We start from the raw sequence: 57671 nt of genomic DNA, 5'->3' as shown, positions 1-57671 counted from the left end.
CGCGTTGTCGATGTAGATGGGATTGCCGTCGTGGTCGCCGTGCGGGTCCGCGCCGAGCTGGAAGGAGGTGCGCTGACGCGAGGGCCGGGTGGTGGGGCGCGGTCGGGGTGGAGTGGTCCAGGCGGCGAGGAAGGTGGCGCGTCGCTGTTGGAGCACGGAGGCCAGGCGGGGGCTGGACTCGTGGTGGGCCAGTTCGATGGCGCGCTCCAGGAGTCGCTCGGCGACGCCGCGTGAGTCCCGGTGCGTGGGGTGGGCGCCGCGCAGGCGGGTGGAGAAGTGCTCGAGGAACGCGGAGATGAGCTGTTCGAGTCCGAGGTTTCCTCCGGGCCTTTTCCCGAGCAGCTCCAGGATGAAGCGCCAGAACGCGGAGCGCTCCGTGAGGGAGGGCGCGTCGGAGGGGGCGACGTCCTGCCAGGCGGCGATGAGGATTTCGACGGTGGACAGGAGCGCTGCGTGGAGACGGGGCGCGAGCACCGCGGAGATGCGCGCGAGGAGCGGGTCGGGGAGGGTGCGGGCCCAGTGCTCCTGGAGGTGGCGGCGGTGCACGTGACGGCGGATGAAGCCGTGGAGCACGTCCGGGGATTCGTCGAGGAGCGACTGGAGCAGGCGGAGCAGGGCATCGTCGGAGAGCCCCGCGTAGCGGTCCGCGCTCTCCGCGAGGAGGAAGGCGAAGAGGGCTTCGCGTGCTTCCGGACTGTCGTGCGTGCGGAGGGGCGCGGAGGCGGAGGGGCTTTGTGGGGCGCTGAGCGGGGTGGCGATGGGGCGAAGGTGGGTGGCTGGCTCTGTGCGCGAAGAGGTGTCACGTGAGGAGGCGCTGTCGGGGGACCGTGCGTCTCTTGCTCGAAGGGCGTCACGTTCGTGGCGCGGGTGTTTCACTGGCGCCGCGATGAAGTCCGTGTCGCTGTGTGCGAGGTGTTCCGCGGGAGGCGGTGCATCCGTGCGGCGACCCGTCGGAGGTGTCGCATCGCTTGCGAGCGCGGGCGTGCTCCTGGAGCCGGAATGCACGGCATCTCTCGTGTCGATGCGGAGAGGTGCCGAGTCGCTCCCGCGCATATCGAGGTCGCCGTGGTTGAGGCGGTCCTCTCTTTGTGCGTGCCGCTTAATGTCGTCGTTGCTGAAGGGCGCCGCGACTGAGTCGCCGTGACCGAAGAGTGCTTCAGTCCGTGTACGCGAGACCGAGTCTCTGCGGCTGTGGGGGGTCTGAGCTTGTTCGTGCGAGCCGGAGTCGTGGTCTGGAGGTGCCTCGTCTCGCACACTCGGAAATGAGTCGCTGTGAACGAGACGCGCTTCAGTCCGCGTGCGCGAGGTCGAGTCGCCGCGATCGAGGAACGTCTCGGCTTGTTCGTGTGAGCCGGAGTCGTGGCTGAGAGGTACCTCGTAACGCGCACGCGAAACCGGGTTGCTGCGACCGAGAGACGTCGCGGCATGTTCGCGCGAGCCGGAGTCGTCGTGGTCGAAAGGTGCCTCGTCGTGTGCACGCGGAACTGAGCTGCTGCGGCCGAGAGAAGCTGAGGCTTGTTCATGCGAGCCGGAGTCGTGGTCGAAAGGTGCCTCGTCGTATGCACGCGGAACTGAGCTGCTGCGGCCGAGAGACGTTGAGGCTTGTTCGCGCGAGCCGGAGTCGTGGTCGAAAGGTGCCTCGTCGTATGCACGCGGAACTGAGCTGCTGCGGCTGAGAGACGTTGAGGCTTGTTCGCGCGAGCCGGAGTCGTCGTGGCCGAAAGGTGCCTCGTCGTGTGCACGCGGAACTGAATCGGTGCGGCGGAGGAGCTTCTCGGCTTGTTCCTGCGATCCGGAACCACCATGGCTGAGAGGTACCCCGTCTTGTACACGCGAAGCTGCATCTCTGTGGCTGCGGGACGTCGCTACTCGTTCGTGCAGGCCTGAACCGTCATGGAGGAGGTGTGCCGCGCCCTGCGCGAGAGAGTCTGAGTCGCTGCGGTCGCGAGGTGTCTCGGTCCGTTCGTGCGATTGAGAATGGTCATGGCCGGAGGCTGTTTCGTCTCGTGCACCTGGAGCTGCACCTCCGTGGCTGCGGGACGACACTGCGCGTTCGTGCGAGCCGGAGCCGTCATGGCCGAGAGGTGTCCCGTCTTGGATGCGCGAAGCTGCCTCGCCTCGTGGGACGAGGCTCTCGCCTTGGTCGTCCGAGTCGGAACGGTTGTGGCTGGGAGTTGCCCTGTCTTGAGCACGCGATGCTGCCTCGCTTCGAGGGACGAGGCTCTCGCCTTGGTCGTCCGAGTCGGAACGGTTGTGGCTGAGAGTTGCCCTGTCTTGAGCACGCGAAGTTTCATCGCTGCTGCTACGGGACGTCTCTACTCGTTCGTGCGGGTCTGAGTCGTCATGGAGGAGGGATGCCTCGTCTGGCGCGAGGGACGCTGGGTCGCTGCGAGACCTCCCTGCTCGTTCACGCGAATCGAGATCGTGGCCGAGGCCACGGTCCGCTGCGTCTTGTCCGTGCGGAGTGGGGACTCCTCGGTTGAAGGCTGCTCCGTCTTGTCCCTGCCGAAGCGGAACCGCACCGAGTGCAATAGAGCCCGGTCTCACTCCATCACGCGGACCCTCCCGCGTCGGACGCGAACTCGTGTGCTCATCAGCGTGGCCCACTGCGTCCATGCGCGAGCCGTCAACGTCTCCCGCGCGACCTCGAACACGAATCTGTTCGAGCACGGAGAGGAAGACCTCCGCATGTTTCTGGAGCACGCCTCCCGATGCTCCCCACTCCTCGATGACCCGAGACAAGAACCCCTGGGCCTCCAGGGTCATCTCCGTCCCGAACAGTCTCCGCAGCAGTCGGCTCACGGTGCTCCGGGAGAGCGGCGCCGTCTCCCCCAGCAACAGCAACTCATGGAGCACCGTCTGCCGTGCGCCCTCGATGCCGCCGGGCAGCACCCGCTCCGGAAGCTCCCTCATCGCATGGAGCAACGCCCTCATCGACCGGGACTCGCGCGGACGCAGCAAGTCCATCGCCCTGCCGAGAACCTCCGCTCCGCTCCGGTCGACCAGCGCTGTCCGCAAGTCCTCCGTGTCTCGCAGCGCCAGGAGGAAGTGCCGACTGTCCTCGGGAAACGACGTCAACAGCGCGCCGAGCAACTCCTCCACCGTCGGCCCTGTCTTCCCCCTGAAACGAAGTCGACTTACCAACGCGGACTTGAGCGCATGCGCCTCCCACTGGGACAAATCCGAGTCACGCGTCCCCCGGTCCTCCACGACCCCCGAAACCCGCGTCGCCGCGAGCTCCTCCAAATCCACCGACTTCCCATCGAGCAGCGTCGCGAGCAGTCGCGCGAAGAACAGCGGCTTGTCCTCGGCCCGCGCCGCGAAAACGGGGAGCGCCGAGCGCAGCGGGCTCCCCTCATCCCCAGGTCGCGGCATCAACCGCACGAGCAGCTTCGACAGCACCTCCTCGGGAATCCGCCGCACCGCCCGGACCAGCCGCGTCAGCGAGCCACCCGACTGCTCCCAACCGAGCACCCGCCGTTGCAACGAACGAGGCAGCTCCGGCAGCGTCGCCACGACCCGCTCCGCCGTCAGCTCCGGCATGCGCACGAGCGTTCCCCACGGCAGCTCCCCATGCCGGAGGTAGTACCGAAGCGCCTCCGCCAGCTCATACCGCGCCGACGCCGACTCCGTGGTCGCCAGCTCCTCATCGAGGACCGGAGCCTCGACCTCCTCGACCTCGGGAAGAGGCAGCTCGCGCACCAGCTCCCCGATGACGGAGGACAGCGACGCCAGCACCGGGTGCCGCTTCCGCACCTGCTCCAATCCCGAGTCCAGAGTCGTCAGCAGCTCCGGATAGTCCAGACCCTGGCTCTCCGAGACGCCCTCGAGCAGCAGCTTCAACGCGCTCTTGCGGTTGAACTGGGAACCCGCGTCCTTCACCAGATACGTCAGCGTCAGCGACCAGAGCAGCCGTGACAGCGCCCGGTCACTCAGCGGGAGCACCGGCTCGATGCGATGGAGCGCCTGGAGGCTGACGATGTAGTCGATGAGCAGCGCCGCGTGCTTCGGCTCCAGGAGCATCACGAGCTGCTCCAACTGCCGCTGGTCGAGCTGGAGCACCAGCCGGTCCAGCACCCGTCCCAGCGTGGCGTGCTTGCCCACCAGTCGCACCAGCGCGGCCGGAGAGCTCCGAGCGAGCTCGGCGAAGAGCGCGCCGAACGAGAACGCCACGCCATGCGGCGCCCAGAACGGCAGGGTGCCATGCAACAGGTAGTGCTCCATCAACTCCAGTCGAAGCGCCTCCTCGGTCCGAGGCCGGTCCTCCTCCCGCGTCGACGAACGCCGCTTCTGCACCGCCTGCTCCGCGGCCTCGTGGAGCCGCAAGGTGAGCCGCTCCTCCACCACCTGCTCGAAGTCGTCGAACGGCACCGTCCCCAGGTCCACGTCGAGCCGGTCGATGCGCAGATGCAGCCCAGGGACATCCACCGCGTCGAACACCTTCTCGATGATGGCGAGCAACCGACGCCGGTTGAAGTCACTCAGCCGAGGCTGGAGCGCCAGCGCCTGCTCCTCCGACTCCAGCGTCACCCGCAGCGTCTGCTTCCGAAGATGATGCCGGGAGCCCGTCATTCGGTGTCCGCCTCGGATTCGCGGGCCGCCGCTTCCAGGAAGTCCCTCAATCGCGCCGAGGCCAACGAGAGCGCCAGCGCGTCCCCCTGCCGGAGCGCGTTCCGCCACGCCCAATAGAGCCGCTCGAACGCCGCCATGCGCGAGGACCCGAGGAACAGACACTCCGCGACCACCAGCGCGGGCGCGTTGCTCCGGATGACCTCGCGCGCGAACGTCTGGAACTCCGGCTCACGCCACTCACCCGTCGCCGTGGAGAGGACCGCCGTCACCGTGAAGCTGTAGGGGAAGACATCTTCACCCTCGCGCCGAGCGGACCGCAGCAGGAGGTGCTCCACGATGTAGAGCTGCGAGCGCTGTTGGTTGAGCTGGCGCGCCTGCTCCACGAGCGCGTGTGCCCGAGCCACCGCGCCCTCCACGTTCGGGAACTTCCCCGCCAGATGCCAGCCCGCCTCGGACGGCGCCTTGCACACCAGTGACAGCGAGGACTCCCCCGGCAGTGTCCCCACGCGGAAGTGCTCCAGCGCGCCCGCCGCGTTCAGGAACTCACCTCCGAGCATCTGGGAGCGCAGCGGCGGCGCGGGAGGCCTCTCCGGCGCGGGCAGCGAGGCGACGGGCGTGAAGCGCTCCTCGAGCATGTCTTCGTACCGTGCCAGCGCGCGACTCTCCGGCGCCGTGCTCGCCGAGTCCGAGAGATTCAGCCCATGCTCATCCAACCCATCGATGAGCGAGCGCGAGTCGGCGACGGGCATCCCCAACTGGATGCGGCTCTTGATGGCCATGCCCGCGACGTTCCGCGGTCCGGGGCGCTCCAGCGCGTCGATACCGCGTCCCCGCGAATGCGTGCTCTCGACCAGGTGCTCGAACAACGTGAGCTTCGCGCGAAGCACCCGCTCGGCCTGGAGCGCATCCGGGGTGCCGTCCCATGCCGTGCCCGCGACGGAGTCCTCGTCCAGCTGCTCCGCGCAGAGCGCCAGCAGCACATCGAGGAACCGGTTGCGTCGCGCGGTGACGGGGTCCTGGCTGGCGACGAGCTCCTCCAGCCCGCGCGCATAGCCCGGCGAGTCACCTCCCTCCGAAGGCCGCGCGAGCAACGGCTCCACGTCCGGAACCGCGTCGGTGAGGAGCTGGAAGAAGTACGTCCGCTGCAAGTCGGGGTCGCCGGAGAACAAGTCCCGCACGTGCGCGAGCTGCGCGAAGAAGTCCGTGAGGAGCTGTTCGAACACGAGCAGGTAGCCCTTGAGCTGGCGCGCCTGCGCCTGGCGAGGGCGGGGTGCGCCCTCGGGGAGCCCCGCGGACCCGATGCCGTAGACCATGGGGTACTGCGTCTGGATGGACGTGTACGCGCGGAAGTGCTGGCGCTGTCCTCGGGGCATGCCGAGGTACTCCTCGTATTGGGTCCCCAGCGGATGGGTGCGGCGCTGCTCGGCCCACAGCCGCTCCAGCTCGCGGCGCACGCGTGCCGGATGGGGCTTCACCTCCACGCCGTTGCGCAAGAGCCGGATCGAAAACCCACCGCGCTTCGAGTCCGTGCGGGTGTCGAGCCTCAGCACCTGCGCCGGTGCCACCGGCAGCGAACCATCGGGCCCCGTGGCGACCTGTCCACCCGCGCGCAGGCTCACTCCGCGGACGCTGGAGACGCCCGGTGTCTGCGCCATGACTCGCGTGAGGTCCTGGATGGCGATGGACGTCGCCTTGGGCTGCAGCTGTGCGTCCTCGATGAAGCCGTTGCGAAGCAGCGGCCCCTCCAGGATTTCATCCGGCGTCTGGCCCGCGTCGAGCAGGGACTTGAGCGACTCGCGACGCGGCTCCGGCGCGAGGAGGTTGCCGATGCGGAAGAACAGCGCGGCGAGGATGTCCTCGGGAGTCCGTCGCTCCTCGATGCTGGCCTCCGCGACGACGACGGCCTCGAGCGGCTCCAGGAGCGTGATGTCGCGGAGGTCCTCGCACAGGGCGCGGTGCCGGTTGTAGACGCGGCGGACGGCGTCGATGATGGCGTCGGGTGCGCGCTCGTCGGTGGCGCAGTCGTCCTGCCCCGGCGCGAGGAGCGTCACGTCGTAGAGTCCCTGGACCTCGCCGGTGGTGACGGGGGTGAGCCAGACATTGGCGACCTGGGGCACGCGGTCGATGAGCAGCTTGCGGTAGTCGCGCTCCGTCACCGGGTCGCACGGGAGGATGTCGAGCGCGGGGAAGAGCCCCTGTCTCGCGGGCTCGATGCGGCCCGTGACGGGGTCCAACAGCAGGTCGGCGAGTGGGAACGTCGCGCGGTAGGACAGCTCCGTGAGCGCATAGCAGAGCTGCTGCAGCGTGGTGACGCCGGAGTCACTCGCGTTGTAGTCCGTCCATATCTTCCCCGAGAGCGCCTGGAGGAGCGCGGTGCCCTCCTTCTCGAGCGCGGAGTAGTCCAGGCCCACGTTCGAGGGCGGCGCGGTGGTGACGGTGACGGGCTCTGCCATGGTGTGCTCCGAAAGGGCTCAGTAGCCATCCGCCGCCAGCAAGGCAGCGGGCGCGTCCGCGGCGCGCAGCGCGTGCCGGGTCTCCGAGGTGAGGAAGTACCAGTCGGACTCCAGCGACTCGGGACGAGGCGTGTGCGCCAGCTCCAGCGAGAGCAGCTCCTCGACGTACGGACGCGTCTGGATGAAGTCGGAGACGTCCGCGCTCGAGCCGTACTGGCCCTGTCGTGTCGCGCGGGACGCATCGAAGTACCAGGGGGACAGGTACTCCACGAGCTCGCGGTCGAGTCGCTCCAGGCTCGCGCCCGTCTCCTCTCCCGCGCGGAAGCGCACCTGCGCGTCCACCTTCACGCGGACATAGAGGGGATTGACGGCGCGGACCTGGGCGAAGCCGCTGGCGCGCTCGGCGAGGAATTGCTCGACGCGCTCGAGCAGCTCGGACGTGGCCTGGGGCACCGTGGGGTCCGCCGACGCCGTCGCATCGCGCCCGGGCACCACCACCACGAGCACCGCGCCCGGCACGCCGGACTGACGGGGCGCGTGCGCGGGCAGGGCCTTCACCTTCCAGAGAGAAGGGAAGCGCTCCAGGGCCAGCCGCTCGTAGTCCCACGCCAGCACCGCGCGCTCCTTGTGGCGCAGCCGCTCCGAGGCGCGGACCTCGAACGTGCGCGCCGTCTCGGGCGGGCGTCCTCCGAATGACGCCATCGGCTGGGAGATGTCGCCGATGTCGGGCAGCTCCTGCACGGACTGGCTGATGGCCCCCGCGGGCACGGGCGTGTCCACATCGACGCCTGGCTCACTTCGCGTCGCCGTCACCGCGTGTGGCGTGAGCGCGAGCGTCCGTGGGAAGTCCTCCGCCTCGTCCGGGACGGAGGCGCGCAGCCATTGATAGTCGCCCTCGTCGGCGACCTTCGGCATCAGCGTGCTGCCTCGCGAGGTGAAGGTGGGCAGACCCAGGGTGAGGATGCCCGTGCCCTGCAGTCCGCGCGTCGAGTCCGAGAGGACCTGGTCCGGAGGCAACGGACTCCATCCCGTCGGAGTGAGCCACTCCCACTGCACGGTGGGAACCTCGCCCGTCCCCGTGAAGGTGCCGCTCATCTGGAACAGCATCGTGAGGCTCTGGGCTTCGTCCAGGCCGGTGAAGCCGAGGTACAGGTTCGCGGGAGCCTTGAAGTGGGGGAGCAGCGCCACCGCCCGCTGCGGGTCGGCGGTCACCTGCTTGAAGCCCTCGAAGGGCAGCAGGTGGAAGTAGCGCGCCTCGTCGAGCAGGCAGTGCGCGGAGTAATGCACGGCCAGCGTCTGCACCTGGGGCAGCCAGGGGGGATTCGGGTACTTGATGTCCTTGAGGATTCGCGAGCCCTCCGTGGGAGGAGGCTGCGAGCCGTCGGGCAGCTCCGCCAGCACCGCGTTCAACACGTTGACGGTGTAGAGCGAGTCACCGAAGGCATACGACGGAGTGGCCAGTCGGAGCTCGAGCGCGCTCGTCGCCGGGTCGTAGTAGTCGGGCGGCGTGCCGGGGGCCACGTCGAACTGCTTCAGCACGGTGTCCTGGCACAGCGTGCCGCGCGGCTCGGGCGGAGGCGTGTCGCAGTCTGGCTTCGTGCGGAAGAGGCAGCCGCGCACGCCCTCCTTGGGCACATCATCGCTCGGAGGGGACACGGGGCACGGCGGCGAGCTGGGAGCCGCGAGGGGCTGGAGCGTCCAGGCCCCGGGCCGGAGCACGCGCAGGTCCACGCTGAAGCTCGTGTTGTCGAAGAGGTTCTCCGTCGGCAGTCCGTCGGGCCCCACGGTGTAGTCGCGGTAGTAGCCCGCGAAGCCCTCCTTGTCCGAGGGGAGGTTGAACCAGTCGAGCGCGAGCGAGAGCGTGTCGAGGCGTTTGACGAAGAGCTCGGAGTGGCGCAGTCGCGCGTACGAGCCCACCACCGGCGAGGCGCCGAAGAGGGCCCACGGGGTGCTCGGGTCCACCTCGCCTTGGGTGTTCTCGATGCTCACGCCGGTCAGGTCGCGCACCTGGACCTGCAGCTCCAGGTTCTGGAAGGCCACCGCGTCCAGCAGCGACACGGGATGGACCTCGACGCCGTTGCGCAGGGCGACGGGCTCGGGGCTCAGCAAGGCGCGCAGCATGGGCAGGTCCGGCGCGGGCGCGGCGCCGTTGGGCACCACGGGCGGCGCGGACGGGGGCAGCTCGAACCAGAGCCCGAAGAACGTCACCACGGGCACCACGCCCACGGGGCCGAGGTTCGCGGGGAGGATGGGCTCGTAGCGCTCCACCGTCAGCCAGCCATCCTCGGTGGAGACCTGGAGGGTGAACGACTCACGCAGCACCTGGAGGAACACGGTCTGCGCATCCAGGCCGGTGGCCTCGGCGAGCGCCTCCAGTCGGGTGCTCAGGAGGCGAGCGGACTCGGATGAGAGGGGCACGTTCAACGTCACCACGCGGCTGCCGCCCGTCAGGCGCAGGTAGCTGGAGGCGAGCGCGAAGCCGAGCGCCGCGGGGCCCGTGACGGCGGTGGTGGTGACGCCCTCCTGCACGGCACCGAACGTCGCCCAACCCGGAAGCGGCTCCGCGGCCGGGTCCGATGCCACCGCCGGCTCGAGAGGCATCTCCGAGATGAGCACCTGCTTGACGACGGTGAGCGGCGCCTCTCCTTCGACGGGCGGAGTGGTGGTCGGAGGCTTCGGAGATGGGTGCGGGCCGTCGATGAGACCGGGTCGTGAGGCCGCTGACGGTCGTGGCCCGAGCGCGCCGGGCGTCGAACGCTCCCGGTCCGCCGACGCGGGCCCCAGGTCGCCTCTTGCCGAGGTCACCGGCTGAAGCAGCCCACCGGATGGCGGTTGCGTGCCTTGCGCGCTGGGTCCGGAAGCGGCGAGCACGCGCGAGCTCGCGACGGGCGCCGCGACCTCCGGAACCAGCGGTCCCCGCAGCACACGGAGCGCGAGTCGTCGGGCCACGGTGGCGCGGGAGACGCCCACCGTGTTGTCCGAGGCGAAGAGGATGTCCTGTCCATCCGGACGCTTCCCCGCGGGGAACAGGGTGCCTCGGGGAACGACCTCACTTCTCACCGCCTCGTCATCGGCGAGCGTGAAGGTGAGGTACGTGCTGTCCGGCAGCGCGCCCCGAGGACGCAGTCGCAGCACGTCGCGGTGATAGAAGGGCGCGTACCGCCCCGACACCGAGTTGACCGTGTCCTGCGCGGTGCGGAAGAGCCGCACGAACGCCATGTAGAGCGCCAGGTGCGGAGGATGGTCCCCATTCGCCAGCGCCGACGGCAGCACCTGCCGCGCGAGCCCCTGGAGCTGTGAGAGCGAATCCAGGAAGGCCCCCAGCAGTGGCTCCAGCTTCGCCATCGCCGAGCGCGCCCGCGCCTCCTTCGTCGCACCGCGATACGCCGAGCCATCCGCCGGCAGGTCCTCCAGCCCCCAGAGCGGCGACATCCCAGCGATGTCCAGACGGATGAGCCGCCCCAGCGCCTGCGGTCCGGCCGCGCCCTTCGCCATGCTCACCAACGAGCGCAGCGCCCCCGACAGCGGCCCCTCGACGGCGCCCACCAGGTCCTGCCCCAGGAGCCGCGCCGCCTCACCCTGCGCGCCCAGCCCCGCGCCGCGCAGCCAGAGGTCGAACCGACGCGCGAGCCCGAGGAGGAGCTCGAAGCCTTCCGAGAGCGTCTGGAACGCACGCTCCGGCGTCCGCGCCAGGTCCACCTCCCGCGCCGTGCGCAGGAACTGCTCCTCCACCGAGCCCGTGTCGAGCGCGTCGATGGACGCGAGTACCATCACCGGGTCCGCGAGGAAGAACTCCGACCAGTTCCCGTCGCGCTGGTTCTTCAAGTCATAGAAGTAGACGAGCGCCCCGAAGCGCGGCGCGAAGTCGAGCAGCTCCGAGCGCGTGCGTCCGTCCACCGGCGCATACCCGTCCTCCAGCGCGCGCAGCCACCGCGTGAGCTGGCTGGGCGCGTCGTTGATGGCGACCTTCTTGTCGAGCGGAGCCATGGTCTAGGGCCCCGTGACCGGGATGCTCCCCTCCTGCAGATAGAAGGGATAGACGAGGTTGCTGCGCGAGTTCGTCTGCGTGACGACATAGGACACGGTGATGGTGAGCAGCCCCTCCACCGAGGCGTCCTTCTGCACCGTCACCGCGTCCACGACGATGCGCGGCTCCCAGTAGAGGATGGCCTGCTGGACGTAGTCCTGTATCTGCCGCGTCAGCGTGGTGTTCACGCCGCGGAACACCATCGTCCGCAGCTCACAGCCGTAGTTGGGCAGCATCGTGCGCTCGCCCAGCGACGTGGACAGCAACACCCAGAGGCTCTCGCGGATGTCCAGCTCGCCGCTGGCCATCATCACGCCGCCGGTGCTCCGGGAGAACGTGGGCGGGAAGCTCCACCCGGTGCCGAGGAACGAAGGGGCCTTGGTCTCCATCGCGCCTCACCCTCCAATCATCACCGTGGGCAGGCCCACGAGCACGGTGCCGCCATGGGCCGTCTTGTCCCCCAACCGAGCCGCGGGCAGCCCCATCACCTTCACCGTCATGGAGCCCTTCACGATGGCGTCCGGCGGCCCCACGCAGATGGCGATGTCGCCCACCTTCGCCGCGGGCAGCCCGCCGATGAGCACGGTGACGGCGCCTGGGCCCGCGATGGGACCCCCGACGTGCGGCACCTGCGCGGGACCCACGGGCGTCGTCATGGGGCACTGATGGAAGTCGGTGAGTCGGGCTGCGGGAGGCATGAGGCACTCCTTTCAGGCACGGCACTCAGTTGATTTTGACCAGCGTGCCGCGCACCGTGAGGACGCCGCTGGACGTCACCTCGGCCTGCGCGTTGCCGCTGGCCGCGAACTTCATCGAGGCCTTGTTCGTCACCTGCGCGCCGCTCACGGAGACGTTCCCCGTGGCCTCGAGCGTCAGGTTCCCCCCCGCCTTCACCGCCACGTTGCGCTTCGCTGAAATCTTCACGTCGGACGCGCTGTCCAACACGATGCCGCCCTTGGACAGCGACACGGTGTTGCCATTGCTGTCCTGGAGCGAGATGGCCCCGGACGCGTCGTCCAGCTTCACCGTGTGGCCGCCGGGCGTCTTGATGAGGATGATCTTCTTCTCGTCGTCGAACGACAGCTCCAGCTTGGAGCGCGTCACCACGGCCTTCTTCGTGTTCTGCTCGTCTGGGGGAGACGCGGGCGCGCGCTGCTTGCTGTACACGGAGCCCAGGATGATGGGGTCTCTCGGGTCCTCGTTCATGAAGCCCACCACCACCTCGTCGCCCACCTCCGGATAGAACAGCGCGCCCACGCCCTTGGACGCGTAGAACATCCCCAGCCGCGCCCACACGCCCTGGCTCGGGTCCTGGAAGAGCGGCAGCCCCACCAGCACGCGCAGCTCCCCCCCGGGGTCCTTGGCCACCTGCTTCACCACGCCCGTCTGCAGTCCCTTGACGGGAGGCAGCTGCCCGGACGCTCCGGGCGCCGCGATGTCCGGCGACTCCGACGTGAACCAGCGCGAGGACAACCCGAAGTCCACCGTCGTCAGCCACCGCCCGTCCTCGATGTGGTGCCTCACGCCGCTGATGAAGGCCGTGCCGTTGAAGCGAGGCCCCAGCCCGCCCAATTCCAGCGTCTTGCCCACCTTGGCGAGCGCGCTGCCCTGGAAGCGCACCGTGCCGCGAATCTTCGACAGCTTCGACAACAGCAGCTCCGCCGAGGCCCAGTCCTGGAGGTCCGTGGACGTCAGCTCCGCGCCCGTCTGCACCACCACCTTCTTCGCGCCGAAGACCTTGGCCAGCTGCGCCGACGAGACGTTGCCCTGCTCCTTCACCGACACCGCGCGAGGCCCCGACTCGATGAGCTTCTGCGCCCCCGCGTCCCAGGTGTAGCCCTTGATGGAGGACGCATCGAACTGCGTCGTCGCATCCAGCTCCGCCTGCAGGTCCAGGATGGTGGTGCCGTAGGCCACCGCGAGCACTGGCGTCTGGCTCGTGTCCGGCTCCGCCACCGTCACCTTCCCGCCGTCCGCCATGACGACCAGGCCGTTGAGCTGCGCCCGCGTCACCATCAAGTCCCAGTCCGTGGCGTAGTACTGGACGATTTCGTCGTGCACGCCCGTGGTGGCCTCCACGCTCCCGGACAGCCCGTTGCGCGACAGCAGCGTCTGGATGAGCGCGCTGTCCTTCACCTTCTCGAAGAAGCCGCTCTTGCGCTCCAGCGTCATCTTCAGCGCCTCGTCGCTCAGCTCCACCACCAGCTTCGAGCCCGACCCAGCGTCGATGTCCAACCCCTGCCGGCACACCACCCCTTCGAAGATGCGCGTGTTGTCCCCGTCGTAGCCGGCGGAGATGGTGACGCGCGCGCCGGGCAGGAAGGTGGACATCGCGCTGATGGGGAAGGTGCCCGTGGCGGCGTCCCCGTCGAACAACACCAGCTTCGCGCGCGGCAGCTTGTTGACCCCCAGCCACGTGTCCACCGAGACGACGCGGAACGTGGTGGGGATGAGCGCCCCGTCCGCCTGGATGGCGAACGTCGTCAGGGCGCCTGCGTCCTTCGCGGGCGAGGGGGGGCTCATGTCTGGCGCTCCTGGAGCGGCGGGAAGACCAACTGCGAGCCCACCGTGAGCCGCCGGAAGTCGACCAGGCCGTTGACCCGCGCGACCTCCAGGTAGAGCGTGCTGGTGCCGTAGATGCGGAAGCACATCAGCGGCAGCGTGTCGCCCGCCTTCACGGTGCGCACGTGCGTCAGGTCCGGAGAGCTCATCCGCGCCTTGAGCGCCAGCTCCACCTCGTCGTTGTAGCCGAGGAACGTCCCCTTGGCCCGCGCGCGCAGCGGCGTGCCGTCCGGCTTGAACAGCGTGTACGTCATGCTCAGCTTCGACAGCCGGCACTTGAACAGGAACGTGCCCCACGACAGCTTCAGGTAGTTGGGGCTGTGGATGTTCCCGTTGTAGGTGAAGACCAGGTTCTTGAACTTCGACACCTGGTCCGCGATGCCATCGTCGGTGAAGGGCATGAGCCCCGGCAGCGGGCTGGGCACCACGCCGGTGCCGTCGAACACCAGCTCCAGCTCCACCGTGTCGGAGGGAATGCGGTTGAACTCCGGCGAGCCGCCGCTGCTGCCCTGCGGCTGCACGTCGTTGTACTTGACGCAGTACGTTTGCGAGTACGACGCCGGGTTGATGTACACGGTGTAGCGGCCCACCTCCGACGTGAAGTCGGACTTCTGGTAGGCGATGACGTTCATCTTCTCGAGGCTGCCGGAGAACCCCATGGTCAACGCTCCCGCTGGGCCTTGAGCACCTGGAGCACGCGCCGCACGCACTCCTCCATCATCCGCTCCTTCTCCGCTTGCTCCTCCGCGTGGTTGCAGTCCGCCACCGGCGTGCTGGACACCTCCAGGCCGTCTTCGCCCGAGCCGTCCTTCACGTTGACCTGGATGCCCACCTCGTTGACCTCGAGCGGCATGTGCGCGCGCCTCACATCAACCGAGAGGTGAGCTGGGCCAGCTTGATGGCCACGGAGGCCGGGCTGCCCAGGTTCACCCGCTCGAAGTAGTTGTAGGACAGCTCCAATGACTCGGTGAGGATGCGGTTCTCCTGCGAGCTCATCGGTGAGACCTGCCAGCGCAGCGGCCACGCGTTGACGAAGCCCCACGCCACCAGCGGCAGGCCTTCCTCGTTGAGCAGCAGCACCAGGATGTTCTGCGGGAGCAGGGGCAACGACAGCCCCGAGCCCACGCTCTGTCCGAACCACTCCGCCAGGAACGAGTCCCGCGTCACCACGCCCCGCTTGAGCACCAGGTTGGAGTACCGGGCCGCCTTGGGCAGCTTGTGGATGAAGCGGTTCTCGCCGCCCTCGGTGACGTCCTCGGTGTCCCAGCGGGCCTCGATGCCGGAGATCTCCTGGAACGACGCGTCCAAATCGCTCGCCGCCGCGAGCAGCGTCGCGGAGCCGAGCACGGAGACGCTGAAGTAGAACGCGCCTGGCGGATAGTAGGGTTCGGACATGGCGATGAGAGGGATTAAGGCGCGGCGACGACGAGCGTCTCGAAGGCGACCTCGAGCGTCTCCACGGCCACCTCGTTGCCCTCGGACTTGAGGTCCGTGCCGGAGAGCTTCGTGGGCCACGCGTTGTTGAGCGTCCACGTCATCTTCGGCGCGCCCTGCTCATCCAGCAGACTGATGATGACCGTCCGCCGGGCAATCGTGTTCATCTTGATTTCGTTGTACCAGGCCCAGAAGCGGGCATCGTTCACGAAGATGCCCTTGCGCATCCTCACGTTCCCCACCTTGCCCAGGCCGGGCATCTTGATGGGGAAGAAGCTGGGGTTGTTGCCGTGCCGGTACTCGATGACCTGCGTCTCCGTCTCCAGGCCATCCACTTCCTGGAAGCTCACGGAGGTGTCGTCCCCGAGCTGCACGGAGAAATAGAATTTCGGCAACGGCCAGATGTCGTTCTGAACTTCTCCTGCCATGGCGGCTCCTCGTTCGGCTTGAATCGGGTGGAATCAGTCGTCACAACGGCACGGCGCGCTACGCGCTGGCGCCTTCCATCTTCTGCTTGAAGGTCAGCTCGATGAACTCCGCCGGGCGGATCATCTGCAGCGTGACCTGGACGACCATGTAGCCCTCGAGCACGTCCTGGGCCGTCATGGTGCTGCCCAGGCCGCACTCCACGCTGAAGGCGTCCGACGCCGTGGCGCCGAGCAGGCCGCCCTGGGACCAGAGCCCCTGCAGGAAGCTGGACACCATGGACGTCACCGACGCCCAGGTGTTGCCGTCGTTGGCGGAGAAGACGAAGCGGTCCAACGAGCTCTTCACCGACTGCTCCACGTAGACGAGCGTGCGGCGCACCTGGATGTAGCGCCAGTCGTTGCTGTTGCCGTCCAGCGTGCGCGCGCCCCAGACGACGGAGCCCCGGCCCACGAACTCGCGCACGGCGTTGATGGCCTTGCCGTCCACCGGGACGTTGAGGTCCGCCTGCTGGTCGTTGTTGAGCTTGAAGGTGGTGCTGGTGACGGACGTCAGGCTGACGTTGGCCGGCGCGTTCCACACGCCCCGGTTGGTGTCGTTCCACGTGTAGATGCCCGCCATGGCGCCGCTGGAGGGCAGCACGTCGTCCTTGCCGGTGATGACGCGCAGCATGTCCGTGAGCAGGGGCAGCGCGGCGGTGAGGTTCTGGTTGAGCGCCAGCACCTCCTCCTCGAGCGTGACGGTGCCCATCTTGTCGATGTCCGCGTCCACCGCCGTCTTGCGCGTGGGGTTGGTGGCGTAGAGGTTGGCGCTCTCCAGCTTGAGGATGTCCTTGAGCGTCGCCTCCAGGGTGATGTTCCGGTAGTCGAAGTCGCTCACCTCCTGCACGGAGGTGTGCAGGAAGGGGAAGTACGCCATGCCGTAGTTGAGGAACTTGTCCCCGAGGATGCCGCGGTAGTCGGTGATGACCTGCGTGAGGGTGTCCTTGGTGACGGTGGCGGAGCCCCACACGTCCAACAGCGCCACGCGGTCCTTGAGCTGCCCGCACTGGTCGAGCATCTTCGCGGAGACCTTCTGGTAGTCGGCCAGCGTGGTGAGGTTCACCGCGTCCGGGACGACGAGCATCGTGGGGCCCACCTGCTCGGCGATGACGTCCAGGCCGCCCTTGAGCGCGTCGGCGCCCAGCGTGGCCGTGTAGTCGCCCACGGAGACGATGTACGCGGTGCCGCCGCCGTTCGCGTAGAACAGCCGCAGGCTGTTGAAGAGGTTGAACTGGGTGCCGGTGGAGTTGACCAGGTTGTAGTACTTCCAGACGGGCGTGGCCGCGTCGTACACCTTGAAGTCGTAGTCACCGGCCTTCTGCTTGGTGGTGTCGGTGACCTCCTCCAGCCGGAAGAGCGGGTCCGGCGCGCCGCCGAAGACCTGCTGATAGTCCGCCAGCGAGTTGATGAGGATGGGCTTGTTGAGGACGGGCTTGCCGCTCAGCTGGGCCGTCTGGGTGTAGCCGATGAAGGCGGGCACCGCCGTCTGGATGCCGACGACGGAGGGTGGGAAGGCGTCCAGCTCGGTGACATAGACGCCGGGAGTCTTGCGTGCGGGTCGGGTGGCCATCGGGTCCTCGTTTCGTGGGTGGCGCTGCGGCTGCGGGGTTCAGAGGTTCAGGAAGATGTCCGAGTAGTCGCGCGCCCCTTCCAGCGAGGGCGCCGGGTCGCGCGAGTACCGGGTGGGGCGCGTGCTCCGGGGCTTGCCGGGCGCCGGCCCGCTCCGGGGCAGCACCAGCGCGGGCGTGGCGACGGGCACGCGCGACATCAGCGTGTTCTCGAAGAGGCCCTGGGTCCTCAGCCCCTTGAGCTCGAAGACGAAGCTGGAGAGCTCCTGCAGCGGCAGGTCCTGGTCCGCGATGAAGCACTGGGTCACCCCCGCGCCGGGGATGGGGACGGGCACGGGGCCGGAGAAGGTGACGGGCTGGGACGTGTCCGTGTCGACCAGGCGCAGCTGCTCGTACGTGACGCCCTTGGGCGGGACGACGAAGTAGCACCAGCGCGTGCTGCGCCGCTCGAAGCGCAGCTGCAGCTCCAGCGGGACGACGCGCGCGCCGTCTCCCTGCGGAGGCACGTCGCACAGGGGATACAGCCCCGTGTCCTGGGGGGAGGGCTTGGCCAGCACCAGGTCGATGAAGCCCAGCGGCGCGGGGTATGCCTGCGTGTAGAGGACGACCTCCTGGTCCAGCACCTGCCCGTCGGCGGCGAGCTGCCGCAGGGTGTAGAGCCCCTCGGGGACGCCCGCGAGGTCCAGGTAGAGCACCGTGCCCACGCGCTGCTCCTCCCCCGGCCCCTTCGCGCGCGCCTGGGCCACCTGCGCGCAGGTGATGAGGTAGGGCGTGCGCTGGGCCAGCAGGGACCTGGGGATGCTGCACGGCTTGCAGAGGACCTGCTCCCCGGACACATCCATCACCACGACGCGGTCCACCGCGTCGCTCACCAGCACCACCTGCACCTGGGTGCCCACCACGCGCTGCCGGCTGTCGGCGGTGACGTGCGTGCCGGGGTTGAGCAGGATGGGCGGGGCGACAGCGCCCTCGCAGTGGAGCGGCTGGTCCGTGGGGGACGGGGGGCTGCCCACGAAGTGCGCGCCCAGGTTGTTGAAGTAGAGGTTGTAGAGGTTGGGCTGGAAGTCGCTGGGCAGGTCGGTGAAGTTGACGAAGTAGGGCGTGTCGGAGACGAGCACGAAGGACAGCCACGTCCACTGGCCCTGCTGGCTCCTGCGCTCCACCGCGGAGAAGAAGGCGTCCAGGCGGTTGGAGTCGAAGAGCACGGAGAAGTCCGTGCCCTCGTCGAGGAAGAGCAGGCCCCAGTCGCGCATCCTCACCCGCGTGTCGGGCGTGGGCTGGCAGCGCAGCACGGGGCAGCGGTCCTCCGCGCCGTTGAAGTACGTGTGGCGCAGGTCCACCGTCACCAGCCGCTCATAGGAGTAGCGGCGGGCGGGCCCGTCGTTGCGGTGGGGCGCGGGGCCGGGCTGCTGCCGGGGGTCGGGCCTCAGCCGCGAGGGGCCGTCCAGGGCGCGCTCGTAGGCGCGGCGGGCGCGGCTCATGGCTCCTGCTCCCGGGGCTGCCCTGGCGCCTCGACACCCTTGGCCGCCGGCACCTGGGCCTGCATGGCCGTGCCCCGGTAGGGAATCATCCGGACCTTGTAGAAGACGGACGGCAGGTACTTCACCCCCGCCAGCCCCATCAGGTGGTTGAGCCCCAGCAGGTCCAGGTTGACGAACTCGAAGGTGAGCTTGTCGATGTCCGGGTCCAGCCCGGGCAGGCTCTGCTGGGTGAACCAGGGCGTCTGCTGGAAGTAGCTGATGACCTGGGAGATGGCCTCCAGGCCCACCGCGTACGCCTGGTCCTCGAAGTTGGCGTACAGGAGGACGAACAGGTCGATGTAGAGCGGCGGCGAGACGATGCCGTACGTGTCCTGCGACACGGGCACGTTGCGGTTGTACGTGCTGACGATGGTCTCGTGCTGGAGGTTGGCCAGGTACATCACCACCGCGTCGCGCGCGGGCGCGGCCGGACGGCCCTCGTGGTCCGTCAGGTTGGAGAGCACCACCCAGGGCTCCTGCCGGGGCGCCAGCTCCGCGTTGCGGATGAACTCATCCAGCCGCGCGCGGATGAGCTCCAATGTGCCTCCGAGCTTACCCAAGTCATACCTCTCTCAGCGCGCCCCCCGGGCACGTCTGTCTTCAAGGGTGGAAGTGAGACCCGGAGGGCCGCCGGGCTTCTTCACGAGGGCGCACCGGAAGAGGGCGCGCCGTCGTTGCCACTGATTGCGCTCGCGCGGGTGGTCTCGCGGAGTGAAGTCACAGTAACAGGTAAAGCCAGTGTGTCAAACGAGGGGGATTGGGCAGACGTGCCGGGGAGGATGTCTGTTGAAACCCGTTGTGTCTGTCTTTGGTGTCTGGGGAAGGAGGCGTCGCGAGGATGGGTGATGGGGCGCGGCGATTCCAACGCGCGGCATTCCCCTCCCGAGGGAGGGGCGGGGTCCAGGGCCTGTCATCCAGGGCTCACCTGGAGGGTCCGCGCGGGTCGTGTCCCCGGACAGCGCGGGGCGGGTGGGGCGGCCCAGGCGTCGACGGGGGAGGGTGAGTCAGCGCCGCCCGGGCCGGATTGTCGGCCTCGCGCGCGTTCCGGCGGGGGGGCGGGCGGAGGTAGGGCCCCGCAAACGAATGAGTCCGCCCTTCTTTCGAAGGACGGACTCGGTGTGGTTCAGCGTCCCCGGTGAAGGGGCCGATGGAAGGCTTTCAGAGCGACGCGGCGTCCAGGCCGGCGTCGGCCATGAGCAGCGCCAGCTCCGCCTTGAGCTTGTCCTTGGCGCGAATCTCCAGCTGGCGGGCGCGCTCGCGGGAGAAGCCGAAGTGCTCGCCCAGCTCGCTGAGCGTCATCTCGGAGTCACCCATCACCCGGTTCTCGATGATGAAGCGCTCGCGCGGATCCAACCGGCGCAGGGCGCGCTGCACCAGCTCGCGGGTGAGGCCCGCCTGCTGGCGGTCGGCCACCTCGTCCTCGTGCGAGGCGGTGGCGGACTCGACGAAGTCCAGGTGCGTGGCGTCGCCGTCCTCGCCCACGGGGGCGTCGAGCGACAAGTCACGGCCGCCCATGCGCTGCTCCATCTCGCGCACCTCGGAGGCCTTCACGTTGAGCTTGCGGGCAATCTCCTCCGCGTTGACGATGCTCGCGTCGCCGGCGCCCATGCGCTCGAGCTCGCGGCGGGTGCGCGCCAGGCTGAAGAAGAGGCGGCGCTGCGCCTGCGTGGTGCCCAGCTTCACCAGGCTCCAGTTGCGCAGGATGCAGTTCTGGATGTACGCGCGAATCCACCACACCGCGTAGGAGATGAGGCGGATGCCCTTGTCCGGGTCGAACTTCTGCACGGCCTTCATCAGGCCGATGTTCGCCTCCTGGATGAGGTCCGACATCTTCAGGCCGTAGGAGCGGTACTCGTAGGCCACCTTCACCACGAAGCGCAGGTTGCTGGTGACCAGCTGGTGGCCCGCCATGAGGTCGCCCTTGCGGAAGCGCCGCGACAGCTCCTGCTCCTGGGGCTGCGTGAGCAGCGGGTACTGATTGATCTCCGAGAGGTACGTGGAGAGGGAGTCCGGGGAGGAGAAGTGGGAGGAATCCTGCATGGCGTCTCTCGGGGAAGGGGGCCGTATGGGAGCCGCGCCTCGGCGGCACGGGAGGGGGCCTTCGCAATGCGCATGCCACCGTCCACTTGCGCCATTTCCCAAGGAGTCCAGGGGTTTGCATCACCGCCTGGGGGTGCTTAAGGGCGGACCTCTTTCGTTTTTACAGGGGGCTGATCCGAAGACTCTTCCGACTGTCTTCCAGTCGACGGAGCCTGGGAGTGGGTGTGGGGAGGAGCCCGGGCGAGCAGGGAGGCGGCTGTGCGCGGCGTCCTGTGGCATCGCCACCTTGGGGCATGGCGGACCTGTTCCAGCTCTTCGCGGTGTCGGCGGTGGTGATGGGGGTGTCGCAGACCGTCGCGCGCGAGCGGATCTTCGCGCCGCTCCGGGCGCGGCTGGGGGGCAAGGACACGTGGTGGGGGTATCTGGTGTCGTGTCCCTACTGCCTGTCCCACTATGTGGCCTTCGTGCTGGTGCCGTTGACGGGGACGTACGCCATCGACGTGGTGGTGGGAGGGTGGGTGGGGTGGGGCTTGCGGTGGTTGCTGTCCTCGTTGCTCATCACCGTCATCGCGGCCTTCTACCGGGTCCTCTTCTGGTTCGTGGACGAGAGCCAGGGGCTGGTGCGGCGGCGTCAGCGCACCGAGGACGAGGAGACGGCGACGAAGCGCCTGGTGCGAAGGCAGGTGGAGCGGAAGGTCTCCGGGGAGCCCTCGGAGCCGCTGCCTCCGTCACCTCACTGAGGCGCGGGGCTACCCGTGGCCTGGGCGTCATGAGAAGAAGGAGCCCGTCTGGCGTCCGGAGGACGACTTGAAGCCAGGGGCTCGATGACGGACGACGCGAAGCGGATGGGCGAGGCCGACGCGCCACGAAGGTGGCCCGCCTGGATGTTGCCAGCGCTCCTGGTGTCGCTGCCCCTGGGGTTCTTCATCCGGGCGTTGGCCAGTGGCGGCGTCTTCATCGCCGGGGACACGCTGCGCGTCTTCTATCCGACGCGGGTCTTCTGGGCCGAGCGCGTGTCCCAGTTCTCGCTGCCGGAGTGGTTCCCCTACGACGGCTTCGGTCAGTCCTTCGTGGGGGCCATCAACGCGGGCGCGTTCCATCCCACCGCGTTGCTTCACCTGGTGCTGCCGCCCGGCGCGGCGGGGACGGCGACGTTCCTGTGCTGCTACCTGCTGGCGCTGGTCGGCACGTACGCGCTGATGCGGGCCTATCAGGTCCCCCGGGCTGGAGCGCTCTTCTCCGCCATCACCTTCGCGTTCTGTGGCTACCTGGTCGCCATCACCAACAACTCGACCTACCTGCTGTCCGCCAGCGCGGTGCCAGCGGCGCTCTGGGCGGCGGTCCGCTTCCTGCGAGAGCCCTCGGTGAGGCGGCTGGCCGCGGGCGGAGCGTTGCTGGCGCTGGTGGTCGCGGGAGGTGACGCGCAGGGGTTCGCCATGGTGAACGCGGCCGTCGTGCTGGTGGCCTGTGTCGACCCCGCCGCGGGGACCTGGCGACGACGCCTGGGCATGTGTCTGGTGTTGGTCGCCACGGGGGGCCTGTTGGCCGCGCCGCAGTTGTTTCCGGCCGCGGCGCTCGCGGGCTCGGGGGCGCCGGGGGCCCGCTCGCTCGTGGAGTCGCAACGCTTCTCGTTGGCGCCGTTGCGCCTGGGGGAGCTGTTGATGGGCTCCTTCCTCGCGGATGTCGAGGGGATGCGGGGCATCCCGGAGTCCGTGGTCCGCAACCTGGTGCCGTCCGGCGGCTTCGGTCGGGTCTGGGTGGATTGCGTCTACGTGGGGACCCCCGCGTGTGTGCTCGCGCTGGCGGCCCTCTTCACGTTCGCCAGGCGCCCCCGCGCCTGGGTCCTCGCGGGGGCATGGCTCCTCTGGGTGATGCTCTGTCTGGGAGACGCGCTGCCCGTCTACGGCTGGGTCTACCAGTGGGTCCCTCCCTGGCGCCCCTTCCGCTACCCGGAGAAGCTGGTCCCTTGGGTGTCACTCGGGCTCGCGGTGGCGGCGGGGTTGGGGTGGCGAGCCTGTGTGGATGAGGGGCGAGGTCGCCGGGCGGTCGCATGGGCCGCGGGCGTGGTGGTGTGGGTGGGCGGGAGCGTGGCGGTGGCGGAGGCGTTCTTCGGAGCCTGGAGCCGCCACGGGCTCGTCTCCCGCTGGCCCCAGGCTCCCGCCGGGGTGGTGGCCGCGTTGTCCGGCAACGTGGTGCGCGTGGGGGTGGTGACGGCGGTGCTCGCGCTCGCGTGCGCGCTGCTCACGCTGCTCCTCCGGGCACGCGGGCTCCGAGGGGGGCTCCTGGTCGCGCTCCAGCTGGGGGCGCTGTGGTGGGGCAGCGAGCCGTTCTACGTGCTCGCGCCCGCGGAGCTGCTGGACGTGGCTCCGCCCTTCGTCGAGCCCATCCGTCGCGAGGCTCCTCCGGGAGAGCCCGTGCGCGTGTCGATGGAGGTCCGCACCCTCGGGACCTGGAACGTGCCCGGGTATGACTTCAACGAGCGCATGGCGCTCCGGCTGCTGACGACGTTCCAGCCGGACACGATGGTGCTGTGGGGGCTCGAGAGCGCGAATGGCTACCTTCCGGGGGAGAGCGTCCGGGTGCGCGAGCTGCGGCAGGACCGGCCGCACTGGTACGGCCACCTCGCGCCACGCCTGGGCACGCCCTTCTCCGTCCATGACACCAGGGAACTCGCGGCGTCGGCCCTGCCTCCCACCGCGAGGCTCATCGCCCAGGATTCGTTGTTCGGGACGTCGCTGGTGCACCACTCCGACGCCCTGCCGCGTGTCCATGTCGCCCGGCCTCGATGCGTGTCGGGGATGGATGAGGCGCTGGGCCTCATGCTGGCGTCCCCGCTGCCCCCTCGCGACGTCGCCGTCGTGGAGTGCGCCACCGGGCCCCTGCCCGAGGCCTCCGCGCGGCTGACGAGCACCGTGCGCGTGGAGCGCCCCTCCCCCGAGCACCTGCTCGCGCGGGTGGAGGTCTCCGAGCCCGCGGTGCTCGTCGTCAATGACGCCTACCAGCCCGGGTGGACGGCGTGGGTGGATGGACAGGAGGCCGCCATCCTCCCCGCCAACGTCGCGGTTCGCGCGGTGGCGGTGCCAGCGGGCCAGCACCACGTGGAGCTGCGCTACCGGACACCGGGGCTGCGCCCGGGGCTCCTCGTCGCTCTGGGCACGCTGCTCGCTTTGGCCGTACTCGACGTCGTGGGCAGGCGCACGGAGAGGAAACGCCTCGGATTCCAGGAGGTTGGCGCGCCTCGGGGGCCCTGAAGCAACTTCCCGATGCCCGTGTGAGAAAATGATGGGAACGCCCAGCACCCCCATGGGCCGGAGCCCTTCATGAGCCCCATCGACCGCAACCGCCCCGTCTCCACGCCTGTCGCCCCGTCGCAGACCCAGCGCGCGTCGCTGAAGAACCCGCTGGGCGGGCTGGTGGAGGCCGCGAAGAACGGGCTGAAGGAGGTCCCGCGCTTCCTGGAGCAGGGCAAGGACGTCTTCGAAGCCACGCACCTGAGCGAGGTCAAGCGCCTGTTCGGCGGCAACGCCAAGCCGGACAAGACGCTGGACGGCAAGCTGATGGGCGCCAAGGGACAGACCTTCCCACCCGGCACGCCGCTCAAGGACATCCCCGGCGTCACGCCGCAGAACAACCCGAACCCCGACAAGACGGTCCTCTACATCAACGGCATCCTCACGCCGGCCGCCAACCAGCTCAGCGAGATGCGGGCCATCGCGGAGAAGGCCGACGCGCGCGTCATCGGCATCCACAACGCCACCGAGGGCTTCGTCGCGGACCTGGCCCAGTGCGTGGGCGACAAGCTGGACAAGGGCAAGAACCCCGCCGTGGACACCCTGGCGGACACCGTCTACGGCGAGCTGAAGGCGGGCCGCGAGGTCCACCTCATGGGCTACAGCCAGGGCGGCCTCATCACCGCGCGCGCCCTGTTCGACGTGGAGCGCCGGCTGCGCATCGAGGACGGCATGTCCTCCGCCCAGGTCGAGAAGCTGATGGGCAAGCTGAGCGTGGAGACCTTCGGCGCGGCGTCCACGCGCTACCCGGACGGCCCCCAGTACGTGCACTACATCAACAACGCGGACGCCGTCCCCACCCTCACCGGCCTGGGCGGCAGCTTCGACCCCATCGCCTTCGCCAAGGACGCGGGCAAGGGCGCCGTGGTGCACCGCTTCACCGATGGCAACCTGAACCTCATCGGCAACCACATGATGGACACGATGTACGTGAAGCACCGCGTGCCCTTCGAGCAGGCGCGCGCCGGACAGTTCTGACGCGCCCCCCCGCGCACCGGTGAAGTCCACGAGGGCTCGTGCACACGCACGGGCCCTTCATCGTTTCAGGCGACGCGCCAGCCTCGAAGATTGTCGTGGCGAAGAAACACCTTCAAGGGCGCCTGCGCGGCGCCGCGGGTGGCCATGGACCTCAGCCGGAGCTTGTCCTTCCTGCTCAGGTCCCTCCAGGGCAGGAACAGTCCCGAGTGTCGTGCGCGCCAGAGCACCATGCCCCTCCAGCCGCCCTTCATCGCCTGGTCGTGCAGGAAGCAATCGAGCTTCTGGGTGAGCGTCACGGGCTTCACCTCCGGGCCGAGCAGGAAGTCGAGCACGGCGAGCTGTCTGGCTTCGACGGCCCTCGCGATGCCGCTCGCGATGACTCCCGAGCGCAGGTTGGCGAAGGCCTGCTTCGAGAGGATGGCCTGGACCTCACTCAAGTCGCCCGCGTCGATGGCGCGGTAGAGCGGCTGGGTGTGTCGCTTCTCGCGGGAGACAGAGAAGCGCCAGAGCAGGACCAGCGCCATGAACGGCAGGACCGCCAGCCCCCATTCCGTGAGCGTCTTCATGGGCCCGTCATAATCGCGGGCCCGGCCCCTCGAAAAGAAGCGGGCGCGAGCCCGGAGTGGACGCGCGCCTCGACACGCGTGTGTCCTCTCCTCAGCGCCCCGGCGGCTTCAGGTCCGCGGGCAGTCCCCCCGAGGTGGGCGGGCGCTCCAGCGAGGAGGGCGTGAGCCCCTGGGTGGACAGCGGCCCCGCGTCCTGCTGCGAGCCCGAGGGCTTCTTGTCGTCGTCCGAGCACGCGCCCAGCACGGCGCACGCGGCGATTACGGCGCACAGATGGCGAGTCATCGTTCCTCCTCCCCGCCTCAGTACTTGACCCAGATTTCCGTGCCCGGATGAATCTCCGTCAGCGGCGTCGTGTCCGGCTCGGACGCGATGAGCTCCTTCGTCACCGGGTTGGCGCTGTACGCGCTCTTGCCCGACCAGACGATGAGCGCGTCCTTGAACACGCTCAGGTCATGCACGTGCTCCTGCACGGTGTACTTGTTCCAGCCCGGCGTGCGCGCGGGGTAGATGAAGACGGCGGGCGCGGGCTCGGCCTGCGGCGCGCTGCCGGCGTCCTCGGTGCCGTGTCCCCCGTGGTCTCCGGACGTGCCCACCCACTCCACCGTCTTCTCCTGGCCCTGGGCATCGAGGCAGGTCTGCGTGGTGGGGAAGTACACATTCGCGAACGGCGTGTTCGGCATGCGGGCGCGCAAGGCGACGCGGTGGGCATGCGTGTCCGCGGCCAGCACCTCCGTCGCGGAAGCGCGGGTCCAGGTGATGGACTTCACGTTGCCGCTCGCGTCCTTCTCCACCACCGCCTTGCCGAACGCCGAGTCCATCGGACGCACGGAGGTGACTCCCTCGGGGATTTGAATCCGCAGGCGGTACGTGTCCAGGCCCTCGCAGCCGTGGCCGACGGTGAACTGCACTTCGTAGGACGTGCCTTCGATGGCGGGACCGACGCCGGAGGCGCCGATGTGCGCCTGGGCGGCCGTGCCGACCAGCAGGCCCGCGGACGCGAGCAGGAGTGGAAGGGAAGTCTTCAAGCAGGGCCTCCAGTGGAAGGGATTGCGCTGGAGAACCGGGTTACCAGACAGCCCGTACGCCACCGATGTGGCCTTTTGCCGCAGCCCGGGGGGCAACCCCATCACTTGCCAGCGACAATCATCCGGAGACCGGAGGGGCCCGCGACAATTCGCCGCACCTGTCCGTGGATGACAGGCCTCACCACATGCCCTGTTCCCTGAGCAGGGTTCCCAGGGGCCGAGCGCCGCCGCGGTGGGACTCGAAGAGGCTCGCGGCGAGCTGCCGCGTGGGGTGGACCCAGCCAATGCGCTCCTGGCCCTCGTGGGCCACCGGGCCGCAGTGGATGAGGGACGCGCGCAGCTCCTCGTCGGAAGTGAACACCGCGTGCTCCAGCGGCAGCGGGCTCTGGCTGGCGAGGAACACCTGCCGTCCTCCCATCTCCCCGAGCGCGGCCTCCACCCAGCGCGGGTGCAGGCCATTGGCGGGCTCGTCCAGGATGGCGAAGTCCTCGTTGACGTCCAGGTAGTAGAAGAGCGACAGCAGCCGCTTCTGGCCGAAGCCCAGCTCCGCCCCGGACAGCGCGCCCCCGTCGCGGCGGACGAAGTGGAAGCTGAAGCCGCCGAAGCCCACGCGCCCGCCGTTGTCGTACGAGCGCTTCTCCAGCACCTCCACGCGCAGCCGTCCGGAGGACAGGCCCGCCATCCCCACGAAGCGCGCGAGGAACGAATGCTCGAGCGCGTCATGGCGCAGCTCCAGCGCGTCCACCAGGGGCTCCAGCTCCACGCGCTCCTTGAGCCACCCCGGCATCCAGGACGGCAGCGCCATCAACCCCAGCGGGAAGATCTCCCCGTCGTGCGCCTCCATGGCGTAGCGGATGGCGCCCAGCTTCTCGTACATCCCCAGCGCCTCGTCGAAGCGCTGGGGCGCGAGCAGGAAGGTGCGACGCAGGAGCGTCTTGAGCCGCTCCTTGAGCCCCACATCGATGTACTGCGCCGTCATGAACAACAGCGTCCACACCGAGCGGTCCAGCAGCGACCAGTGCATGGTGCGCGACCACGCGCTCTCTCCATCCACCTTGCAGTCGAGGCCCTCCGAGTCCGCGCGCAGCACCAGCCGCGTCGACGGCGACGACAGGAGGAGCTCCACCTCGATGAGCGGCTGGAGCCCCGACTCCTGCGTGGGCACGCGCAGCGGCAAGAGCCCCGCGCCCTGCCGGGGCGTGGCTTCCGTGCGCTCGGGCACCCGCGTGTCGTTGCGCGCGAAGACGTGCAGCTTCATGCCCGGGAAGGCCAGCTCGTACTCCAGCGCGAAGCGCTCGTGGATGAGGCCGGAGAAGTCCGAGCCCAGCACGGTGGACACCAGCTCCAGCAGCGTCGTGCGGCCGGTGCCGTTCTCACCCAGGACGAGGTTGAGCGTGGGCCCGGGTGTCAGTTCGGTGCCAGGGGCGACGCCGCGGTAGTGATGGACGGTGAGCCGGGTGAGCTTCATGCGAGGTCCTCACCCGGCAGCTTCGTGCTCCCGGGGTCCGACGGGAATACTCCACGCACCGGAGTGTCTGGTGGGCCGCCCGGAACATGACGCGTCCAGGCATGCGCGAAGCGTTTGGTGGGCTTCGGACTCGTCTATACACTCCGCGCGCTTTCGCACCCCTCAAGAACCCTGGATGCAGAATCCAGAAAGGATGAAGTGAGGACGATGAAGAACGTTGCCCTCGGTTGTCTGCTCTCGGCGCTGGTGGTCCTCGTGTCGGCCCCGGCCGCCGCCCAGCTCGAGCTGCCCGCCTCCAGCCCCTCCGCCAAGGTCTCGCAGGAGGTGGGCGTCACGTCCATCTCCGTCGACTATTCCAGCCCGGCGGTGAAGGGCCGCAAGGTCTGGGGTGACCTGGTGCCCTGGGACAAGCCGTGGCGCTCGGGCGCGAACGCGGCCACCAAGATTACCTTCAGCCACGACGTCACCTTCGGTGGCAAGGCCGTGCCCGCGGGCACCTACTCCATCGTCACGCTGCCCTCGCAGAAGGGCTGGAAGGTGATGCTGAACAAGGAGCTGGGCCTGTTCTCCACGCCCGCCCAGTACTCGCCCGCCAACGACATCGCCACCGTCGCCGGCACCACGGCGGAGATTCCCAGCCGTGAGCGCCTGACGTACGTGTTCAGCAACACCACCGACGACACCACGTCGCTGGACCTCGAGTGGGAGAAGCTGCGCGTCTCCATCCCCATCAAGACGGACACCGCGAAGCTGGCCAAGGCGAACATCGAGAAGTCGGTGTCCCAGAGCGCCAGTGAGCACGCCCAGGCGGCCCGCTACGTGGCGGACTCCACCAAGGACTACGCCGCGGCGCTGAAGCTGGCGGACGCGTCCGTGGCCATCGACTCCACCTGGTACAACCAGTGGATTCGCGCGGACATCCTCGCCAAGAGCGGCAAGTACGCGGAGGCCCGCAAGGCCGCGCAGATTTCGTGGGACCTGGGCCAGAAGGCCCCGAACTTCTTCTACAAGGACCAGGTCTCCAAGGCCCTGGCGGACTGGAAGAACAAGTAGTCCTCCGTCCCGGTGGAGCCCTCCGTCAGCGTCGGGGGGCTCCGCCCGCGAGTCGTCGGTAGAGTGACTCGTACCGGTCGATGGCCGGCTCCAGCCTGAAGCGCTCGACGACGTCGGCCCGCGCTCGGAGGGAGAAGGCCCGCCACCTCGGCCTGTCTCGCAAGAGGCCCAGCACGTGGCCCGCCATGGCGCGCACGTCACCCAGCGGCGCCAGGAGGCCCGTCTCGCCGTGGCGCACCACCTCCGGGATGCCGCCCACGTCGCTGGCCACCACGGGCACCCCGCAGCTGAGCGCCTCCAGCGCCGCGAGCCCGAAGCTCTCCTGCTCACTGGGCAGCAGGAAGACGTCGGACGCGGCGAGCACCCGCACGAAGCGCTCCTGCTTGCCGGGGAAGGCCACGCGGTGGGAGAGCCCCAGCTCGCGCAGCATCCGCTCCGCGGGCTCGCGCTCCGGCCCGTCGCCCACCATCACCAGCCGGCACGGCAGCTGACGGTGGACCTCCGCGAAGACGGCCACCACGTCGGTGATGCGCTTGACGGGGCGGAAGTTGGAGACGTGCACCAGCACGGGCTCGTCGTCGCCCAGGTCCGGGAAGAAGGACTTCAGCGGCGCGCGCTCGCGCACGGGGGCGTACGCCTCCGTGTCCACGAAGTTGGCGATGACCTCGATGGGGAAGCTGTCGGGGATGCCGAAGCCGCTCCACGTCGCGTCACGCAGGAAGGCGGACGGCGTCGTCACCGCGTCGCTCTTCAGGATGGAGAAGCGCGTCATCGGCAGGTAGCTGGGGTGCACGCCGACGAGCGTCGTGTCCGTGCCGTGCAGCGTGGTGACGATGCGCGGCGCCTTGTCACCCAGCACCTCGCGCGCCATCCACGCTGCCGTGGCGTGGGGCACCGCGTAGTGCACGTGCAGCACGTCCAGGTGCTCCTGGGTGGCGACCTCAATCATCTTGGACGCCAGGGCGATGGGGTACGTGCCGGAGCGCTGGAGCGCGGGGTAGTCGCTCTCCTTCACCTCGTGGAACGACACGCCCTTGGGCAGGTGGTCCAGGCGCACCGGCGGCTCGCGCGCGATGAAGTGGACCCGGTGGCCCCGCTCGGCCATGGCCAGGCCGATGCCGGTGGCGACCATGCCGCTGCCGCCGAACGTCGAGAAGCAGGTGATGGCGATGCGGAGGGGAGGACTCATCGGCGGTGAGGGAAGAACAGGGGCTTCTCGAAGCTATTCCGGCGGAAGTGCTCCACCGGGTCGACGAGCCCCAGCGTCTCCCGGACGACGTACGGCTCGCCATGGGCGACGCCGACCTGGGCGCCGTAGAAGCGGTCCCTCGCCTCCAGGGAGGAGAGCGACAGCGCGGAGCCCACCAGCGTCGCGGGCGCACCCGGGCGGGGCTCCACCTGGCTCGCGTAGCAGCGCACGGCCGCCGTCTTGGTCTCGTAGACGGAGGACACGTCCACCACGAAGCTCGGCTCGGCCAGGTGGCGCAGCGGATAGTAGAGGACCTGTCGGGGCGTGAAGGCCGCGCTGGGGGGCTCGGTCTCGAACTTGCGCACGCCGGAGAAGAACAGCGCGCGCGTCACCAGTGCGCTCGCGGCCTCGTGGTCCGGGTGGCGCTCCTCCTCCCACGGGACGATGACCAGCTCCGGGCGCAGCCTGCGCAGCACCTCCACCACGCGGGCGACGGCGGAGGCGCGCACGCGCTCGGGCTCGGGCGCCTCGAAGCCGGCCCACGGGTTGAGCCAGCCGTCGGGCAGCTCCAGGTTCTCTCGCACGGACAGGCCCAGCACCCGAGAGGCGGCCTGCGTCTCCTCGGCGCGCGACTCGAGCGTGCCGCGCGAGCTCTTCTCCCCTCGGGACAGGTCGATGATGCCCGTGCGGTGGCCCTGGCTCGCGAGCCGCGCCATCAGCCCGCCGCAGAACAGCTCCACGTCGTCCGGGTGGGGGCCGAAGGCCAGCGCCTCCAGCCCGTACGTCGCGCCGCTCGCGCTCATGGCAGCAGGTCCTGGAGGTCGCCGGAGAACGGGATGCAGGCGTCGAGCACCTGTCGGGTGAAGGCCCGCGTGCCGAAGCGACACGCGTGGTAGGCCATGCCGTGGATGCGCTCCTGGGGCGCGCCCTCCGGCAGCAGCATGGCGCGCAGCCGGTCCACGCGCTCGGTGGTGACCTCGTCGCGCAGCGCGAGCGCCCGGCCGTAGCGGGCCGACAGGCGTGACACCGCCGCGCGTACGGTGCCGCGCGTGCGCTTGAGCGCGTCCAACAGCTGCGGGTCCAGCTTGAGCATCGACTCGCCCAGCGAGTCCAACTCGGCGGCGAAGGCGCCGAACAGCCGCGCCTCCACGGTGCCCGCGGGCTCGTAGGGCTCGGCCGCGTCGCGCGTGGCCAGCTTCGCCAGGAGCGCTTCACGCGGCTGGCCCGCCTCGTCCGCGGTGAGCCCCAGCTTGTGGAGCAGCCTGCGCGCGCGGTCATCGAGCACCCGGAAGCGGGCGCGCGGCACCACGAGCGGCATGGGCAGTCCCGCGTGCGCGTAGAGCGGGGCGAGCTGCGCGAAGTAGGAGACCTCGCCCGGGCCGCCGACGTACGCGGCGGTGGGCAGCCACGTGTCCTGGAGCAGCGGGCGCAGGAGCGCGGAGGTGGTGAAGCGCAGGGGCTCCTGCTCCAGCGCGCGCAAGAGCTCCGCCGTGGTGACGGTGGCGCCGCGCGGGTGGCCCACGAGGCTCCACGTGTCCGGGCCCGCGGGGTCCAGCCGGTAGCGCGCGCCGTCGACCTCGTCCGGGGAGAAGAAGCCCAGCGGCGCGCCGGGGCGGATGTAGACCTGCTCGGAGAAGCCCGCGTGGGTCAGCTCCTCCACGCGCTGGGTGAGCGCGGCGCAGATGCTGGCGGCGTGCTCGAGCGAGAGCCGATGGATGGGCGCGGCCAGCGGCGCGAGGCGCGCGTCCCTCGGGTCGATGAACACCAGCCCCTCTTCGGTGAAGAGGGTGGAGAGCACCTCGGTGAACGCCTCCGCGAGCGTCGCGTCGGGGCGGTAGGCCCACTCGAGCAGGGAGAGGTGCTCCTCGGCCTGGGGCTCCGCGCCCAGCTCCGCGCGCAGGGCCTCCAGGGCCTTGAGGACCCCGGAGCCCAGCTTGCGGTGGGAGATGGGCGCGCGCGAGAGGGCCGCCTCCGGAAGGTCGAGCGACACGCGACATCGCGCGCCTCTCGGGCTCGCGACGAAACAGTGGTCGACCTCCGGCAGGTCATGGTCCTCGGTCTGGAGCCAGAAGACGGGAACACAGGGGCGGCCGGTTTCTTCCCGGAGTTTTCGGGCGGCGACGATGGCGGCGGCGGCCTTGTAGAGCGTGAAGAGGGGGCCGAGGAACAGCCCCATCTGTTGTCCCGTCACCACCACGGTGGTGCCGGGGAGGGCGAGCTCCTCCAGGTGTCGTGCCCTGGCGGGGCTCGGCGCCAGACGGGCGTTCTGGGCCCGCAGCACCTCGAGCAGCGCGGGCGACACGGAGCGGGTGGAGGCAGCGGCCGCGGCCTCCGCGCGAGCGGCGCGGTGACGGAAGCGGTCGGGCAGGAAGGCGAGCGCGCGTGGGTCTCCCTGGAGCCACGCGGTGGGAAACGAGGGCGTCACGGTGCGCGGTGATAACAGGTCGCCTTTCCTCCGGCACGCAGAAGGACCGTGACGCACACTCGACGTGACAGCGTGGCTGGCCGCGTCATCGTGGATGAAGGCTGCTCGCGCGTGGCGAGGAACCTTGTTGTAGGGTCCGCGGCCGGATGCGAACCCTGCTCACCTTTGGCATGACGCTGGCCATGAGCCTTGGAATCGGGACCACGGCCTTCGCGCAGACCCCTCGACAACCGCACGCGGGAGAAATCGCGGCGGGCCTGCGACGCCTCGGCGTGACGGGCAGCGTGCTCTACGTCGCGGCCCACCCGGACGACGAGAACACGCGCCTGCTCGCCTGGCTCGTCGGAGAGCGGGGCCTGCGCGCGGGCTACCTCTCGCTCACGCGCGGCGATGGCGGACAGAACCTCATCGGCACCGAGCAGGACGAGATGCTCGGCCTCATCCGCACCTATGAGCTGCTCGCCGCGCGCCGCGTGGACGGCGCCGAGCAGTACTTCACCCGCGCGAGGGACTTCGGCTACACGAAGTCCGCCGACGAGGCGCTGCGCATCTGGGGCCACGACGCGGTGCTGGCGGACGTGGTGCTCGCCATCCGCCGCTTCCAGCCGGACGTCATCGTCACGCGCTTCAACACGAAGCCGCCCAACCACGGACACCACACCGCGTCCGCGCTGCTCGCCGCCGAGGCCTTCGCGGCCGCCGCGGACCCGTCGCGCTTCCCGGAGCAGCTGTCGCTCGTGAAGCCGTGGAAGGCGGACCGGCTGCTGCACAACGTCTCCACGTGGAGCCTGAAGCCGGATGCGGACATGTCCGCCCATCTCAAGGTGGACGTGGGCGGGTACGACGCGCTGCTGGGGCGCTCGTGGGGAGAGGTTTCGGCGGAGAGCCGCAGCCAGCACAAGAGCCAGGGCTTCGGTGTCCCCGCCGAGCGCGGTCCGCTGCTGGAGTACTTCCAGCCGCTGGACGGCACGCGGCCCAAGGCCGACGTCTTCGAGGGGCTGGAGTTGTCCTGGCGCCGCTGGAAGGGCACGGAGAACGTGGCCCGTGCGGTGGAGGAGGCGCAGAAGGGCTTCGACGCGCGCGCGCCGCATCGCTCGGTGCCCGCGCTGCTGAAGGTGCACGAGGCGCTGTCCGCGTTGCCGGACGAGCACCCGTGGAAGGCCGCCAAGCTGCGCGAGACGGAGGCGCTGGTGGCCGCGTGCGCGGGCCTGTTCCTGGAGGCGCGGGCCGCCGAGGCCACGGGCACGCCGGGCACGTCGGTGGCGGTGACGCTGCACGCGCTGAACCGCTCGCCCGCGGCGCTGAAGCTGGTGAGCGTGACGCTGCCGGGTGGGGAGCGCGTGGCGGTGGACTCAGTGCTCGCGGAGCATGCGCCGCTCAAGCTGGAGAAGAAGTTCGCCTTGCCCGACGACGCGGCCGTCTCCACGCCGTACTGGCTGCGCAAGCCCGTCTCCGGTGGATTGTTCGCGCTGGACGACGCGGACCGCGCGCTGACGGGGCTGCCCGAGGCGGGCCCCGCGTTGTCGGTGTCGTTCGTGTACGAGGCCGCGGGTCGTCGCATCACGGTGACGCGGCCGGTGGTGCACGTGTGGACGGACCCGGTGCGCGGTGAGCTGTACCGCGCGTTCGAAATCGTCCCGGCTGTCACGGCGACGCTGGAGCGGGACCGGGTGATGTTCCCCAACGGCGCGGCGCAGACGGTGGCCGTGGTCCTGGGCGCGGGCCGCGCGGACGTGAGCGGCAAGGCGCGGTTGGAGCTGCCGCAGGGCTGGCGCGCCGAGCCCGCGGAGCACGCGTTCCAGTTCGCCACGCGGGGCGACGAGCGCACCGTGCACTTCAAGGTGACGCCGCCCAAGGGCGCGACGGAGAAGGGGCGCCTGCGTGTCGTCGTCGATGCGGGCGGGCGCGCCGAGTCGTGGCGGGTGCGGTCCGTGTCGTACGAGCACCTGCCGCCGCTGGCGGTGCGGCAGTCCTCGGAGGCCACGCTGGTCCCCTTCGCGCTCGCGACGAAGGTGAAGCGGCTGGGCTACATCCCTGGCCCGGGTGACAAGGTGGCGGAGAGCCTGGAGGCCGTGGGTTACGAGGTGACGGTGCTGCCCGAGGAGCGGCTGGACGCGGAGAAGTTGGAGCGCTTCGACGCCATCCTCGTCGGCGTGCGGGCCTTCAACGCCAACCCTCGCCTCGCGGTGCACCGTGAGCGACTGCTCGACTACGTGAAGCAGGGCGGCCGGTTGGTGGTGCAGTACAACACGAACAGTCGGGTGGGGCCGCTGTCGGCCTTCGTCGGGCCGTACCCGCTGGAGATTGGCCGCGAGCGCGTGACGGACGAGACGGCGGTGATGACGCCGGTGTCGGCGGACGAGCCGCTCTTGCGCGCGCCCAACCGGCTGACGTCCGCGGACTTCGACGGCTGGGTGCAGGAGCGCGGGCTCTACTTCGCGTCGAAGTGGGACGACAAGTACCGCCCGGTGTTCGCGATGAACGACGCGGGCGAGGAGCCGCTGAAGGGCTCGTTGCTCGTCGCGCGTCACGGCAAGGGCGTGTTCGTCTACACGGGCCTGGCCTTCTTCCGTCAGCTTCCCGCCGGGGTCCCCGGCGCCTACCGCCTCCTGGCGAACGTCCTCGCGCAATGAGCCCTCCCGTGAATCCCTCTTCGTCTCCCGCGCCCGTCGAGAAGCGGCCGGAGCTGGATGACGCGCCGCCGCTGCTCGGCTCGTGGCGCAACATCTATTTGCTGGTGGTCGGCGTCTTCGTCCTCTTCGTCGTCCTGTCGGCGGCGCTCACCTGGGTGTACTCGTGACCTTGCTCGACTGGGTGGTGCTCGTCGGGACGACGGCGACCATCGTGCTGTGGGGGATGTGGAAGTCGCGGGGGGCGAAGAACACGGAGGAGTATCTCCGCGGCGCTCGTGAGTTGAAGTGGCCCACCATCGGCCTGGCGGTGATGGCCACGCAGGCCAGCGCCATCACGTTCCTCTCCGTGCCGGGACAGGCCTACGAAGACGGCATGCGCTTCGTGCAGTTCTACTTCGGACTGCCGTTCGCGATGATCCTCATCAGCGCGGTCTTCGTCCCCATCTACTACCGGCTGAACGTCATCACGGCGTACCAGTACCTGGAGTCGCGCTTCGATTTGAAGACGCGCCTGTTCGGCGCCTTCTTGTTCCTGGTGCAGCGGGGCCTGGCGGCGGGCATCACCATCTACGCGCCGTCCATCATCCTCTCCACGATTCTGGGCTGGGCGCTGGAGCCCACGGTGGTGGCGATGGGGGCGCTGGTCATCCTCTACACGGTGACGGGTGGGTCGACCGCGGTCAGCCAGACGCAGAAGCAGCAGATGGTGGTGATGATGGGCGGCATGGTGGTGGCCGCGCTGGTCATCCTCTGGCGGCTGCCCTCGCACGTGTCGTTCGGTGACGCGGTGGACGTGGCGGGCGCGTTCGGTCGGATGAACGTGGTGAGCTTCGACTTCAACGTGCAGGACCGTTACAACTTCTGGTCCGGGCTCACGGGCGGCTTCTTCCTGGCGCTGTCGTACTTCGGCACGGACCAGTCGCAGGTGGGCCGCTACCTCACGGGGCGCTCCATCACGGAGAGCCGGCTGGGATTGTTGTTCAACGGCGTGCTGAAGATTCCGATGCAGTTCCTGATTCTCTTCGTCGGAATCCTCGTCTTCGTCTTCTACCAGTTCAGCACGCCGCCCCTGCTGTTCAACGAGACGCTGGGCGAGCGGATGCGAGGCTCCTCGCAGGCGGCGGAGTACGCGGCGCTGGAGACGAAGTGGGAGCAGGTCCAGTCGAGCAAGCGCGCGCAGGTGGAGCAGTACCTGTCGGCGGGAGATGAGGCTTCGCGCACGGGCGTGCGTGAGTCACTGCGCGCGGCGGCGGGTGAGGCGAGCCAGGTCCGCAAGGACGCCAAGGCGTTGGTGACGCGGGCGTTGCCTGGGGCGGAGACGAAGGACTCGGACTACATCTTCATCGGCTTCGTGAAGCGGTGGCTGCCCAGCGGGCTGTTCGGGCTGCTCATCGCGGTCATCCTGTCGGCGGCGATGAGCTCCATCGCGAGTGAGCTCAATGCGCTGGGGGCGACGACGACGGTGGACTTCTATCGGCGGGTGTTCCGTCCGGAGGCGTCGGACCGGCATGTGCTCATCGCGTCGAAGTTGTTCACGGTGTTCTGGGGGTTGGTGGCGGTGGGGTTCGCGACCTTCGCGTCACTGCTCGACAATCTCATCCAGGCGGTGAACATCCTGGGCTCGATTTTCTACGGGACGGTGCTGGGTATCTTCCTGGTGGCGTTCTTCCTGAAGTTCGTGCGAGGGCATGCCGTCTTCACGGCGGCGGTCATCTCGCAGTCGACGGTGATTGGCCTCTTCATCTTCAGCGACATCGGCTACCTCTGGTACAACGTCATTGGCTGCGCGCTCGTCGTGGTGCTGAGTCTGGTGGCGCAGACGGTGCTGCCACGTGGGCCGGAGGCCGCTCCGGCCCCTGGGACTTGAGCAGTCCACGGGCTACGGCGAGTTGCCGAGCGCGGCCCGGGTAGCCTCGAGCTCCGCGAGGGACAGACGTCCATCGCGGAGCTCGAGGCCTCCGCCCTGGCCTTCGCATCTGCTGGCGCAGAAGGTGTCCTTGTCGTCGAGCGGGAGTCGCAGGCCGTCCGAGAAGCCTCCGTCGTGACAGGCGCACACGGTGCCGACGTCCGCGAAGCCGACGTAGGCCACTCCGATGACTGCGCTGCTCAGGATGGCGATGAGAAGCCAGGGCCGTTGGCTCATGGACGGACCTGCATGGACTGGTGCATGGCATGAGCCTACCGGGATGGGGGCATTCGGGCGCAACCAGGTCCGAGTGTCCTGGTGAGCCCGGCGACAAGCGGCGAGGATGTCGGACATGAGTGACGACCTGGAGCGGGCGCGGCGGGAGGCCCGTCCCGACAACCTCTCCTCCCTCCGGCGTCTGGATGCGGAGCTCCAGCGCGCGGAGGTCCGCTGGGCGGGGCGGACTGCGCGCGAGTGGTTGGCTTTGTACCTGGATCCCGAGGAGCCCGAACTCGACCCCGAGGACCCCGAGATGGACCTCGAGGACTCCGAGGATGCGCAGCTGCACATCCTCGATGCGGGGTTGGGGATGGTTCCGGCGTTGCTGGAGATGCTGGAGGCAAGTCATTCCGAGCAATGGCGTGACTCCGAGAAGTCGCGTCAGCTCACGTGCCTCGACCTGCTGTCGCGGGTGGACCCCGAGCCCACGGGGGTGGTCCCCGCGTTGCTCTTCCTGCTGGAGGGACCGAGCGCCCGGGTGCGCCGCGCGACGCTGGGCTTGATGGCGAAGCTGCGCCCGCGCCCCACGGCGGCGGTGCTTCGCGCTGTCTTCGCGTGCCTGGAGGACAAGCGGGATGAGGAGGTCCGTGCGCGCGCGGCGCAGGTCCTCTCACGGCTGACGGGCCCCGTGCCACCGCGGGTGCGAAGTGTGGCGCTCACGCTGCTGGGGGACTCGCGGGCGTGGAACCGCCGCTTCGCGCTCGCGGTGCTGGAGCGGGTGACGCCTCCGGATGCGGAGCTGGTCGTTCCGTTGGAGGAGCATCTCCTGCTTGACGATGACAACCGGACGGAGACGCTGCGTGCCTTGTGGGTGCACGCACCCGAGCGTGCTCTACGGTTGTTGGTCGAGGAGGCGGGGAACGCCCGGGAGCGCCCGAGTGAGCGCTCGATTCGATTTGAATCGGGGGTTCGCGCCATCGGCCTGTTGGGAACTTGTGGAGTGAAGGCGGTGTCCGTGGTGTCGGACTTGTTGCGTCTGCGGAATGGCTCGTGGGCGCAGGTCTTCATCGACGCGGCCATCGACGACATCCTTCGGGACGAGTTCCGGGGGCGCACGTACCCACCGGTGTCGGGGACGTCGTCGTCCCTGGTTGCAGCGCTTCGTGCGGAGCTACCTGCTCTTTCGAGTGCGGCGGAGAGTCCCGCGGATGTGCTCGTCCGTTGGGCGATTGCGTGCGCGGGGCAGGGGACGGAGGCGCGGGTGCGGATGATGCTCGCCGCCACACGTCGAGTGATGCGGCACTGGGATGACGAGCATCCCGAGGACGATGGGCCGCGTCGTGGCCTCGCCGCCATGGAGGACTGGGTGTGTGCTCCGACGGAGGAGTCGGCTCGTCGAGCGCGTCGTGCATCGAATCTCGTGCCCAGTCAGATGAGCGCGCCTGCGGCCTTCTCCGCGTCCTGGTCACTGGCGAACGGCTCGCGTTGCATTCCGCTGTCCGGCCCGGTGTCACTGGAGGAGAGCGATACGTATGACCGGGCGCTGAGAGGGGGCCTCTCCACGGCGAGCAGGGCGTTGTCGGGGCCAGCGTGGAGCAATGGCGTATTCGGGACGAGCGCTCGTGCGCAGGAGCGTTTGTCTCCGTGGGAGGCCGTGCGAGCCCTTCATCGCGCCATCCAGGAAGAAGTCCTCCCGTGGGCCCTGGGCACATGGGACCCTGTCTGTGATGTGCGCCGAGAGCGGAGTCGCCTCGACGAATCCCTGCCAGCCATTCGCTAGCCACCATCCTCCAATAGAAGACATTCATGAAGGGGATTGTCGGTCACGGGGAGTATCTTGGGCCTCCCTATGCGAACCCTTCGGGCTTTCGGTGTCCTTCTTCTGGTCGCGTTCTGCTCGGGCTGTTCCGTCACTCAAAAGCCCTCCATGCAGCAGGCATGGGAAGCCGCCGAGTTGGAGTGTGACGACCCACGAGAAGATGAGTGCGTCTCTCTCCTGTGTCTAGGCGATACCTGTGGCTTCTATCGATGCGCGGACCGGCTCGGCGGAGTCGAGTTGGCCCGGTTTCCGCCTGCCCGCCCACCGGCGGCAGCTGCGGCGCCGGGCAGCGGTCCGCGAAGGAACTGGGGCGGGGCACAGAAGCTCCCTCCTGGTTCCATCATGACGTTCCCCAACTGGAACGGTTCTCCAGAGGAGGTCATCCCACCGTCACACCGCCTGCCGTCCGGGCGTTGGGAGAAGCACCACATCTTTCCGCAGGAGCCCGCCTTGAAAGAGTGGTTCGAGCTTCAGGGGGTCAGGATCCATCACTTCACGATGCCCATCCCCTATGAGCTTCATCACCGGATTCACAGGGGAGGGGGGGCGTGGAGGCGACTGGAATGAGGCCTGGCGACAGTTTCAGAGGTCGAATCCGTCCGCTCAGCCTGAGGCCATCTTCAAGCACGCAGGGGAACTCATCTACCGTTTCCAGCTTATGGGTGGCCCCATCCAGCCGTACTATTCCAAGCCAGGAGCGTGAGGACGAATGGGTCGATTCTTCTGGGTGGACGAGGACCGAGAGGTCGCGGCGAAGCACGGCGGCGAGGTTCATGGGGTCCGCAAGTGGAAGCTCCCTGGTTTGATGGGATGCCCCACGTGTGGCGCCACGTGGGCTGGCGTCGGCCACTTCCATCCAGAGGTCGACCTGTCTCACTTGCCAGAGGGGCGCGAACTCGAAAGAGCAAGACCCGAGCCCTTCCAGGAGTTCGTTCGTCTGCGTGAATTGGTGCGTCCGTTGGTGGCTCCGAACATGGAGCTTCCTCCCGGAACAGGTTTCGGGCCGTTCGTGGGAAGCGCATCCGGCAGGCTGCCGGCCTTCGCGTGGGTCATCTCAGTGTTGCTCGTTCACCGAGAAGCGTTGGTGTCACTCCAAGCAGATGGAGTGCGAAATTTGAGCGGGCATCCGACCGCTCTGAAGTTCCGTCAGAAATCTCCGCCCGAGTTGCTGGAACTCCAGATGTCGCCTCAGGGGAGGCTCCACCCGGACTGCATTCCGGCGGATGTTCCTTCGCCGTGTCCAACGTGCGGGCGATTCGGCCTCTCACGTCCCGAAGAACCCGTCCTCGAAGCGGCCGCCCTGCCCACGGAGGTGGACCTGTTCCGGGTGGGCAACTTCGCTACGATGGTCATCGGCACGGAGCGCTTCCGCGACTCCGTGCTCCGCCTGGACCTGGACGGCCTGACGTTCCGCGAGCTGCCCATTCGCTGAGCAGCCAGGGGCCGTCGAACCCGTTCAAGCGGCCACGGCCTCCGTGATGTTCAGCGGTGTCGGCGTGGGCACGATGCGCGAGAGCTTCAGCCCCGCCTGGGCGAAGAGGTCGCGGAACTCCTTCTCCGTGCGCTCGCGCCGGGCAGCGCGGCCATCATCACGTCCAACACCTTGTCCCCATGCGGCCCGTTGCCCGACGGAATGACCGTATCCACCACGAGCACCCGTCCCCCTCCGCCATCGCCGACCGGCAGTGGCGCAGCAGCGTCACACACGTCTCGTCGTTCCAGTCGTGCAGGATGCGCTTGAGCACGTACGCATCCGCACCCTCCGGAACGGACTCGAGGAAATCCCCCGCCCTCAACTCGCACCGCAGAGGAATGAGGCATTCACACCCAACTGGATGGGCCTGCCGCGTCAGCCAGACATCCAGGCGCGCGCTACCACCCGACCTCGAGTCGATAGGTGTAGTCGATGAAGCTCCCCATCGGTGACAGGGCCGTGACGTGCACCGTGTGCGTTCCCGGCGCGAGCACCAACATCAACCACCAGCCATCGCTCACTCCCTGCTGTGGCGTCCCCGTGAGGCAGGGGTCGGGGAACTTCCCCACGAGGCTCGGATGGGCGGAGAAGGTGAACATGGAACCGGTATGCCTGTGCGCCGTGTAGGGTACCGGCCGGCCATTCACGGTGACGTCCACTCCCTGGATGAGGTCGTTGAAGTCACGCGCCCCGGCACGGAGGAACTGTTCGAGTGTCTGTCCCGGCGCGGGCTTGAAGTCCGGGTCCGGGCACGGGAAGTCATTGATGATGATCCACAACGGCACGAGCACGGGCTTGCCGAACGGCACCCGGCACGTCCGTCGGTACGTCGTCGCCCCGTCATAGGCCGGAACGAAGTACACCGGCCCTGACTGCGCCACGCCGCAGTCCGCGTCGAGGACGAGCTCGGGGTTGCGCTCGGCGGGCACCACATAGGTCCAGTGCCACCACGCCTCCGTCCATTCGGTGATGCTCCGCCCCAGCACAGGCATCCCGCGCGGGAGCACCAGCGCTCCTCGCCGGAACCCGCCGGCCTCCTCGCCAGCGCGCGCCAGCGCCGCGACGCTCTCGGGCGAGGTGAGCGCGGGCACGACTTCGTCCTCGACGCGTTGCTGCGCCTCGCCGCAGCCAGCGACACAGACCGCGAGCACACACGACAACCACCAATGTCCCATTCGCATGAGTCCCCCATGAAGGTGAGGTGCTCAAGGTACGGAGCTTCGCGCGGACCTTCTTGTACGGCGTTGCGCTTCCGTCGCGCGCGTCACCGGTGCGCATGCATCGCGGCCCGGTACTGTCCGGGCGTCACGCCCAAAGTCCGCGTGAATTGTTTCACCAGATGACTCTGGTCCGCGAGCCCGCAGGCGAGGGCCACCTCGCTCATGGCCATGTCGGTGGCCAGCAGCCGCTGCGCGTGCCGCACCCGTAGACAGCGCAGATAGACCTGCGGCGTCTGCCCCATCTGCGCACGGAAGGCCCGCACGAAGTGCCAGGGACTCAGCCGAGCCTCGCGCGCCAGCTCCCGCAGTCCGATGTTGCGAGTGACCTGGGCCTCGATGAGCGCCCGCGCGCGACGGATGCCCGGAGCGCAATGCACGACGCGAGTCGGCTCCTGTCCCTGCGTGGAATGTCCGCGCACCAACTCGACGAGCAGCCCGCACAGGGCCTCGTCCCGCTCGAGCCGGCAGGAGCTCGCGTCGATGACGGTGGCGAACACCTGGGAGAAACGCCGGAGGAGGAGCGCGTCGTCCAGGAGGGGCGTCGCGAACTCGGGGGCGCGGCGCGGAGCGCTCGAGGACTCCTCGGCGGCGCGCGCGAGCAACTCGGGGGCGATGTAGAGGATGCGATAGGTCCACCCGATGCCCGGGTCCGCGGCGCCGCCCGAGTGCATCTGCCCGGGATTGATGACGAGCAGCCGGCCCTCGGGCGCCACCACCGTCCTGCCCTGGAATCGCAGCGCCTCGGCGCCCTGGTCCATGCAGACGAGCGAGTACGCGTCATGCGAGTGCGGCGCGAAGGTGTGCCGGGTGTAGCGGGCATGCTGGGCTTCCAGTCCTGGCAGCTCCGGGTGGACCCAATAGCGGGCGGTGGAGACCTGTCGCTTCGTCGCGTCTCGAGGCATGGCCACAGCATCCAGCGCTCCCCGACACGCGGCGAATGAACACATTCACGCGGCGACCTGGGGGAGCCACCGTCGTCCCGTCCACTTGACAAGCTGTATCGCAACGACTCGCACCCAACTGTGCGGGTCAGCCATTGCACCCACGTGAGACATGGTCGCGCGCACGCGGATGCGTTAGGTCTGCGCTCACCACGCTGTCGCACGCGCTGCCCGCGTGCAGGGAGGTACGTTCCCCATGTTGGACTCCGCTGCACCGTCCTCTTCCCCTGTCTTCGAAGTGAAGGGCGAGGACGGCCACGTCATCTCCGACGACTTCTCCCGCATCGACCTGGACCTGGTGCACGGCTTCCTGTCGAAGACGTACTGGAGCCCGGAGATTCCCCGGGAGACGGTGGAGCGGGCCTGGCGTCACTCGCTGGCCTTCGGCCTGTACACGGCGGACGGCGCGCAGGTGGGCGGCTGCCGCGTCGTGACGGACCGAGCGACCTTTGCCTACCTCGCCGACGTGTTCGTCCTGGAGTCGCAGCGTGGCAAGGGCTTGAGCAAGTGGCTGATGCGGGTCGTCTTCGCCCACCCGGACCTCCAGGGGCTGCGCCGTTTCATGCTGGCCACGAGAGATGCACATGGGCTGTACACGCAATACGGTTTCACGGCGCTGTCGGCGCCGGAGCGCCTCATGGAGCGCGTGGACCCGGACGTGTATCGGCGAAAGAAGCAGGACGCGCGCTGACGCAAGGGGCCCTGGCCGGGCTATCTTCGCCCGGACGAGGAGCGGCCCATGGCGAATGGACAGAGGCGGGGCGCGGGGCCCGGCCGGAACGAGGAGACCCGCATGGCGCCCGAGGACGAGGACGCGACGCGCGACATCCCGAGGTCCTACGCACCGGAGGAGACCCGCGTGGCGCCTCCGGACCCGCCCGCTCCCGAGACTCGAATCGGTCCCCTGGACGGGGTCGACGAGCAGGAGGACATCGTCACCGAGGCGCGCAAGGGACAGAACGCGCCGCCGCCGCGAGGTGTCGCCGGTCGAGGTCCCGAGGCACGTGGCGCGGCCCGGGGACAGGAGGTCATCGTCACCGAGGCCCGCTCGAACCGGAGCCCGTCCGCCTCCGCCGGGGCCTCCGATGCGCGCCCCAACCGACCTCCCGCCGACCCACGTGGCGCCCACGCACGGGGAGCCGCGGAGGGCGCGCCGCCCGCGAGGGGCCGCGCCGCGCAGGAGGAGCCTCGAGGCAGCGCGGGTGCTCGTGAAGCACGGGAGCGCATCCAGGCCCTGGACCTGGATGAGGACGAGGACACCAACGCATCCGCCGCCCACGCGGGAGGCGGCGACGAGGAGTTCCAGCTCTTCACCCAGGGCGCCAGCGGTGGTGAGGACGAGCATCTGCCCTTCGCCACGGAGATTCGAGGCGGCGGCGCGGCTCCCGCAGCGGGGCTGCGCGGCGGCCCGGCTCCCTCGACGGAGGTGCGTGGCAGCGGGGCTTCGGTCGCGGGGATGCGCGGAGGCTCGGCCCTGGCGACCGAGGTGCGCGGCGGCTCGGCGCCCGCGACAGAGGTACGAGGCGGCGGGGCCTCGGCGGCGGGGATGCGCGGAGGCTCAGCGGCGGAGGGGCGAGGTGGCGCGGCGCCCGCGACCGAGGTCCGAGGAGGCGCGCATCCCGCGGCAGAGGTCCCCGGTGGCCCTCCGCGTGTGGAGCGGGTGAAGGTCCCCGCGGTCAACTGGTTGTCACGTGGTGGCGACAAGCCGCAGGCCCCCGGTGGGCTCACGGCCGGCGTCGTACGGCTCAGTCCCCTGGAGCCCGCGGCGGGCAAGGTGGCCGCTGCGGCCGAGGAGGGCCCCGCGCTGCGGACGATGTTCGCCAATCACTCCGCGCTGCTCGCCGAGCAGCTCCGTGAGGCCCTGGCCAAGAAGATGTACGGACGCGGACCGCACCGCGTGCTGCGCATCGACGAACCCGAGGGCCCCAGCACCGCGGGCGGCAAGCTGGCCCGGCAGAACATCTCCCTGGTGCCACGCAAGGGCTCCGGCCCGTCTCTCGTGTGCGGCTGGGTGGACGTGTCCAAGCGCGAGGCCCAGCTGCGCAACCACGACGCCGTGGCGAAGCGCTACGAGTCCCACCACGGCGAGCCACTGGAGCTGGTGGCCGAGGAGTACGAGCGCTTCCTCAACGACGTCGAGGAGGTGCTCGCCAAGGCCGTCATCAAGGTCCGCCTCATCGTCCCCGAGGAGCAGGCCGGAGCCCGCCTGCTGGCTCCGGCCGTCAATGCGCGCGCGAAGGGCGGCGTCCCCATGGTGTGGGTGCTCGTGCTCATGGGCATCGCCTTCGCGCTCGGCTTGTTCGTCGGGAAGACGCCGGGCTGAGCACCACGTCAGGCCGGCCCAGGCGCCTCGCGAGCCCAGTGGCGGTGCGCGGCGATGGCCTTGGCGAACATCTGCCCGAAGCCGCGCGTCTCGTTCTTCGCGCTGCGGATGACGCCCAGCGAGTCATCCAGCCCCTTCGCCATGGGCGTGGAGAACCCCGCGGCGTCCAGCATCGACGTGGCCGCACCCGACAGCGCCAGCGCCTTGCAGTGCACGTACGCCTCGCGCACGAAGTCCACCGCGAGCGGCACCTTCTTCAGCGTGGCCACGCTTCGCTCACCCCCGGGCACGTAGACCGCGTCGTACAGCACGGAGGATGCCGTCTGGTACGTCCTCAGGGGCTTCTCCTCGCCGCCATCCGCGCTGGCGACGGGGCCGAGCGTGGGGCCCACCACCTCGAGGATGGCGCCCATCCCCTCGAGCGTCTTGCGCACCTGAGCCAGCTCTCGCCCCGCGAAGCCATCCGCGACGAGCACCGCCACCTTGCGCGTCAGGATGGAGTCATGCGGCGTGTTCAGCTGGCTCAGCGCCGGTGACGCCGTCAGCTTGGAGACGGGCTTGCTCTCCGGCTGCTTGCCGAGCTTGGGCGGCGCGACGCCCACCGCGTTCGCCACGCGCACGGCCAGGTCCCGGTCGATGTTCACCAGGACCTTGTTCACCACGCGCTCGCGAATCTCCTCGCGCTCCACCTTGCTCACCTCGAACTCGAGCGCGGCCACCAGGTGCTCGCGCTCGGGCTTGGACAGGCTGTTGTAGAAGAGTGTGGCCTGGCTGAAGTGGTCCGCGAAGCTGCCGCTGCGCGCGCGAATCTTGTGTCCCTCCACCCGCTCCTGGCGGTGGACGAAGGCGGACTTGGGGTTGGCCAGCACCGGGCAGCCGCCGCCCAGCGAGTTGGGGTGGTAGTTCGCCCGGCTGGTGTTGATGGCCTGCCGTCCGAAGCCATCCTGCTGGTGGTTGTGCACCGGGCAGACGGGCTTGTTGATGGGCAGCTCCGCGAAGTTGGGTCCGCCCAGCCGCGTCAGCTGCGTGTCCAGGTACGAGAAGATGCGCGCCTGCAACAGCGGGTCATTGGTGAAGTCGATGCCCGGCACGACGTTGGACACGCAGAAGGCCACCTGCTCAGTCTCCGCGAAGAAGTTGTCCGGGTTGCGGTCCAACACCAGCTTGCCGACCTTCTGCACCGGCACCAGCTCCTCGGGGAGCAGCTTCGTCGCGTCCAGCAAATCGAAGCCGTACTTCAGCTCGTCGCCCTCGGGGATGAGCTGCAGGCCCAGCTCGTACTCGGGGAAGTTCCCGGACTCGATGGTGTCCCACAAGTCCCGGCGGTGGAAGTCCGGGTCCTTGCCGGACACCTTCTGCGCCTCGTCCCAGACGAGCGAGTGTGTGCCCAGCACCGGCTTCCAATGGAACTTCACCAGCGTCGCCTTCCCCTTGGCGTTGACCAGCCGGTAGGTGTGGACGCCGAAGCCCTCCATGTGGCGGAAGGAGCGGGGGATGGCCCGGTCCGACATCAGCCACATCACCATGTGCGCCGTCTCCGGGACGAGCGACACGAAGTCCCACAGCGAGTCGTGCGCCGAGGACGCCTGGGGAATCTCGTTGTGCGGCTCGGGCTTCACCGAGTGGACGAAGTCGGGGAACTTGATGCCGTCCTGGATGAAGAAGACGGGCATGTTGTTGCCGACCAGGTCGTAGTTGCCCTCGGGTGTGTAGAACTTGGTGGCGAAGCCGCGCACGTCGCGCACGGTGTCCGCGGAGCCTCGCGAGCCGCCCACGGTGGAGAAGCGCACGAAGACGGGCGTCTTGAGGCTGGGGTCCGTGAGGAAGCGCGCCTGGGTGTAGCGCTCCAGGGACTCATAGACCTGGAAGTAGCCATGGGCGCCAGCGCCTCGGGCGTGCACGGCGCGCTCGGGGATGCGCTCGTGGTCGAAGCGCATCATCTTCTCGCGGAAGTGGAAGTCCTCCAGGAGCGTGGGGCCACGCAGGCCCGCCTTCAGCGAGTTGTCCGTCTCGGAGATGGGGATGCCCTGGTCCGTCGTCAGCACCGTGTCCTCCTGGTGCATGCGATAGGGCTCCAGTTGCTCGTTCTTGCTGGGAAGCGGCGGGTTCGGCTTCGACGGAGACTTTCGCGGCGGCATGAGAGCTCCCTGACGGCGAGGAACGCGCCGGCACCTGGCGCGCTCGCGGTCTACGCCGCGCACCGCATGACAGGGGAACGGCGCGTGCCCCATGGCACGAGAGCGTTCACCACCGGCCATGTCTGCCTTCAGGAGGCCCAGAGGTCGACACTCCGGACTCCGGACGCGACGACGCCTCCGCGCTGGGGGCACGGAGGCGTCGGGGAACCGTCGTGGCCGAGGAGCGCTCGGCCCTGCCGTTCACGGCGTGGGCTGGGCGACGGCCGGCGCGGCGGCGGCGGCCTTCTCCTCGGCGGCCTTCTCCTCGGCGGCCTTCTCCTCGGCGGCCTTCGCGGCGGCCACACGCGCGGCCTCGGCCTCGGCGCGCTTCTTCACCTCCGCCTCCACGACGCCCTTGAGGCTGGCGAGTCCCTTCTCGAAGTCCTTCCCCACCATCGCGTCCATGTCCATGAGCAGGCCGAAGGCCTTGCCCATGAAGTCGTTGGTGCCGCTCATGGCCCAGGTGACCTCGGTGCCGCCGTCCACCGGCTTGAAGTGGAAGTCCGTGAGGTTGGTGGCCGCCCAGGGCTTGATGAACTCCAGCTTGATGCGCACGTGCTCGGGGGCGCGGCTCTCCTCGATGGTCATCCGCCCCTCGCCGACCTGCTCGTTGCCCGTCCACGCGTAGCCGGCGCCGACGCCGACCTCCGGGCCGGAGTAGGTGGTCTTCATGGCCGGGTCCAGCGCCGCCCAGGGGGACCACGCGTTCCACTGGTGGAAGTCGTTCACCTGCGCGAAGGCCACGTCCACGGGGCCGGGCAGCGTCGCGGTGCGCTGAATGGTGAACTCGGCGGGGCGGGAGGCGATGAAGCCCACCAGGATGAGGATGGCGGCGGCGAGGCCGACGAGCAGCTTCTGGAGCATGGGGTGTGCGGTCCTTGTGTCCGGGCGGCCGCCAGCAGGGCGCCGGCCCGGGGGCGCGTCATAGAGGCTCCCAGCCGGCCAGCACAAGGCACCCCGTGTCGAACGGAGCACCTCCTCGAATCCGAAACGAAGCGGGGCCCGACCCGGACGCGCCGTGTCGAGCCCCGCATGCCGTTGGCGCCTTGGAGGGCGCGAAGGGTCAGTTGTAGGTGGCCGTGTACGTGCCGGCCGGGGCCGCGTCGATGAACGCGAAGCTCACGCCCTTGATGGTGCGAATCACCGTGGTGACGGCGGAGCCGGCGCGGGTGACGGACGTCAGGTTGCGGCCGTTGGCGGCGCGCGTGGGCACCATGAGGGACAGGTTGCGCGCCGGGTTGATGACGTTGAACGTCAGCTGCGTGCCGCTGAAGGCCAGCGACGACACCTGCGTCGCCTCGCGCGCGTCGACCCAGTCGAGCAACTGCCGCGCGGTGATGACGGGCACGCCCTCACGCTTGGCCGCGGCGATGATGAACGCCGAGCCGGAGGTCCCCGCCGACGAGTGCGAGTCCACGTGCATGTTGGCATTGATGGCGGCGTAATAGCCCTTGGTGCCGAGCGCGTTGGCCAGCAGCGCGTCGATGTGCACGTCGAGTGACTGCCCGGACTCGTCCGTCAGCTGCGTGGCGAGCTGATAGACGTCCAGCGGCGTGCCGTCCAGGTCCGCGAAGCGCATGGGCAGGCCCGTGCCGGTGAAGAGGCCCGGGCGGTTGAGCACCCACTCGTGGGGCCAGTAGTAGTAGTTAGTGTCCAGGCGGATGCCGTGCAGGCGCGACACCTTGGGCTGGGTGGACCAGTCGCTGAACGCGATGCAGTGCGTGCGATTGGTGGTGGGCGCGGGCACCAGCGGATAGGCCTGCGAGAAGCCTTGGAGCTGCGGCGTGAAGAAGGCCGGGTCCAGCGTGTTGGCCGTGTAGTCCGCGCAGCCGGTATTGACGTGCAAGGCGTACTCGAAGCCCTGGGCCACGTAGCTGTTGGCCTGGGTGGCCGTCAGCCCGCCGACGTAGTCATAGACGGTGCCTCGGATGCACTCCCAATCCGCCACGCTGCAGCCCGGCGCGCTGTCGGTCAGGTACTGATTCCACCGCGTGGTGGTGAGGCCACTGGGGTGCCCGTCGCCCGTCATCACCACCACGGCCTTGTGCGAGCGCGGGAAGTACCACAGGCGCGGCAGTGGCACGGAGCTCGTCTGGTGCAGCACGTTGGCCAGCAGGCGCTGCTGCTCGTCCGCCTGGGGAATCTGGACCTTGTCCATGTTCACCCAGTCCGGCTGTGGGTCGAACGTCGCGTTGCCGTAGAACATGTCGTTGGCGCGAGCACCCGGGCCGATGGTGGAGCCGTCCCGGTTCTGCCCCTGCCACGCCGGATTGCCCTGGCGGGTGAGGACCACGGACTTCGACAAGTCATACATGAAGGCGGTGGCGGTGCCGCTGCCCACGGTGCGCTGGCTGATGGCGGTGTACGTCGTCGCGGTGGAGGCGTCCGAGTAGAGCGTGGCCACGGTGCGCGTGCCGCTGGTGACGGTGCGGCGGTCCGCGGGGCCGTGGTACTGCATCGTCTCCGCGGTGATGCCCGTGCCCGGCGCCTGGGTGGTGTTCACCAGGATGTAGCCATTGCTCAGCGTCCCCTGCGAGGCATTGAGGCCGAGCAGGGACTGGAGGTTGGCGGCGGGGCGCAGCGCGATGAGGCTGCCGCCCGCGTTCACCCAGTTGGTGATGAGCGTCACCTGGGCGGCGCCCAGCGTCTGCTCTCCGAGGATGAGGACCTTGTAGTCATTGAGCGTCACGCTGACGCCCAGGTTGCCCGCGTCCGTGGTGGCGAAGGACGCGATGCCCTCGGCCTCCAGGATTTCGCGCAGGTAGTCCGTGAAGGGGTTGCCCGGGGCGGTGGCCACGAGCACGGGGCCTGCGCCCTGGACGCCCGGGCGGGGCGGCGGGCCGTAGGACTCGAAGATGACGTCCACCCAGTAGTTGGTGTTCTGGTGGCTGCCGTTGGGGAAGGTGGACGCGGAGGCGTAGGTGAAGACGCCGTTGCCGCCCGCGGTGGTGGCGCCGGGCAGGGCGTGCAGGGGCGGCGCGTCCACGCCGTTGGCCAGGCCGTTGTTGTTGAACGAATAGCCGCCGAGCGGCGCGAAGTACGACGCCACATAGGTGGTGCCGGCGGTGATGGCCACCGGCGTGCTGAACGTCACCTCCTGCCAGCCCACGGCCGTCTCGTTGGTGAAGGTGGCGGTGGCGAGGTTCAGCCCGGCGGCGCTCCACAGGTTGCCCACGTGGGTGCCGCTGTTGCCGGCGCCCTTGTAGAAGCGCACGCCCTTGACCTGACCGTCCACGTCCGCGCGGAACTTCACGCCCAATTCCACGGGCAGCGTCTCGCTGGCGGTGGCGTTGGCGGGCAGCGCGTTGGGCGGGAAGATGCGGTAGGCGTCGTCCTGCGGCTGCGTCGGGGGCGGCGCGCCGGTGGCCTGGAAGACGACGTCCACCCAGTAGTTCGAGTTCTCGAAGCTGTTGACCGGGAAGGTGCCCGCGGCGCCGTAGGCGAAGATGCCGTTGCCGCCGCTGGTGGCGCCCGGCAGCGCGAACAGGGGCGGGGTGTCCTGCCCGGTGGAGAGGCCGCCCTGCTCGAAGGCATAGGCGCCCACGGGCGCGTGGTAGGACGCGATGTACGTCGTGTCCGCGGCGATGGTGACCGGCGTGGAGAAGAGGACCTGCTGCCAGCCGGTGGCCGTCTCGCCGGTGAAGGTGGCGAACGCCAGGCGCTGGCCGTTGGCGCTCCACAGGCTGCCCACGTGCGTGCCGGTGTTGGTGGCGCCCTTGTAGAATCGCACGCCCAGCACGTTGCCCGTGATGTTCGTCTTGAACTTCACACCCAGCTCCACCGCCGAGGAGTCATTGGTGACGGAAGCGACGGGAGGCGTGGGGTTGGAGGGCCACAGGGTGACGGGCTCGGCCGGGCGGAAGACCACGTCCACCCAGTAGTTGCCGTTGCCGAAGGCGGTGATGGGGAAGGAGCCCGCGGCGCCGTAGGTGAACACGCCGTTGCCGCCGTTGCTGGGGCCGGCGAGCGCATGCAGCGGGGGCGCGTCGTGGCCCGCGGCCAGTCCGCCGGTGTTGAACGCGTAGGCGCCATTGGGCGCGTGGTAGGACGCGACGTAAGTCGTGTTGGCGCTGATGCGCACCGGCGTGGAGAAGAGGACCTGCTGCCAGCCGGTGGCCGTCTCGCTGGTAAAGGTGGCGAAGGCCAGCCGCGTCCCGGTGGCGCTCCACAGGCTGCCCACGTGGGTGCCGGTGTTGGTGGCGCCCTTGTAGAAGCGGATGCCCAGGATGTCTCCCTCGACATCCGAGCGGAACTTCACGCCGAGCTCCACGGCGGCGAAGTCATTGGTGACGGAGGCGACGGCGGGGGTGGTGCCGGGCGTGAACAGGGTGAAGGTCGGCTGGGCTCGGGCGGCGGCGGGCAGCACGAGCAGCACCGCGGCGAGCAGCGCCAGCGTGGGGACACGCGGCACGCTCGCGACCCGAGCGGGTCGTGACTTCTGGGGTGTCATTCGGACTTCTCCTTGGGGGGATGGCACGACAGGGCAAGGCAGGCACAGCGGCGCCATGTCTAACCCAGACATCGTGCTCATTGCCAATTGAAGTCACTGAATGGGCGTTCGCGATTCATTGCCATCTCGCGCAACTTTTCCCATGTATCGGGCGCGCGCTGAGAGGGGAAGCCACGTCGGACAATGGAGGTGCGGGGTGCTCCAGGTGGGTGTCTCAGGGCATGTCAGACGCCTGCGGTAGAACGAGTCGCCCCACGGCATGTCTCGACATGGTGACGAGCGACCCGTGTGTCTCGGGTCGCTCGGGGAAGCGCCTGGAATCAGGCGGGCAGAGAGCCTTCGCCGCTGGCGAGGGTGCTCATGAAATCCTTCACCTTGCGCACGTAGGTGGCGTCACCGGTGCCGGCGGGGATTGCATCCGGGTTGCTCTTGTCCACGCCGTTGGGGCCGGAGTTGTACGCGCGCAGCGCCAGGTCCCAGCCGCCGAACTGCTCCTTCATGTCCTTCATGTAGCAGGCGCCCGCGAGGATGTTGGTGGCGGGGTCGGAGAGGTCCTTGCCGGCCAGCTCCGGGTGCTTCGCCTGCAGCTCCTGGAAGGTGTTGGGGTTGACCTGCATCAGGCCGGTGTCCTTCAGGCCGTTGCCGCCGTTGGTGGTGACGGCGGCGAGGTCACCGCGCGACTCCTGCCAGATCTGCGCGGCGAGCATCTCCGCGGGGACGCCCGTCTTGGCGGCGGCGGACTCGATGGCGCTGCGGAACTTCTCCAGGCCCGGGGGCAGGTTGCCGCCGAGCTTGCCCGTGCCCTCGGTGGGCGCCGAGGGGGTGGTGGGGGCCAGCGGGTTGGAGGCGAAGCTGGGAGGCGCCGAGGGCGCGCCGCCGATGCTGGGGGGCGGCGGGGGGAGGAACGGGGCGCCCGTGGGCGTGGGGTTGAGGTCCAGCGGGGGACGGCCGCTCGACGCGGGGGCGGAGGCGAAGCCGCTGGTGTCGAACGGGGACGCGCCGGGCTTGGTGCCCTGGAGGCCCTGGGGGGCCTGCGCGCCGCCCTGGGTGGAGATCTGCGACATGACCTGGACGAGCGTGTTCATCACCGAGAGGGTGCTCTCGAGCAGCTTGCCCAGGTGGGCCTTGCCGGGGGAGCCCAGGTCGAAGCCGTCCTGCTGGAGCCCGGGGCCGCCCGTGCCGCACCGCTGCGGCGTGGTGGGGCGGACGCAGCCGCCGGTCTCCGCGCCGCGCAGCGACGAGGTCTGGGGGGCGGACACGGCGGTCTTCTGCAGGGGCGCGATGCTCATGGCGGAGGCCTCGGGGGGAAGGAGTGTGGCGACCCGGGAGGCCATAGCAGCGCGTGTGCCAGCGCCTCGGGGGAGGAGGGCGACGGGCAAACCCTGGATGTTGCTGGGAGAGGCGAGCGCGGGCGGCTCACGCCCTGGTGACGGCAGACATCAGGCCGATGTTCGGCCTCACCAGGGGGCGTGGAGGATCAACACTCGGGGAGGCCGACGCTGAGGTTGGCGACCTCGAGCACGTTGACGGCGAGGCCGCCGCGGGCGGTCTCCTTGTACTTGTCCTTCATGTCGCGGCCGGTGTCGCGCATGGTCTTGATGACCTTGTCCAGGCTGACGAAGTGGCGGCCGTCGCCGGAGAGGGCCATGCGCGCGGCGTTGATGGCCTTCACGGAGGCCATGGCGTTGCGCTCGATGCAGGGCACCTGGACGAGCCCGCCGATGGGGTCGCACGTGAGGCCCAGGTTGTGCTCCATGGCGATTTCGGCGGCGTTCTCGACCTGGAGCGGGGTGCCGCCGAGCACCTCGGTGAGGGCGCCGGCGGCCATGGAGCAGGCGCTGCCGACCTCGCCCTGGCAGCCGACCTCGGCGCCGCTGATGGAGGCGTTCTCCTTGTAGAGCACGCCGATGGCGCCGGCGGTGAGGAGGAAGCGCACGACGCCGTCCTCGTTCGCGCCGGGGGAGAAGCGCCAGTAGTAGTGGAGCACGGCGGGGATGATGCCGGCGGCGCCGTTGGTGGGGGCGGTGACGACGCGGCCTCCGGCGGCGTTCTCCTCGTTGACGGCGAGCGCGTAGAGGTTGACCCAGTCGAGCACGGTGAGCGGGTTGGTGAGCCCGGCCTCGGGGCGGCTGAGCAGGCGCTGGTACATGGAGCCCGCGCGGCGCTCGACCTTGAGGCCTCCGGGGAGGATGCCGGTGGACGCGCAGCCTCGGCGCACGCAGGCCTGCATGACGTCCCAGACGCGCAGGAGGCCCGAGCGGATGTCCGCCTCGGGGCGCCAGGTCTTCTCGTTGGCCATCATGAGGGCGCTGATGGGCATGCGCTCGCGCTCGCACAATTCCAGCAGGGTGGCGGCGGACTGGAAGGGGAAGGGCAGCGGGGTGGCGTCCGGGCGGATGGGGTCCTGGCCGGAGGTGGCCGTCTCGTCGACGACGAAGCCGCCGCCGACGGAGTAGTAGACGCGCGTGGCCAGCTCCACGCCATCGGCGCCGAACGCGGAGAAGCGCATGCCGTTGGGGTGGAAGGGAAGGGTGCGGCGGCGGTGCATGACCAGGTGTTCGCCGTCGCGGAAGGTGATGTCGCGTTGGCCGAGCACGCTGATGCGGCCCTCGGTGCGCCAACGGGCGACGATGGCGGGGATGCCCTCGACGTCGACGGCCTCGGGGGTGTCGCCGCGAAGGCCGAGCACCACGGCCTTGTCGCTGCCGTGGCCCTTGCCGGTGGCGCCGAGCGAGCCGAACAGCTCGACCTTCAAGCGGGTGAGCTTTTCTAGATGGCCCCCCTCCGCCAGACGCACGACGAACGAGCGCGCGGCGCGCATGGGCCCCACGGTGTGGGAGCTCGAGGGACCGATACCAATCTTGAAGAGGTCGAAGACGCTGACAGCCATCGCGGGCGCAACATGCCACGTTTCCACTTCCGTCCCACCGTGACGTCGCGGTTCCCTGTGAGCCGCGTGACTTCTTGGCGTGCCAAGGAGCACGGGGTTGTCGGGACACCGAGCAGGCATGCACGGTGGAATGACGCGCGTCATGGAGGAGGACGCACTGCGTCGCGACTGCGGGCTGTGTGGAGGCTGTGGGGGCGGAGTGTTCCTGGGGGACTGGAACCTTTGTGTCGGTCGTCAGGCGACGGAGCGGTCGGGGAGGGTGATGACGGTGGCTTCACCGCCGCGCTCCTCTTCGTGCATGGCGAGTGACTTGCGGTACTCGGCGGCCTCGGCGAGGCGGGTCAGCTCGAAGTCGCCGTGGTGCTTGCGCACGGCCTGGGCGATTTCGTCGAGCGTGGCGCGGAAGAACTCCTTGCGCTCGTTGACCCGGTTGACGCGGCGTTGGGCGAAGGTCTTGTGCAGGGCGGCTTCGAGCGACGGCGCATCCGCGGTGCGGATGATGGCGTGGACGTCGAACTCAAAGGGGACGGAGGCGTCGCCGAGCTCGTCGATGCGGTCCTGGGGGACGAGTCTTCGAGTCATGCCGACCTTGTAGATGTCCTCGCCGAAGGAGCCGATGTTGGAGATGACGTAGACGTGGCCGGTGCGGGTGAGCTGGGCCTGGGAGATGGCGCGCTGGCGCTCCTGGTCCTCGACGACGCGTCGCTCCAGCTCGGCGATGCGCTCCAGGAGCTTCGCTTGCGCCGAGCCCTGGCTCTGCTCCAGCTCCTCCCGGGCCTTGCGCAGGGCCTCCTCGTCGCGCAGGGCCTCGCGTTCGGCCTCCAGTTTGGCGCGCTCCAGGTCGCGCTGGGCGGCTTCCTCCTCGCGCATCTGCTCGCGGATGCGGCGCTGCTCCTCCTTCTCCTCCTGGCGCTTCTCCTCGTATTCGTGGGCGAGACGGAGTTCCTCGAGCTTCAGCTTCACGTAGGGCTCGGCGATGGAGCACTGCTGAATCTCGGTGAGGGCGTTGATGGCCTCGGCGGATTTCTGGATGCGGGCCTCCATGGCCTTGATGTTCTTGTAGGTGACCTTGGCGACACAGGCGTCGGCCTCGCCGTTGAAGGCTCGCAGGATGAGCCTGAGGGTGCGGTCCGTCTGTTTCTTGCCTTCGGCCTTGCTGCCATTGACCTCCCATTGGATTCGACAGGACGCGGCCTGTTTGTTCTTGAGCAGGACCTTCTGTTCCTCACGGAGGCGGTCGAGGCGCTGCTCGTACTTCTCCGAGGAGGAGAGGTTGTAGATGGGCTTGTAGAGGCCGTAGGAGCGCAGGACGGCTTCTTCCTCGAGCGGTTGCAGCTCGGACCGCAGCTTGCCGATGAGGGTCTCCATGCGGGCCTTCTCCTCGAGGACCTGGGCGGCCTCGGCGTCGAGGCGTGTGCGCTCCAGCCGGATGGCGTGGTTCGTGGAGGACTTGATGCGCTCCACCTCCTCCCGGGCCTCACGGATGGCGGTGTCCGCAAGCTCGCGCTCCCGGGCCAACTCTGCCGCCACGCGGGGCCGCTCGATGGCGAGCATGTGCTCTGCCTCGGCCTTGGTGCGCTCCAGGGCTGAGAGGACTCGCTGGCGCTCAGCCTCCACGTCGAGAATGGGCTTGAAGCGCACCTGGAGGTCACGCAGGCGCAGCGCGGTTCGAACCAGGAGCCCCAGCGACAGCAGGCTCGAGAGTGCCAGGACCCAGACGACAGGCTGCATGCAGGTTTCCCCCGTGAAATTCCCGCGTCCAAGGACCGCGGAGGTGACCCACTGTGCGCCTGTGGGACGGCCAGGGGAATCACACCCGGGTGGTATTCCCGGGGCGGAATGGCGGCGGGTCAGCTACAAGAAGCTGCCCAGGATTCGGAGGCCCGGAGTGCGTCATGCCCATGGTCGACTGTGCAGAACACGGGTTGGTGGAGGTTGCGTTCTACTGCCCCCATATCGAGACCTGTCTGAACGAGGGCGTTGGGTGCGAGGTCGACTTCGTTTTCGATGACTTGGGCGATGGCTCGGTGTTGTGCGCGGAGTGTCTGACGTTGGCTCGAAAATACGTCAGGGAGCACCGCTCCGAGACCATCGAGGAATACCCGGTGCGAATCACAGGAGGGTGCATTGAGCATCTGCAGGAATGGGGTGAGCAGTTGAACAAAGTGGACCTGAATGCGCTGCTTGCAGAGGCAGCAAGGAGAACGAGGCGGCGTTTCCAGTCTCCCCTGAAAGCGCCGACGTGAGTTGTGACTGCTTCCCGAGAGACACTGTCGCCGGCTAGGCTGTGCTGCTGACGGACGACGGTCAGGTGGGAGTCGAGCGTCACATTCAGGAGCATTACGACATGTCTCGCTACCGCTTCGACTGGCACGCCAATTCGGTGGAGGTCGACCTCTCGACCCAGGTGCTCGAAATCGAGGTGGCCGAGCATGAGTCCTTCCACACTGCGCGAGGGAGGACGGACCTCGAGCAGGTTCCGGTCAGTCCCTCCGATCCGTCCCTGGGCACCATCTCCGTGGTGCCGTCGCACCTCGGGCCTCGGCTGTACGCGAAGCTCTCGGATATTCCGGACCGAGGGTCGTGGGCGCCGGCACAGGCGTTCGCGGTCAAGGCGAGGGCCTTCGATGAAGGACTCCTGGCCACGGTGGAGTCCCTTGTGGGGAGAGGGACGCAGTCCCTGGCTGGTGGAGATGGTCGGGTCCAGGGCTTGAAGCGCTACCTACTGTCTCCCTCGGACTCGGAGGCTGAGCGTCTCGTGAAGGCTCTCCAGGGAGAGAGGCAACCTCCCGAGGGGAAGTCTCTCATCGACGACGTCATCCAGCGGATTCGCGACGAGCGGCTCGATACGACCCCGGGGCCACATGCCGCGGTGTCCGACTATCAGCTCCACGCGCTGGCGACCCTGTTGGTCCCCGAGCGGCCCCCTGAGGCCGGGCGGCTCGTCGTGGGCCCACAGTACCGCGCGGTCCTGGAATCGC

44 protein-coding genes and 1 pseudogene (2 of these 45 only partly in view) are annotated in these 57671 nt (G+C 69.1%); 14 read left to right on the top strand and 31 right to left on the bottom strand.

From position 1 onward, the window contains the following. The 14 genes from LXT21_RS34650 to LXT21_RS34585 form a co-directional block, all read right to left on the bottom strand. Positions 1 to 4572: the 5' portion of a contractile injection system tape measure protein gene (locus tag LXT21_RS34650; RefSeq protein ID WP_254042509.1), read on the bottom strand. 486 nt of this gene lie to the left of the window's left edge; 4572 of the gene's 5058 nt are visible here — the first part of the coding sequence; it begins with the start codon at positions 4570 to 4572; the stop codon falls past the left edge of the window. After that, positions 4569 to 7025, bottom strand: a complete 2457-nt coding sequence (locus tag LXT21_RS34645) for a hypothetical protein (RefSeq protein WP_254042508.1) — start codon at positions 7023 to 7025, stop codon at positions 4569 to 4571. The genes LXT21_RS34650 and LXT21_RS34645 overlap by 4 nt, the downstream gene beginning before the upstream one ends. Positions 7026 to 7043: 18 nt before the next feature. Beyond that, entirely contained in the window at positions 7044 to 11012 is a 3969-nt protein-coding gene (locus LXT21_RS34640; RefSeq protein ID WP_254042507.1) for a baseplate J/gp47 family protein, read from the bottom strand. A 3-nt stretch (positions 11013 to 11015) separates the two neighbouring features. Then, complete coding sequence (locus tag LXT21_RS34635) at positions 11016 to 11441, bottom strand: GPW/gp25 family protein (RefSeq protein WP_254042506.1); 426 nt, start codon at positions 11439 to 11441, stop codon at positions 11016 to 11018. A 6-nt stretch (positions 11442 to 11447) separates the two neighbouring features. Further along, positions 11448 to 11750, bottom strand: coding sequence for a PAAR domain-containing protein (locus LXT21_RS34630; RefSeq protein WP_254042505.1), 303 nt, complete (start codon positions 11748 to 11750; stop codon positions 11448 to 11450). 25 nt (positions 11751 to 11775) lie between these two features. Further along, a complete protein-coding gene (gene vgrG, locus LXT21_RS34625) occupies positions 11776 to 13575 on the bottom strand; it encodes a type VI secretion system tip protein VgrG (RefSeq protein WP_254042504.1) in 1800 nt (599 codons plus the stop codon). Next, positions 13572 to 14273, bottom strand: coding sequence for a CIS tube protein (locus LXT21_RS34620; RefSeq protein WP_254042503.1), 702 nt, complete (start codon positions 14271 to 14273; stop codon positions 13572 to 13574). Before LXT21_RS34620 ends, vgrG begins: the two co-directional genes overlap by 4 nt. 2 nt (positions 14274 to 14275) lie before the next feature. Then, a complete protein-coding gene (locus LXT21_RS34615) occupies positions 14276 to 14467 on the bottom strand; it encodes a DUF5908 family protein (RefSeq protein WP_254042502.1) in 192 nt (63 codons plus the stop codon). A gap of 11 nt (positions 14468 to 14478) precedes the next feature. After that, on the bottom strand, positions 14479 to 15009 hold the full coding sequence (locus LXT21_RS34610) for a phage tail protein (RefSeq protein WP_046716006.1): 531 nt from the start codon (positions 15007 to 15009) through the stop codon (positions 14479 to 14481). A gap of 14 nt (positions 15010 to 15023) precedes the next feature. Next, positions 15024 to 15476 (bottom strand): phage tail protein, encoded by a 453-nt coding sequence (locus LXT21_RS34605; RefSeq protein WP_254042501.1) that lies wholly within the window; start codon positions 15474 to 15476, stop codon positions 15024 to 15026. Between the two features lie 58 nt (positions 15477 to 15534). Continuing rightward, entirely contained in the window at positions 15535 to 17085 is a 1551-nt protein-coding gene (locus LXT21_RS34600) for a phage tail sheath family protein (RefSeq protein ID WP_254042500.1), read from the bottom strand. A gap of 39 nt (positions 17086 to 17124) precedes the next feature. Beyond that, positions 17125 to 18564, bottom strand: coding sequence for a hypothetical protein (locus LXT21_RS34595; RefSeq protein WP_254042499.1), 1440 nt, complete (start codon positions 18562 to 18564; stop codon positions 17125 to 17127). Continuing rightward, positions 18561 to 19163: a Pvc16 family protein gene (locus LXT21_RS34590; protein WP_074951203.1), complete on the bottom strand. Its 603-nt coding sequence runs from the start codon at positions 19161 to 19163 to the stop codon at positions 18561 to 18563. Before LXT21_RS34590 ends, LXT21_RS34595 begins: the two co-directional genes overlap by 4 nt. A 598-nt stretch (positions 19164 to 19761) precedes the next feature. Continuing rightward, on the bottom strand, positions 19762 to 20643 hold the full coding sequence (locus LXT21_RS34585) for an RNA polymerase factor sigma-32 (protein ID WP_046716002.1): 882 nt from the start codon (positions 20641 to 20643) through the stop codon (positions 19762 to 19764). Between the two features lie 293 nt (positions 20644 to 20936). On the opposite strand from LXT21_RS34585, the gene LXT21_RS34580 reads away from it, so the two are divergent. The 3 genes from LXT21_RS34580 (at position 20937) to LXT21_RS34570 (ending at position 24911) form a co-directional block, all read left to right on the top strand. Then, positions 20937 to 21383: a hypothetical protein gene (locus tag LXT21_RS34580; protein WP_254042498.1), complete on the top strand. Its 447-nt coding sequence runs from the start codon at positions 20937 to 20939 to the stop codon at positions 21381 to 21383. 144 nt (positions 21384 to 21527) lie between these two features. Further along, the gene (locus LXT21_RS34575; protein WP_254042497.1) at positions 21528 to 23894 is read left to right on the top strand and encodes a YfhO family protein; all 2367 of its coding nucleotides are present in this window, start codon (positions 21528 to 21530) and stop codon (positions 23892 to 23894) included. A 69-nt stretch (positions 23895 to 23963) separates the two neighbouring features. Further along, complete coding sequence (locus LXT21_RS34570) at positions 23964 to 24911, top strand: hypothetical protein (protein ID WP_254042496.1); 948 nt, start codon at positions 23964 to 23966, stop codon at positions 24909 to 24911. Positions 24912 to 24976: 65 nt separating this feature from the next. On the opposite strand, the gene LXT21_RS34565 is transcribed toward LXT21_RS34570, so the two are convergent. The 4 genes from LXT21_RS34565 to LXT21_RS34550 all read right to left on the bottom strand — a co-directional run bounded on the left by LXT21_RS34565 (position 24977) and on the right by LXT21_RS34550 (position 27971). Next, positions 24977 to 25477: a hypothetical protein gene (locus LXT21_RS34565; RefSeq protein ID WP_254042495.1), complete on the bottom strand. Its 501-nt coding sequence runs from the start codon at positions 25475 to 25477 to the stop codon at positions 24977 to 24979. 91 nt (positions 25478 to 25568) lie between these two features. Beyond that, entirely contained in the window at positions 25569 to 25760 is a 192-nt protein-coding gene (locus LXT21_RS34560; RefSeq protein ID WP_254042494.1) for a hypothetical protein, read from the bottom strand. Positions 25761 to 25777: 17 nt separating this feature from the next. After that, complete coding sequence (locus LXT21_RS34555) at positions 25778 to 26503, bottom strand: DUF1775 domain-containing protein (protein ID WP_254042493.1); 726 nt, start codon at positions 26501 to 26503, stop codon at positions 25778 to 25780. A gap of 178 nt (positions 26504 to 26681) precedes the next feature. Next, complete coding sequence (locus tag LXT21_RS34550; protein WP_254042492.1) at positions 26682 to 27971, bottom strand: AAA family ATPase; 1290 nt, start codon at positions 27969 to 27971, stop codon at positions 26682 to 26684. 207 nt (positions 27972 to 28178) lie between these two features. Here LXT21_RS34550 and LXT21_RS34545 point away from each other — a divergent pair, with 207 nt between their 5' ends. Then, positions 28179 to 29024, top strand: coding sequence for a DUF2911 domain-containing protein (locus LXT21_RS34545; RefSeq protein ID WP_254042491.1), 846 nt, complete (start codon positions 28179 to 28181; stop codon positions 29022 to 29024). 25 nt (positions 29025 to 29049) lie between these two features. On the opposite strand, the gene bshA is transcribed toward LXT21_RS34545, so the two are convergent. The 3 genes from bshA to bshC are packed head-to-tail and all read right to left on the bottom strand — an operon-like array spanning position 29050 to position 32638. Continuing rightward, entirely contained in the window at positions 29050 to 30213 is a 1164-nt protein-coding gene (bshA, locus tag LXT21_RS34540; protein WP_254042490.1) for an N-acetyl-alpha-D-glucosaminyl L-malate synthase BshA, read from the bottom strand. Continuing rightward, positions 30210 to 31016 carry a bacillithiol biosynthesis deacetylase BshB1 gene (gene bshB1 / locus LXT21_RS34535; protein WP_254042489.1) on the bottom strand — a complete coding sequence of 269 codons (807 nt, stop codon included), beginning with the start codon at positions 31014 to 31016 and terminating at the stop codon, positions 30210 to 30212. The genes bshA and bshB1 overlap by 4 nt, the downstream gene beginning before the upstream one ends. Then, positions 31013 to 32638, bottom strand: a complete 1626-nt coding sequence (gene bshC / locus LXT21_RS34530; protein ID WP_254042488.1) for a bacillithiol biosynthesis cysteine-adding enzyme BshC — start codon at positions 32636 to 32638, stop codon at positions 31013 to 31015. The genes bshB1 and bshC overlap by 4 nt, the downstream gene beginning before the upstream one ends. 182 nt (positions 32639 to 32820) lie before the next feature. Here bshC and LXT21_RS34525 point away from each other — a divergent pair, with 182 nt between their 5' ends. The 3 genes from LXT21_RS34525 to LXT21_RS34515 are packed head-to-tail and all read left to right on the top strand — an operon-like array spanning position 32821 to position 37138. Next, entirely contained in the window at positions 32821 to 35271 is a 2451-nt protein-coding gene (locus LXT21_RS34525; RefSeq protein ID WP_254042487.1) for a PIG-L family deacetylase, read from the top strand. A gap of 8 nt (positions 35272 to 35279) precedes the next feature. Next, positions 35280 to 35438 carry a hypothetical protein gene (locus tag LXT21_RS34520; protein WP_170300405.1) on the top strand — a complete coding sequence of 53 codons (159 nt, stop codon included), beginning with the start codon at positions 35280 to 35282 and terminating at the stop codon, positions 35436 to 35438. Beyond that, positions 35435 to 37138: a sodium:solute symporter gene (locus LXT21_RS34515; protein WP_254042486.1), complete on the top strand. Its 1704-nt coding sequence runs from the start codon at positions 35435 to 35437 to the stop codon at positions 37136 to 37138. The genes LXT21_RS34520 and LXT21_RS34515 overlap by 4 nt, the downstream gene beginning before the upstream one ends. 12 nt (positions 37139 to 37150) lie before the next feature. On the opposite strand, the gene LXT21_RS34510 is transcribed toward LXT21_RS34515, so the two are convergent. Next, on the bottom strand, positions 37151 to 37414 hold the full coding sequence (locus tag LXT21_RS34510; protein WP_254042485.1) for a hypothetical protein: 264 nt from the start codon (positions 37412 to 37414) through the stop codon (positions 37151 to 37153). 115 nt (positions 37415 to 37529) lie between these two features. Between LXT21_RS34510 and LXT21_RS34505 the strand changes: the two genes are divergently transcribed. The 3 genes and pseudogenes from LXT21_RS34505 to sitI6 all read left to right on the top strand — a co-directional run bounded on the left by LXT21_RS34505 (position 37530) and on the right by sitI6 (position 40647). Beyond that, the gene (locus LXT21_RS34505; RefSeq protein WP_254042484.1) at positions 37530 to 39176 is read left to right on the top strand and encodes a HEAT repeat domain-containing protein; all 1647 of its coding nucleotides are present in this window, start codon (positions 37530 to 37532) and stop codon (positions 39174 to 39176) included. A 69-nt stretch (positions 39177 to 39245) separates the two neighbouring features. Continuing rightward, positions 39246 to 39918 (top strand): annotated as a pseudogene (sitA6, locus tag LXT21_RS34500) (SitA6 family polymorphic toxin lipoprotein). Positions 39919 to 39924: 6 nt separating this feature from the next. Next, positions 39925 to 40647 (top strand): SitI6 family double-CXXCG motif immunity protein, encoded by a 723-nt coding sequence (gene sitI6, locus LXT21_RS34490; RefSeq protein WP_254042481.1) that lies wholly within the window; start codon positions 39925 to 39927, stop codon positions 40645 to 40647. A 157-nt stretch (positions 40648 to 40804) separates the two neighbouring features. Here the strand turns inward: sitI6 and LXT21_RS34485 are convergent, their stop codons facing one another. From LXT21_RS34485 to LXT21_RS34475, 3 genes are all read right to left on the bottom strand, one after another. Continuing rightward, complete coding sequence (locus tag LXT21_RS34485) at positions 40805 to 40960, bottom strand: methyltransferase (protein WP_254042480.1); 156 nt, start codon at positions 40958 to 40960, stop codon at positions 40805 to 40807. A gap of 127 nt (positions 40961 to 41087) precedes the next feature. Continuing rightward, on the bottom strand, positions 41088 to 41870 hold the full coding sequence (locus LXT21_RS34480) for a hypothetical protein (protein WP_254042479.1): 783 nt from the start codon (positions 41868 to 41870) through the stop codon (positions 41088 to 41090). An 83-nt stretch (positions 41871 to 41953) separates the two neighbouring features. Beyond that, entirely contained in the window at positions 41954 to 42811 is an 858-nt protein-coding gene (locus LXT21_RS34475) for an AraC family transcriptional regulator (protein ID WP_254042478.1), read from the bottom strand. A 235-nt stretch (positions 42812 to 43046) separates the two neighbouring features. Here LXT21_RS34475 and LXT21_RS34470 point away from each other — a divergent pair, with 235 nt between their 5' ends. Together LXT21_RS34470 and LXT21_RS34465 are read left to right on the top strand one after the other, a co-directional pair. Continuing rightward, positions 43047 to 43541 carry a GNAT family N-acetyltransferase gene (locus LXT21_RS34470; RefSeq protein ID WP_254042477.1) on the top strand — a complete coding sequence of 165 codons (495 nt, stop codon included), beginning with the start codon at positions 43047 to 43049 and terminating at the stop codon, positions 43539 to 43541. 48 nt (positions 43542 to 43589) lie between these two features. Beyond that, on the top strand, positions 43590 to 45173 hold the full coding sequence (locus LXT21_RS34465; protein ID WP_254042476.1) for a hypothetical protein: 1584 nt from the start codon (positions 43590 to 43592) through the stop codon (positions 45171 to 45173). 8 nt (positions 45174 to 45181) lie between these two features. On the opposite strand, the gene LXT21_RS34460 is transcribed toward LXT21_RS34465, so the two are convergent. From LXT21_RS34460 to LXT21_RS34435, 6 genes are all read right to left on the bottom strand, one after another. Continuing rightward, positions 45182 to 47311: a catalase gene (locus LXT21_RS34460; protein WP_254042475.1), complete on the bottom strand. Its 2130-nt coding sequence runs from the start codon at positions 47309 to 47311 to the stop codon at positions 45182 to 45184. Positions 47312 to 47551: 240 nt separating this feature from the next. Next, positions 47552 to 48214, bottom strand: a complete 663-nt coding sequence (locus LXT21_RS34455) for an SRPBCC family protein (RefSeq protein ID WP_254042474.1) — start codon at positions 48212 to 48214, stop codon at positions 47552 to 47554. Between the two features lie 199 nt (positions 48215 to 48413). Beyond that, positions 48414 to 51800, bottom strand: a complete 3387-nt coding sequence (locus LXT21_RS34450; protein WP_254042473.1) for a DUF4082 domain-containing protein — start codon at positions 51798 to 51800, stop codon at positions 48414 to 48416. Between the two features lie 320 nt (positions 51801 to 52120). After that, complete coding sequence (locus LXT21_RS34445) at positions 52121 to 53089, bottom strand: lytic transglycosylase domain-containing protein (RefSeq protein WP_254042472.1); 969 nt, start codon at positions 53087 to 53089, stop codon at positions 52121 to 52123. A 188-nt stretch (positions 53090 to 53277) separates the two neighbouring features. Next, the gene (locus LXT21_RS34440; protein ID WP_254042471.1) at positions 53278 to 54690 is read right to left on the bottom strand and encodes an L-serine ammonia-lyase; all 1413 of its coding nucleotides are present in this window, start codon (positions 54688 to 54690) and stop codon (positions 53278 to 53280) included. Positions 54691 to 54924: 234 nt separating this feature from the next. Next, positions 54925 to 56421, bottom strand: coding sequence for a DUF4041 domain-containing protein (locus tag LXT21_RS34435; protein WP_254042470.1), 1497 nt, complete (start codon positions 56419 to 56421; stop codon positions 54925 to 54927). A 164-nt stretch (positions 56422 to 56585) separates the two neighbouring features. On the opposite strand from LXT21_RS34435, the gene LXT21_RS34430 reads away from it, so the two are divergent. Both LXT21_RS34430 and LXT21_RS34425 read left to right on the top strand, forming a co-directional pair. Beyond that, positions 56586 to 56936, top strand: a complete 351-nt coding sequence (locus tag LXT21_RS34430) for a hypothetical protein (protein WP_254042469.1) — start codon at positions 56586 to 56588, stop codon at positions 56934 to 56936. Positions 56937 to 57037: 101 nt separating this feature from the next. Continuing rightward, positions 57038 to 57671 carry the 5' end (the start) of a hypothetical protein gene (locus LXT21_RS34425; protein WP_254042468.1) on the top strand. The gene runs 719 nt beyond the window's last position, so the window shows 634 of its 1353 coding nt (coding positions 1-634); its start codon is at positions 57038 to 57040; its stop codon lies beyond the right edge, outside the window.

The organism is Myxococcus guangdongensis (genome assembly GCF_024198255.1).
GTDB classification, from domain to species: domain Bacteria; phylum Myxococcota; class Myxococcia; order Myxococcales; family Myxococcaceae; genus Myxococcus; species Myxococcus guangdongensis.
Note: the sequence above shows the minus strand (reverse complement) of the source record. Positions and strands in the feature narration are given on the sequence as shown.

Bases quoted from the DNA above. Each gene is read 5' to 3' on its own strand.
- LXT21_RS34605 (WP_254042501.1), bottom strand. From the start codon at position 15,476: ATGGCAGGAGAAGTTCAGAACGACATCTGGCCGTTGCCGAAATTCTAT.
- LXT21_RS34460 (WP_254042475.1), bottom strand. From the start codon at position 47,311: ATGCCGCCGCGAAAGTCTCCGTCGAAGCCGAACCCGCCGCTTCCCAGC.
- LXT21_RS34580 (WP_254042498.1), top strand. From the start codon at position 20,937: ATGGCGGACCTGTTCCAGCTCTTCGCGGTGTCGGCGGTGGTGATGGGG.
- LXT21_RS34645 (WP_254042508.1), bottom strand. From the start codon at position 7,025: ATGGCAGAGCCCGTCACCGTCACCACCGCGCCGCCCTCGAACGTGGGC.
- bshB1 (WP_254042489.1), bottom strand. From the start codon at position 31,016: ATGAGCGCGAGCGGCGCGACGTACGGGCTGGAGGCGCTGGCCTTCGGC.
- LXT21_RS34615 (WP_254042502.1), bottom strand. From the start codon at position 14,467: ATGCCGCTCGAGGTCAACGAGGTGGGCATCCAGGTCAACGTGAAGGAC.
- LXT21_RS34525 (WP_254042487.1), top strand. From the start codon at position 32,821: ATGAGCCTTGGAATCGGGACCACGGCCTTCGCGCAGACCCCTCGACAA.
- LXT21_RS34430 (WP_254042469.1), top strand. From the start codon at position 56,586: ATGCCCATGGTCGACTGTGCAGAACACGGGTTGGTGGAGGTTGCGTTC.
- LXT21_RS34620 (WP_254042503.1), bottom strand. From the start codon at position 14,273: ATGGGGTTCTCCGGCAGCCTCGAGAAGATGAACGTCATCGCCTACCAG.
- LXT21_RS34450 (WP_254042473.1), bottom strand. From the start codon at position 51,800: ATGACACCCCAGAAGTCACGACCCGCTCGGGTCGCGAGCGTGCCGCGT.
- LXT21_RS34505 (WP_254042484.1), top strand. From the start codon at position 37,530: ATGAGTGACGACCTGGAGCGGGCGCGGCGGGAGGCCCGTCCCGACAAC.
- LXT21_RS34435 (WP_254042470.1), bottom strand. From the start codon at position 56,421: ATGCAGCCTGTCGTCTGGGTCCTGGCACTCTCGAGCCTGCTGTCGCTG.
- sitI6 (WP_254042481.1), top strand. From the start codon at position 39,925: ATGGGTCGATTCTTCTGGGTGGACGAGGACCGAGAGGTCGCGGCGAAG.
- LXT21_RS34480 (WP_254042479.1), bottom strand. From the start codon at position 41,870: ATGCGAATGGGACATTGGTGGTTGTCGTGTGTGCTCGCGGTCTGTGTC.
- vgrG (WP_254042504.1), bottom strand. From the start codon at position 13,575: ATGAGCCCCCCCTCGCCCGCGAAGGACGCAGGCGCCCTGACGACGTTC.
- LXT21_RS34470 (WP_254042477.1), top strand. From the start codon at position 43,047: ATGTTGGACTCCGCTGCACCGTCCTCTTCCCCTGTCTTCGAAGTGAAG.
- LXT21_RS34585 (WP_046716002.1), bottom strand. From the start codon at position 20,643: ATGCAGGATTCCTCCCACTTCTCCTCCCCGGACTCCCTCTCCACGTAC.
- LXT21_RS34440 (WP_254042471.1), bottom strand. From the start codon at position 54,690: ATGGCTGTCAGCGTCTTCGACCTCTTCAAGATTGGTATCGGTCCCTCG.
- bshA (WP_254042490.1), bottom strand. From the start codon at position 30,213: ATGAGTCCTCCCCTCCGCATCGCCATCACCTGCTTCTCGACGTTCGGC.
- LXT21_RS34595 (WP_254042499.1), bottom strand. From the start codon at position 18,564: ATGAGCCGCGCCCGCCGCGCCTACGAGCGCGCCCTGGACGGCCCCTCG.
- LXT21_RS34575 (WP_254042497.1), top strand. From the start codon at position 21,528: ATGTTGCCAGCGCTCCTGGTGTCGCTGCCCCTGGGGTTCTTCATCCGG.
- LXT21_RS34600 (WP_254042500.1), bottom strand. From the start codon at position 17,085: ATGGCCACCCGACCCGCACGCAAGACTCCCGGCGTCTATGTCACCGAG.
- LXT21_RS34445 (WP_254042472.1), bottom strand. From the start codon at position 53,089: ATGAGCATCGCGCCCCTGCAGAAGACCGCCGTGTCCGCCCCCCAGACC.
- LXT21_RS34640 (WP_254042507.1), bottom strand. From the start codon at position 11,012: ATGGCTCCGCTCGACAAGAAGGTCGCCATCAACGACGCGCCCAGCCAG.
- LXT21_RS34510 (WP_254042485.1), bottom strand. From the start codon at position 37,414: ATGAGCCAACGGCCCTGGCTTCTCATCGCCATCCTGAGCAGCGCAGTC.
- LXT21_RS34475 (WP_254042478.1), bottom strand. From the start codon at position 42,811: ATGCCTCGAGACGCGACGAAGCGACAGGTCTCCACCGCCCGCTATTGG.
- LXT21_RS34465 (WP_254042476.1), top strand. From the start codon at position 43,590: ATGGCGAATGGACAGAGGCGGGGCGCGGGGCCCGGCCGGAACGAGGAG.
- LXT21_RS34610 (WP_046716006.1), bottom strand. From the start codon at position 15,009: ATGTCCGAACCCTACTATCCGCCAGGCGCGTTCTACTTCAGCGTCTCC.
- LXT21_RS34570 (WP_254042496.1), top strand. From the start codon at position 23,964: ATGAGCCCCATCGACCGCAACCGCCCCGTCTCCACGCCTGTCGCCCCG.
- LXT21_RS34550 (WP_254042492.1), bottom strand. From the start codon at position 27,971: ATGAAGCTCACCCGGCTCACCGTCCATCACTACCGCGGCGTCGCCCCT.
- LXT21_RS34635 (WP_254042506.1), bottom strand. From the start codon at position 11,441: ATGGAGACCAAGGCCCCTTCGTTCCTCGGCACCGGGTGGAGCTTCCCG.
- LXT21_RS34545 (WP_254042491.1), top strand. From the start codon at position 28,179: ATGAAGAACGTTGCCCTCGGTTGTCTGCTCTCGGCGCTGGTGGTCCTC.
- LXT21_RS34455 (WP_254042474.1), bottom strand. From the start codon at position 48,214: ATGCTCCAGAAGCTGCTCGTCGGCCTCGCCGCCGCCATCCTCATCCTG.
- LXT21_RS34565 (WP_254042495.1), bottom strand. From the start codon at position 25,477: ATGAAGACGCTCACGGAATGGGGGCTGGCGGTCCTGCCGTTCATGGCG.
- LXT21_RS34560 (WP_254042494.1), bottom strand. From the start codon at position 25,760: ATGACTCGCCATCTGTGCGCCGTAATCGCCGCGTGCGCCGTGCTGGGC.
- LXT21_RS34630 (WP_254042505.1), bottom strand. From the start codon at position 11,750: ATGCCTCCCGCAGCCCGACTCACCGACTTCCATCAGTGCCCCATGACG.